Annotated in this window: 57 protein-coding genes; 35 read left to right on the plus strand and 22 right to left on the minus strand. The window is 30.7% G+C overall.

What is annotated here, in order from left to right:
* Positions 1-925: IS110 family transposase (locus ACTG3V_RS07310; protein WP_439131500.1), on the plus strand; the 925-nt coding region annotated here is incomplete at its 5' end.
* A 144-nt stretch (positions 926-1,069) separates the two neighbouring features.
* Here the strand turns inward: ACTG3V_RS07310 and ACTG3V_RS07315 are convergent.
* The 3 genes from ACTG3V_RS07315 to tyrS all read right to left on the minus strand — a co-directional run bounded on the left by ACTG3V_RS07315 (position 1,070) and on the right by tyrS (position 4,197).
* Entirely contained in the window at positions 1,070-1,249 is a 180-nt protein-coding gene (locus ACTG3V_RS07315; RefSeq protein WP_439131501.1) for a hypothetical protein, read from the minus strand.
* A gap of 2 nt (positions 1,250-1,251) precedes the next feature.
* Complete coding sequence (locus tag ACTG3V_RS07320; protein WP_439131502.1) at positions 1,252-2,136, minus strand: hypothetical protein; 885 nt, start codon at positions 2,134-2,136, stop codon at positions 1,252-1,254.
* Positions 2,137-2,904: 768 nt separating this feature from the next.
* Positions 2,905-4,197, minus strand: coding sequence for a tyrosine--tRNA ligase (tyrS, locus tag ACTG3V_RS07325; RefSeq protein WP_439131503.1), 1,293 nt, complete (start codon positions 4,195-4,197; stop codon positions 2,905-2,907).
* A 62-nt stretch (positions 4,198-4,259) separates the two neighbouring features.
* On the opposite strand from tyrS, the gene ACTG3V_RS07330 reads away from it, so the two are divergent.
* Positions 4,260-5,264 carry an SDR family oxidoreductase gene (locus ACTG3V_RS07330; protein WP_439131504.1) on the plus strand — a complete coding sequence of 335 codons (1,005 nt, stop codon included), beginning with the start codon at positions 4,260-4,262 and terminating at the stop codon, positions 5,262-5,264.
* On the opposite strand, the gene ACTG3V_RS07335 is transcribed toward ACTG3V_RS07330, so the two are convergent.
* The 3 genes from ACTG3V_RS07335 to ACTG3V_RS07345 are packed head-to-tail and all read right to left on the minus strand — an operon-like array spanning position 5,254 to position 7,806.
* A complete protein-coding gene (locus tag ACTG3V_RS07335; RefSeq protein WP_439131505.1) occupies positions 5,254-5,736 on the minus strand; it encodes a DUF4296 domain-containing protein in 483 nt (160 codons plus the stop codon). The genes ACTG3V_RS07330 and ACTG3V_RS07335 overlap by 11 nt on opposite strands.
* A 1-nt stretch (position 5,737) precedes the next feature.
* Positions 5,738-7,075, minus strand: a complete 1,338-nt coding sequence (locus ACTG3V_RS07340) for a dihydroorotase (protein ID WP_439131506.1) — start codon at positions 7,073-7,075, stop codon at positions 5,738-5,740.
* Positions 7,076-7,083: 8 nt separating this feature from the next.
* Entirely contained in the window at positions 7,084-7,806 is a 723-nt protein-coding gene (locus ACTG3V_RS07345) for a polyprenol monophosphomannose synthase (RefSeq protein ID WP_439131507.1), read from the minus strand.
* Positions 7,807-7,936: 130 nt separating this feature from the next.
* Between ACTG3V_RS07345 and ACTG3V_RS07350 the strand changes: the two genes are divergently transcribed.
* Entirely contained in the window at positions 7,937-8,530 is a 594-nt protein-coding gene (locus tag ACTG3V_RS07350; protein ID WP_439131557.1) for a DUF4271 domain-containing protein, read from the plus strand.
* An 18-nt stretch (positions 8,531-8,548) separates the two neighbouring features.
* Positions 8,549-9,295: a uroporphyrinogen-III synthase gene (locus ACTG3V_RS07355; RefSeq protein WP_439131508.1), complete on the plus strand. Its 747-nt coding sequence runs from the start codon at positions 8,549-8,551 to the stop codon at positions 9,293-9,295.
* A gap of 102 nt (positions 9,296-9,397) precedes the next feature.
* On the opposite strand, the gene radA is transcribed toward ACTG3V_RS07355, so the two are convergent.
* The 4 genes from radA to panC form a co-directional block, all read right to left on the minus strand.
* Positions 9,398-10,759: a DNA repair protein RadA gene (gene radA / locus ACTG3V_RS07360; RefSeq protein WP_439131509.1), complete on the minus strand. Its 1,362-nt coding sequence runs from the start codon at positions 10,757-10,759 to the stop codon at positions 9,398-9,400.
* A gap of 404 nt (positions 10,760-11,163) precedes the next feature.
* On the minus strand, positions 11,164-12,108 hold the full coding sequence (locus tag ACTG3V_RS07365; RefSeq protein WP_439131510.1) for a lysylphosphatidylglycerol synthase transmembrane domain-containing protein: 945 nt from the start codon (positions 12,106-12,108) through the stop codon (positions 11,164-11,166).
* A gap of 2 nt (positions 12,109-12,110) precedes the next feature.
* Complete coding sequence (gene panD, locus ACTG3V_RS07370; protein WP_026776382.1) at positions 12,111-12,461, minus strand: aspartate 1-decarboxylase; 351 nt, start codon at positions 12,459-12,461, stop codon at positions 12,111-12,113.
* Positions 12,462-12,568: 107 nt separating this feature from the next.
* Complete coding sequence (gene panC, locus ACTG3V_RS07375; protein WP_439131511.1) at positions 12,569-13,417, minus strand: pantoate--beta-alanine ligase; 849 nt, start codon at positions 13,415-13,417, stop codon at positions 12,569-12,571.
* Positions 13,418-13,513: 96 nt separating this feature from the next.
* Between panC and ACTG3V_RS07380 the strand changes: the two genes are divergently transcribed.
* From ACTG3V_RS07380 to glmS, 3 genes are all read left to right on the plus strand, one after another.
* Positions 13,514-14,326: a glycogen/starch synthase gene (locus tag ACTG3V_RS07380; RefSeq protein ID WP_439131512.1), complete on the plus strand. Its 813-nt coding sequence runs from the start codon at positions 13,514-13,516 to the stop codon at positions 14,324-14,326.
* Between the two features lie 67 nt (positions 14,327-14,393).
* Entirely contained in the window at positions 14,394-15,914 is a 1,521-nt protein-coding gene (locus tag ACTG3V_RS07385) for a DUF4270 domain-containing protein (RefSeq protein WP_439131513.1), read from the plus strand.
* 23 nt (positions 15,915-15,937) lie between these two features.
* Positions 15,938-17,794: a glutamine--fructose-6-phosphate transaminase (isomerizing) gene (glmS, locus tag ACTG3V_RS07390; RefSeq protein ID WP_439131514.1), complete on the plus strand. Its 1,857-nt coding sequence runs from the start codon at positions 15,938-15,940 to the stop codon at positions 17,792-17,794.
* 79 nt (positions 17,795-17,873) lie between these two features.
* On the opposite strand, the gene ACTG3V_RS07395 is transcribed toward glmS, so the two are convergent.
* The 3 genes from ACTG3V_RS07395 to ACTG3V_RS07405 all read right to left on the minus strand — a co-directional run bounded on the left by ACTG3V_RS07395 (position 17,874) and on the right by ACTG3V_RS07405 (position 19,926).
* On the minus strand, positions 17,874-18,617 hold the full coding sequence (locus ACTG3V_RS07395) for an energy transducer TonB (protein WP_439131515.1): 744 nt from the start codon (positions 18,615-18,617) through the stop codon (positions 17,874-17,876).
* A gap of 114 nt (positions 18,618-18,731) precedes the next feature.
* The gene (locus ACTG3V_RS07400) at positions 18,732-19,337 is read right to left on the minus strand and encodes an FAD-dependent oxidoreductase (RefSeq protein WP_439131516.1); all 606 of its coding nucleotides are present in this window, start codon (positions 19,335-19,337) and stop codon (positions 18,732-18,734) included.
* A gap of 1 nt (position 19,338) precedes the next feature.
* A complete protein-coding gene (locus tag ACTG3V_RS07405) occupies positions 19,339-19,926 on the minus strand; it encodes a MarC family protein (RefSeq protein ID WP_439131517.1) in 588 nt (195 codons plus the stop codon).
* An 89-nt stretch (positions 19,927-20,015) separates the two neighbouring features.
* Between ACTG3V_RS07405 and ACTG3V_RS07410 the strand changes: the two genes are divergently transcribed.
* Positions 20,016-20,585 carry a DUF3109 family protein gene (locus ACTG3V_RS07410; protein ID WP_439131518.1) on the plus strand — a complete coding sequence of 190 codons (570 nt, stop codon included), beginning with the start codon at positions 20,016-20,018 and terminating at the stop codon, positions 20,583-20,585.
* 146 nt (positions 20,586-20,731) lie between these two features.
* Here the strand turns inward: ACTG3V_RS07410 and ACTG3V_RS07415 are convergent, their stop codons facing one another.
* Together ACTG3V_RS07415 and ACTG3V_RS07420 are read right to left on the minus strand one after the other, a co-directional pair.
* Positions 20,732-22,654, minus strand: coding sequence for a tetratricopeptide repeat-containing sensor histidine kinase (locus tag ACTG3V_RS07415; protein WP_439131519.1), 1,923 nt, complete (start codon positions 22,652-22,654; stop codon positions 20,732-20,734).
* A gap of 5 nt (positions 22,655-22,659) precedes the next feature.
* The gene (locus tag ACTG3V_RS07420) at positions 22,660-23,394 is read right to left on the minus strand and encodes a LytR/AlgR family response regulator transcription factor (protein ID WP_439131520.1); all 735 of its coding nucleotides are present in this window, start codon (positions 23,392-23,394) and stop codon (positions 22,660-22,662) included.
* A gap of 307 nt (positions 23,395-23,701) precedes the next feature.
* Between ACTG3V_RS07420 and ACTG3V_RS07425 the strand changes: the two genes are divergently transcribed.
* Both ACTG3V_RS07425 and ACTG3V_RS07430 read left to right on the plus strand, forming a co-directional pair.
* Positions 23,702-24,442 (plus strand): energy transducer TonB, encoded by a 741-nt coding sequence (locus ACTG3V_RS07425; RefSeq protein ID WP_439131521.1) that lies wholly within the window; start codon positions 23,702-23,704, stop codon positions 24,440-24,442.
* A 97-nt stretch (positions 24,443-24,539) separates the two neighbouring features.
* Positions 24,540-25,109 (plus strand): acyltransferase, encoded by a 570-nt coding sequence (locus ACTG3V_RS07430; protein ID WP_439131522.1) that lies wholly within the window; start codon positions 24,540-24,542, stop codon positions 25,107-25,109.
* A gap of 144 nt (positions 25,110-25,253) precedes the next feature.
* Here the strand turns inward: ACTG3V_RS07430 and ACTG3V_RS07435 are convergent, their stop codons facing one another.
* The 4 genes from ACTG3V_RS07435 to ACTG3V_RS07450 form a co-directional block, all read right to left on the minus strand.
* Positions 25,254-26,186, minus strand: coding sequence for an ABC transporter ATP-binding protein (locus ACTG3V_RS07435; RefSeq protein ID WP_439131523.1), 933 nt, complete (start codon positions 26,184-26,186; stop codon positions 25,254-25,256).
* A 6-nt stretch (positions 26,187-26,192) separates the two neighbouring features.
* Positions 26,193-26,675 (minus strand): ABC transporter ATPase, encoded by a 483-nt coding sequence (locus tag ACTG3V_RS07440; protein ID WP_439131524.1) that lies wholly within the window; start codon positions 26,673-26,675, stop codon positions 26,193-26,195.
* A gap of 79 nt (positions 26,676-26,754) precedes the next feature.
* Positions 26,755-27,366 (minus strand): thioredoxin family protein, encoded by a 612-nt coding sequence (locus ACTG3V_RS07445; protein WP_439131525.1) that lies wholly within the window; start codon positions 27,364-27,366, stop codon positions 26,755-26,757.
* 47 nt (positions 27,367-27,413) lie between these two features.
* A complete protein-coding gene (locus ACTG3V_RS07450; protein WP_439131526.1) occupies positions 27,414-28,361 on the minus strand; it encodes an NAD-dependent epimerase/dehydratase family protein in 948 nt (315 codons plus the stop codon).
* Between the two features lie 173 nt (positions 28,362-28,534).
* Between ACTG3V_RS07450 and ACTG3V_RS07455 the strand changes: the two genes are divergently transcribed.
* Positions 28,535-29,125, plus strand: a complete 591-nt coding sequence (locus ACTG3V_RS07455) for a hypothetical protein (protein WP_439131527.1) — start codon at positions 28,535-28,537, stop codon at positions 29,123-29,125.
* A gap of 2 nt (positions 29,126-29,127) precedes the next feature.
* Positions 29,128-29,652 carry a nuclear transport factor 2 family protein gene (locus ACTG3V_RS07460; protein WP_439131528.1) on the plus strand — a complete coding sequence of 175 codons (525 nt, stop codon included), beginning with the start codon at positions 29,128-29,130 and terminating at the stop codon, positions 29,650-29,652.
* Here ACTG3V_RS07460 and ACTG3V_RS07465 read toward each other — a convergent pair.
* Entirely contained in the window at positions 29,636-30,178 is a 543-nt protein-coding gene (locus tag ACTG3V_RS07465) for a pyridoxamine 5'-phosphate oxidase family protein (RefSeq protein ID WP_439131529.1), read from the minus strand. The genes ACTG3V_RS07460 and ACTG3V_RS07465 overlap by 17 nt on opposite strands.
* 80 nt (positions 30,179-30,258) lie before the next feature.
* On the opposite strand from ACTG3V_RS07465, the gene ACTG3V_RS07470 reads away from it, so the two are divergent.
* Complete coding sequence (locus tag ACTG3V_RS07470; protein ID WP_439131530.1) at positions 30,259-31,734, plus strand: Na+/H+ antiporter NhaC family protein; 1,476 nt, start codon at positions 30,259-30,261, stop codon at positions 31,732-31,734.
* Positions 31,735-31,928: 194 nt separating this feature from the next.
* Here the strand turns inward: ACTG3V_RS07470 and ACTG3V_RS07475 are convergent, their stop codons facing one another.
* Together ACTG3V_RS07475 and pheS are read right to left on the minus strand one after the other, a co-directional pair.
* Complete coding sequence (locus ACTG3V_RS07475) at positions 31,929-32,324, minus strand: hypothetical protein (RefSeq protein ID WP_439131531.1); 396 nt, start codon at positions 32,322-32,324, stop codon at positions 31,929-31,931.
* 78 nt (positions 32,325-32,402) lie between these two features.
* Positions 32,403-33,422 (minus strand): phenylalanine--tRNA ligase subunit alpha, encoded by a 1,020-nt coding sequence (pheS, locus tag ACTG3V_RS07480; protein WP_439131532.1) that lies wholly within the window; start codon positions 33,420-33,422, stop codon positions 32,403-32,405.
* 195 nt (positions 33,423-33,617) lie between these two features.
* Between pheS and gdhA the strand changes: the two genes are divergently transcribed.
* The 22 genes from gdhA to ACTG3V_RS07590 all read left to right on the plus strand — a co-directional run bounded on the left by gdhA (position 33,618) and on the right by ACTG3V_RS07590 (position 57,666).
* A complete protein-coding gene (gene gdhA, locus ACTG3V_RS07485) occupies positions 33,618-34,973 on the plus strand; it encodes an NADP-specific glutamate dehydrogenase (protein ID WP_439131533.1) in 1,356 nt (451 codons plus the stop codon).
* A gap of 83 nt (positions 34,974-35,056) precedes the next feature.
* Positions 35,057-35,680, plus strand: a complete 624-nt coding sequence (locus ACTG3V_RS07490) for a LysE family transporter (RefSeq protein ID WP_439131534.1) — start codon at positions 35,057-35,059, stop codon at positions 35,678-35,680.
* 37 nt (positions 35,681-35,717) lie between these two features.
* A complete protein-coding gene (locus tag ACTG3V_RS07495; protein ID WP_439131535.1) occupies positions 35,718-36,557 on the plus strand; it encodes an alpha/beta hydrolase family protein in 840 nt (279 codons plus the stop codon).
* Between the two features lie 156 nt (positions 36,558-36,713).
* Positions 36,714-37,796 carry a DNA polymerase IV gene (dinB, locus tag ACTG3V_RS07500; protein WP_439131536.1) on the plus strand — a complete coding sequence of 361 codons (1,083 nt, stop codon included), beginning with the start codon at positions 36,714-36,716 and terminating at the stop codon, positions 37,794-37,796.
* Between the two features lie 57 nt (positions 37,797-37,853).
* Positions 37,854-38,306, plus strand: coding sequence for a GNAT family N-acetyltransferase (locus ACTG3V_RS07505; protein ID WP_439131537.1), 453 nt, complete (start codon positions 37,854-37,856; stop codon positions 38,304-38,306).
* 57 nt (positions 38,307-38,363) lie between these two features.
* On the plus strand, positions 38,364-39,476 hold the full coding sequence (locus ACTG3V_RS07510; RefSeq protein ID WP_439131538.1) for an NAD(P)/FAD-dependent oxidoreductase: 1,113 nt from the start codon (positions 38,364-38,366) through the stop codon (positions 39,474-39,476).
* Between the two features lie 36 nt (positions 39,477-39,512).
* A complete protein-coding gene (locus tag ACTG3V_RS07515; protein ID WP_439131539.1) occupies positions 39,513-40,640 on the plus strand; it encodes an NAD(P)/FAD-dependent oxidoreductase in 1,128 nt (375 codons plus the stop codon).
* Positions 40,640-41,377 carry a methyltransferase domain-containing protein gene (locus tag ACTG3V_RS07520; RefSeq protein WP_439131540.1) on the plus strand — a complete coding sequence of 246 codons (738 nt, stop codon included), beginning with the start codon at positions 40,640-40,642 and terminating at the stop codon, positions 41,375-41,377. The genes ACTG3V_RS07515 and ACTG3V_RS07520 overlap by 1 nt, the downstream gene beginning before the upstream one ends.
* 106 nt (positions 41,378-41,483) lie before the next feature.
* Positions 41,484-42,536, plus strand: a complete 1,053-nt coding sequence (locus ACTG3V_RS07525; protein WP_439131541.1) for a type III polyketide synthase — start codon at positions 41,484-41,486, stop codon at positions 42,534-42,536.
* 75 nt (positions 42,537-42,611) lie between these two features.
* Positions 42,612-43,172, plus strand: coding sequence for a transposase (locus tag ACTG3V_RS07530; RefSeq protein WP_439131542.1), 561 nt, complete (start codon positions 42,612-42,614; stop codon positions 43,170-43,172).
* Positions 43,173-43,229: 57 nt separating this feature from the next.
* Entirely contained in the window at positions 43,230-43,667 is a 438-nt protein-coding gene (locus ACTG3V_RS07535; RefSeq protein WP_439131543.1) for a 3-hydroxyacyl-ACP dehydratase FabZ family protein, read from the plus strand.
* A 116-nt stretch (positions 43,668-43,783) separates the two neighbouring features.
* Positions 43,784-45,055 (plus strand): beta-ketoacyl-[acyl-carrier-protein] synthase family protein, encoded by a 1,272-nt coding sequence (locus ACTG3V_RS07540; RefSeq protein WP_439131544.1) that lies wholly within the window; start codon positions 43,784-43,786, stop codon positions 45,053-45,055.
* A gap of 61 nt (positions 45,056-45,116) precedes the next feature.
* Positions 45,117-45,368 (plus strand): acyl carrier protein, encoded by a 252-nt coding sequence (locus tag ACTG3V_RS07545; protein WP_439129204.1) that lies wholly within the window; start codon positions 45,117-45,119, stop codon positions 45,366-45,368.
* Positions 45,361-45,918 (plus strand): 4'-phosphopantetheinyl transferase family protein, encoded by a 558-nt coding sequence (locus tag ACTG3V_RS07550; protein ID WP_439131545.1) that lies wholly within the window; start codon positions 45,361-45,363, stop codon positions 45,916-45,918. The genes ACTG3V_RS07545 and ACTG3V_RS07550 overlap by 8 nt, the downstream gene beginning before the upstream one ends.
* 323 nt (positions 45,919-46,241) lie before the next feature.
* Positions 46,242-48,728, plus strand: coding sequence for a pectate lyase family protein (locus ACTG3V_RS07555; protein WP_439131546.1), 2,487 nt, complete (start codon positions 46,242-46,244; stop codon positions 48,726-48,728).
* Between the two features lie 17 nt (positions 48,729-48,745).
* Positions 48,746-50,986 carry a pectinesterase family protein gene (locus ACTG3V_RS07560; protein WP_439131547.1) on the plus strand — a complete coding sequence of 747 codons (2,241 nt, stop codon included), beginning with the start codon at positions 48,746-48,748 and terminating at the stop codon, positions 50,984-50,986.
* 39 nt (positions 50,987-51,025) lie between these two features.
* Complete coding sequence (locus ACTG3V_RS07565) at positions 51,026-52,447, plus strand: glycoside hydrolase family 28 protein (RefSeq protein ID WP_439131548.1); 1,422 nt, start codon at positions 51,026-51,028, stop codon at positions 52,445-52,447.
* 9 nt (positions 52,448-52,456) lie between these two features.
* The gene (locus ACTG3V_RS07570) at positions 52,457-53,449 is read left to right on the plus strand and encodes a DUF4861 family protein (protein ID WP_439131549.1); all 993 of its coding nucleotides are present in this window, start codon (positions 52,457-52,459) and stop codon (positions 53,447-53,449) included.
* Positions 53,449-53,868, plus strand: coding sequence for a cupin domain-containing protein (locus ACTG3V_RS07575; protein ID WP_439131550.1), 420 nt, complete (start codon positions 53,449-53,451; stop codon positions 53,866-53,868). Before ACTG3V_RS07570 ends, ACTG3V_RS07575 begins: the two co-directional genes overlap by 1 nt.
* Before the next feature lie 2 nt (positions 53,869-53,870).
* On the plus strand, positions 53,871-55,097 hold the full coding sequence (locus ACTG3V_RS07580; protein ID WP_439131551.1) for a glycoside hydrolase family 88/105 protein: 1,227 nt from the start codon (positions 53,871-53,873) through the stop codon (positions 55,095-55,097).
* 2 nt (positions 55,098-55,099) lie between these two features.
* Entirely contained in the window at positions 55,100-56,722 is a 1,623-nt protein-coding gene (locus ACTG3V_RS07585) for a glycoside hydrolase family 43 protein (RefSeq protein ID WP_439131552.1), read from the plus strand.
* A 26-nt stretch (positions 56,723-56,748) separates the two neighbouring features.
* Entirely contained in the window at positions 56,749-57,666 is a 918-nt protein-coding gene (locus ACTG3V_RS07590; RefSeq protein ID WP_439131553.1) for an alpha/beta hydrolase, read from the plus strand.
* The last annotated feature ends 5 nt before the right edge of the window (positions 57,667-57,671 follow it).

The raw sequence follows: 57,671 nt of genomic DNA on the forward strand, positions 1-57,671 counted from the left end.
CTTTGATTGTTATGGTAGTATACAAGGTCATTCGCAGTTCAAAAATGATGAATTAGGCTTTAAAAAGTTTCATAAAACACTACCCAAGAATAGTTTAGTAGTTATGGAAGCTACCGGTTATTATCATTACAGGTTTGCACAGTTTTTATACAAGAAGGGTGTTTGTGTTTCAGTTGTAAATCCATTGTCTATAAAGCGTTTTATACAAATGAAATTAGCCAAAGTAAAAACGGATAAAAGTGATGCTAAATCAATTTGTAATTATGGTTTAACCCAATCATTTCCTTTGTATAATGCGCTTACAGATATTCAAAGTGAGTGTTTGCAGTTGTTTCGATTAATGGATAATTATTTAAAAACAAGAACAGCTGTAAAAAATAAAATTCACGGAGAAGAAGTACTAGGAATTCCCTCAAAGTTTGTTTATCGCTCTTTGAGAAGCACCCTTAAATATTTAGATAAAGAGCTGAAGTTCATAGAACAAAAACTATTAAGTTTAGTAAAGCAAGACCAGCAAAAGCAATTGACGTTATTACAGAGTATTCCTGGAATTGGTCTTAAAACAGCCTTGTTTTTAATTGTAGTTACAGATGGTTTTAAGAAGTTTGAGACGGCTTCACAATTGTGCAGTTATGCAGGTATAACTCCCACAATCAGAGAATCTGGTAGTAGTGTTCGTGGTCGATCCAGAATAAGCAAAGTTGGGAATAGAAAGTTACGGAACTTACTTTTCTTGTGTTCTTTTAGTGCTTACAAGCATAACAAAGGGTGTAAGGCAATATTTGAACGAATTACAAGCAAAGGAAAGAGTAAAAAACTAGCATTGATAGCAGTTTCCAACAAACTATTAAAACAAAGTTTTGCGATTGTAAAATCAGGCATTCCTTATGATGAAACTCACGTTTCAGTCTTAAAGGTGAAATAAAAATATAAAAGTAATAATGATAATTTTAGCTTGTTGAATTGGAAATAAATCGACCAAAGGAGATTTATTCTACTTCAACAATGCCAGGAAAATTAATGGCTAAATTTAATGAAGAAAATGGTTGTTTTTTAACTCAGTTCTTTGTTATGAGCTTTTTTTCTTTCCCTTTTCTAATATAAAATATCCTGCAAAACTACCAATAAATACACTTATTGTTATAATGAGAGAATTTTTCATAGAAATTTCATCTAACAAGGCAGGTGTCCATATTGAGGTTAAAATAACAATGATAATAATGATTGATTTAAATGGTACTTTTTTCATAGTTAAAATAACCACTTTACAATTTTACCAACTGCACCTGTAGAAGCTGTAGCACCTGCTGCAAGAGCAGACCAACCTACAATTTCCCAGTTCACATCGCCATTAACACCTTTTTGGATACCAGCGGAAGCTACTGCTCCGAGAGTACCACCTACTAAATCTGCTGCAAGCCAAGGTGCAATCAACGCTTTATTTGATGCATTACTTTTTGAAGCTAAGTTATCTAATGCGTCAGGATTTTGCTCCCACCATTCTATTGAGGAGATAGAAATGGCCAAAACTGTACCTACCAACTCACCTTCAGTATTTTCAGAATAACCAACATTGTTGAAATCATTAATAAGTAACTGTACATTAATTTTTAATTGATTATCAGATAAAGAACCTTCGTAATTAGCTTTTAAGTCATTTGACAATGAATTTAGTATTTGATAAGATTCATTATTGATTTTGCCATCAGTTTTTAAATTTTCAATTATATCAAAAAGATTTTCTTCGTTTTCTTGTTTTTTACTATTGGACTTATTGTTAATTGAAATTCCAAAACTTTTAGATATTAAAACATCCTCCTTTACTAAACTTTTAGTCTTATTTAAATCAGCAATTAGAAGATTTTTTTCAGTTGAAGAAATATCTAATGAAGTGACAAAATCTTTGTTAAATTGATAAATTGCCTCAATCTTCTCCTGTTCATCCGTAAAGGTTTCAATTATTTTAAAATTGTCTTTTACATTTGTAAGAAAAGAATTGTGTATTTTCCCTATTTTATTGAAATCTGAAACTTTGAGTTGTGTAGTTTCAATTTTTGTTGAGTCCTCTTTTGAACAAGCAACAATAAAAAGTATAGCAATCAAGCTAAATCCTAATTTAAATTTGATATTTTTCATTCTTGTAATTTTTGTGAGAGTTTTTTTTGATTTTTTAAACTCTCGGTTTATACTTTCTTTTCCATTTTGTTGTTTCATATCTATTTTAAGATTTCAGTTGTCTTTAGGAAATCCAACTGTTTTGAGATGGTTAGCCTCTTCTCGATTTTTCAATCTTTTTATAGTTTTCTTTAACCGTTCTGTTCAAATTGCTCATAACCACTTATATCTCAAATAACACTTCTATTAACCATATGTTTTTAACTGTAAACCCAACTTTTTTAGTGATCCGAATACCTTTTTAAGGTTGAAAAAAATCGGCAATTATTTGTTTTGTAAAGCTAATTTGAAAAAGGATGCTTGTCAATCCCCATTTATGGTGAAAATTTTCTCTCCCCATTTATGGGGATAAGCCTCCCCATAAATGGGGAGAGGGAAATTATAAATAGCTGATATTTATATGATTATATTTAAGGTGTTTTTAGCTGAATTTGGTTGTTTTTAAAAAACAAAGTTTTTGGTCTGGGTTAAAAATTCCAGTGATACTAAAAAAATAGGTAAAACCAGCTATGGAAGAGTTTAAGCAAGGTTATTGAAAATACCTACTGAGTTGAATAAGAGCTTGTAATACTTAACCATAAGTAGCCCTTATAAGAAAGCCAAGATGCCTTAAAATTAAGGCATTAAATTGATCTTATTTCTAGAAGTGTTACTATTCAAGATTACATTTTACAAAATATAATCTTGAATATTTTTTCTAAATATTTTTAGTTTGCAATTTAAAAAAAGCTATTCAACTCGTAATAAAAAGTAATTCTTTTTACCACGTTGCAACAACACGTATTTACCAGCAATTAAATCATTATTAGTAATCGTAAAACTATCGTTTACTTTTTCTTTATTTACAGAAATAGCATTTTCTTTTAAAGCTCTTTTAACGTCTCCATTAGATTTTAAAAAGTTGGTTTTTGCAGATAACGCACCAATCATATCTAAACCATCAGCAATATCAGCTGTAGAAACTGTTGCTTGTGGTACACCATCAAAAACATCTAAAAAAGTTTGCTCATCTAACGATTTTAAATCGCTAGCAGTAGATTTACCAAAAAGAATACTAGAGGCCATAATTGCTTTATCATACTCTTCTTTTCCGTGTACTAAAACGGTTACTTCTTCTCCTAAACGTTTTTGTAAAATTCGTGCATGAGGTGCTTCATTGTGTTTAGCAACCAAAGTATTAATTGTTTCTTTGTCTAAAAAAGTAAAGATTTTAATATACTTTTCTGCATCTTCATCAGACGTATTTAACCAATATTGGTAAAATTTATAAGGTGATGTTCTCTTGGCATCTAGCCATACATTACCACCTTCCGATTTTCCGAATTTAGAGCCATCAGATTTTGTAATTAATGGGCAAGTTATAGCATAGCCTTTTCCATTGCCAATTCTACGAATTAGTTCAGTTCCTGTGGTAATATTTCCCCATTGATCAGAACCTCCCATTTGTATGGTAGTTGCATTTTCTCTAAATAAATGCAAAAAATCATAACCTTGCACCATTTGGTACGTAAACTCTGTAAAAGACATGCCTTCTTTAGAGGCTGCACCAATTCTATTTTTTACAGAATCTTTTGCCATCATATAATTTACGGTGATGTGTTTACCTACATCTCTAATAAATTCTAAGAATGAAATGTCTTTCATCCAATCGTAATTATTTACTAAAATTGCAGCATTTTCAGCATCGGAAGTAAAGTCTAAAAAATGACCTAATTGTGCTTTTACACATTCTTGGTTGTGTCTTAACGTTTTTTCATCTAACAAATTACGTTCTGCAGATTTTCCTGAAGGATCACCAATCATACCAGTTGCACCACCTACCAAAGCAATTGGCTTATGCCCACATCTTTGGTAATGAGCTAACAGCATAATAGGCACTAAATTACCAATATGTAAAGAGTCTGCAGTAGGGTCAAAACCTACATAAGCGCTTCTCATTTCTTCTAAAAGATGTTCTTCTGTTCCTGGCATGGCATCGTGCATCATTCCTCTCCATCGTAATTCTTCAATAAAATTCTTCATTGTTATCAATTTATCAGTTGGCAAATATAAGTTTATCAACCAAAATATGCTAAATTCGTAGTATGATTTTAGTTACTGGAGGTACTGGTTTGGTGGGTTCGCATTTGTTGTATCATTTAAGTTTAAAAAATGATAAAATTAGGGCCATTTACAGAACAAAATCCTCTATAGAAAAGGTGAAAAAAGTCTTTTCGTACTACACTTCTGATGCTTCTTTTTTTGATAAAATTGAATGGTTTAAAGCAGATATTACAAAAGTACCTGTTATGATTTTAGCGTTTAAAGGTATACAACACGTTTATCATTGTGCTGCGTTTATTTCTTTTAATCCTAATGATTATATTGAAATGCGAAAAGTGAATATTCATGGTACTGCTATTGTTGTAAACCTTGCTATTGATGCTAAAATTGAAAAACTATGTTTTGTAAGTTCTATTGCTGCTGTTGGTGAGGCAAAAAATGAACACGAAATGATTACAGAAGAATGTGAATGGAATAAAGAATTGGATAATAGCGGTTATTCAATTACCAAATTTGGGGCAGAAATGGAAGTTTGGCGAGCAAGCCAAGAAGGCATTGATGTTGTAATTGTAAACCCTGGGGTTATTTTAGGAAGTGGTTTTTGGAAGTCTGGTTCTGGTAAATTATTCAGTCAAGTTTACCATGGTTTTAAGTATTATACAAAAGGGATTACTGGTTTTGTTGCTGTACAAGATGTGGTAAAACCGATGATAAAGTTGATGAATTCCGACATTAAAAATGAGCGTTTTATTTTGGTAGCAGAAAATAAATCTTTTAAAGAAATCTTTTTTGCAATTGCAGATGCTTTTGGTAAAAAACGACCATCAATACAAATAAAACCTTGGCAAACTGGGGTTTTCTGGAGATTTGCTTGGCTAATGTCTAAAATAACAGGTAAAGCACCTTTATTAAGCAAATATTCAGCCAGAAGTGCGCATGCTGTATCAAAATATTCTTCTAAAAAGCTGCAAAACGAATTGAATTATAGTTTTGAAAAAATTGAAAATTCAATTCGAAAAATATGTAAAGAATACACTAAAATTTAGATTTTATTTTATTTTCTAAAAGCAAAGTATCTTTAAAATCTAAAACTTTTTTACGGGTAGAATCATGCTTTTTTTGTAATTCTCGGAATTTTCTAATTTTTTCTAAAGAATCTTTTCTTATTGAATCTTTGACTGTTTTTATTTTATCAAAAATGGCTTTTTGTTTTTCTAAATTTTCTTTTGCATTTTCTATAATTTCTTGATAATCATCTATCGTAGTCATATAATACAAGTTACTGGTTTGAAAACGAGTACTATCAATCTTAAAACGATCATACACTAAAGGCATATAATTTATTTTTTTTTCTAAGTTTTTATTTTTGATAAATTTAGAAGAACTCGCAATAACCAACTCTTGTAAAACTAGACTCATGGTATCTTTTGGAATCAAGTCTTTTGGCTTTTCAAAAATGGTATTACTTGTACAGGATACAATGCAAATTAAGAGAATATAAAAGTGTATTTTTTTCATATTAACGATTAAATGTCAAGCGTTTTCCTTTAATTTCATCATTAAAAACACCATTATTATACATAAGGTTTCCGTTTACAAAAGTATGTGTAATGGTATGTGAAAATGTAGTACCTTCAAAAGGAGACCAGCCACATTTGTATAAAATGTTGTCTTTAGCCACTGTCCAAGATGCATTAGGATCAATAAGCACTACATCTGCATAAAAACCCTCTTTAATAAAACCTCTTTTTTTAATTTGAAATAGTTTTGCAGGGTTATGGCTCATCTTTTCAACTGCTTTTTCAATTGAAATTACACCTTCTTTCACTTTTTCTAAAATAGCAGTAACAGCATGTTGTACTAAAGGCCCACCACTTGGTGCTTTTGTATAAACATTTTGTTTTTCTGCTAAAGTATGTGGTGCATGATCTGTTGCTAATACATCAATTCTGTCATCTATGAGCGCTTCCCATAAACCTAGCCTATCTTCTTCAGTTTTTACAGCTGGATTCCATTTGATAAAAGTTCCTTTTTCTTCATAATCTTTATCCGAAAACCATAAATGATGCACACAAACTTCTGCAGTAATTTGTTTTTCTTCTAAAGGAATGTCGTTTCTAAACAATGCTGTTTCTTTTGCGGTACTAACGTGAAAAATATGAATTCTAGCACCCGTTTTTTTCGCTAATTCAATGGCTTTTGAAGAAGAAATATAACAAGCTTCTTCGCTTCTAATAATCGGGTGATATTTTAACGGAATATCATCGCCATATTTTTCTTTAAATTCAGCCGTATTTTTTCTGATCGTAGCTTCATCTTCACAATGTAAAGAAATAATCATTTTTGTTGATGAAAAAATCTTTTCTAAAACCTCTACATCATCAACTAACATATTTCCTGTAGACGATCCTAAAAACAACTTGATTCCAGCAACCATTTTTGGATCGGTTTTTAATAATTCATCTAAATTATCATTGGTACCACCAAACATAAAAGAATAATTGGTGTACGAATCTTTTGCAGCTATTTGAAATTTATCTTCTAATAAATCTTGAGTTGTAGCTTGTGGTACTGTATTGGGTTGTTCTATAAAAGTAGTAATTCCACCAGCAACAGCAGCTCTACTTTCGGTTGCTATATTGGCTTTATGCGTTAAACCAGGTTCTCTAAAATGTACTTGATCATCAATAAAACCAGGAATAAGATATTTTCCTTCAGCATCAATAATTTCTGTATTTTCTGATGCATTAATGGTTGATGAAATTTGTTTAATTTTCTCACCTTCAATCAATACATCACCTTTAAAGGTTTTGTTTTCATTAACTATTGTTGCATTTTTTAGTAAATAACTACTCATTTGTGTTTTTATTTTGGTAATCCTTTTAATCTCATTTTTATCACTCCAAAAAGTGCTTCAGAAACAATATTTCCACTCATTTTAGAGGCACCTAAATCCCTATCAGTAAAAATTACAGAAACTTCTTTAATGTTAAATTTATGTTTCCAGGCTTTAAATTTCATTTCAATTTGAAAAGCATAACCTATAAATTTTATTTTATCTAATTGTATGGTTTCCAAAACTTTTCTGTTCCAACACACAAAACCAGCTGTTGTGTCAAAAATTGGAATTCTTGTTATAATACGCACATATCTAGAGGCAAAATAAGAGAGTAGTAAACGTTTAATATCCCAATTTACCACATTAACTTGATTATTCACATATCTTGAACCTACAGAAACATCTCCACCTTCTTTAGCACAAGCATTGTACAACCTTATTAAATCTTCAGGATTGTGAGAAAAATCAGCATCCATCTCAATAATGTATTCATATTTTTTTGACAAAGCCCACTTAAAACCATGAATATAGGCAGTACCTAAACCATTTTTTTCTTTTCTTTTTTCCAGAAAAAGTTGATTCGGAAATTCAGTAATTAATCGTGCTACAATTACTCCAGTTCCATCAGGAGAATTATCATCAACAATAAGAATATGAAATGCTTTTTTTTGGCTAAAAACTGCTCTAATTATGGCTTCAATATTTTCTTTTTCGTTGTAAGTAGGAATGATTACTAAAGCGTCTGACATAAATTAATTTTCAGTAGAAAGTACGCAAATATACATTAATTAATCACTAATTTTGTGGGAATCATTTATAAATAAAAGTTAATTGCAAGCCGTTGATAAAATAGTACATACCAATGATTGGGTTACCCTATTGTTCTTGATATTATTTTCGAGCATTGTTGTGTTAAAATTGCTCAATTCAAAAAAAGTAAAAGAAAATTTTTTCGCATTTTTTAGGTTTACAATTATTGAAGATGAAGATATAGATGGAACATCTTTTTTTAAAGGCTTTCCGCTTTTAATGTTTACATTTTCTGTTTTGGTATTTTCTTTTTTACTGTATCAATTTAAACTTTATGAACTACCAGAATCAAAAACAGGTTTATCAGCTTTTTTATCAATTACAATTTATGTATTGCTTTATTTTACAGCAAAAAGAATTTTGGAGTACTTGTTTTTATTGCTATTTATGATAAAAAGAAGTGTACAGTTTTTTGTGTATTTAAAGAATACTTATCTGCATAGCGTATCCTTTTTAATATACATTGCTTTAATTTTATTTGTATACGCAAATATAAATAAGCAATACTTATTAATTTTTGCCGCTTTTTTATTTGCTTTACGATACGTGTTTTTAATTGCAAGAAATAAAAAGCTGATTTTTAATAAGTTGTTTTATTTTATTTTGTATATTTGCGCCCTTGAAATAGCACCGCTATTTGTAGCTTTTAAATTGATGTTTTAAATACAAAATACAAAGTGTATGAAAGTGAAAACGATTTTGGTTTCCCAACCAGCACCAAAGACAGAAACATCTCCTTATTTTGATTTGTCTGATAAACAGAAAGTTAAAATAGATTTTCGATCTTTTATTCATGTGGAAGGAATACCTGTAAAAGAGGTAAGAGCAGAAAAGATAGACTTAAAAAACTTTACAGCAATTATCTTAACGAGCAGAAATGCGGTTGATCATTTTTTTAGAATAGCAGAAGAAATGCGTTTTAAGGTGCCAGATGCCATGAAATATTTTTGCCAGTCTGAGGCTGTAGCTTACTATTTACAAAAATATGTGGTGTATAGAAAACGTAAAATTTATGTTGGTAACAGAACTTTTACTGATTTAACAAAATTAATTAAGAAACATAAGACAGAAAAATTCTTATTACCTTCATCAGATAAATTAAAACCATCTATACCTGAAGAGTTAGATAAGTTAGGGGTAAGCTGGAAGAGAGTAAACTTGTATAGAACTGTAGTTAGTGATTTGTCTGATTTAGAAAATGTGTTTTACGACGTTTTGGTATTCTTTAGTCCTTCTGGAATAGAATCATTATTCCAAAATTTTCCAGATTTTAAGCAAAACCAAACAAGAATTGCTGCCTTTGGCAATTCTACAGTAAAAGCCGTAACAGAAGCAGGTTTAAAGTGCGATATTGTTGCGCCATCTAAAGAAACACCATCTATGACTATGGCTTTAGATCAATACATAAAGAAAGTAAATAAGAAGTAAAATTTCTAAAAATTTTGAGTGAAATTTTTGAAGTTTAAATTTAATTTTATAAAATTTATAAAAAGCCGAGCAGAAATGTTCGGTTTTTTTTATGTGCAAAATTTAAGCAAACAAAGTAGCAAAAGCTTCCTCGATTTTACCAACTAAAATCAATTTAATAGAATGATTTTTAGATGAAATTTTATTGTATTTAGAGGCCACAAAACTTTTATAACCTAACTTTTCTGCTTCTGTAATACGTTGATCAATTTTAGAAACTGGTCGTATTTCTCCAGCTAAACCTACTTCTGCAGCAAAACATACATTTGGGTTGATAGCTATATCTTGATTGGATGATAAAATGGCAGCTACTACAGCCAAATCAATAGCGGGGTCATCTACAATAATACCTCCAGTAATGTTTAAAAAAACATCTTTTGCACCCAATTTAAAACCAGCTCTTTTTTCTAAAACCGCCAATAACATATTTAACCTTTTTAGATTATAACCTGTTGTAGAGCGTTGTGGAGTTCCGTACACTGCTGTAGAAACCAACGCTTGAATTTCTATCATTAATGGACGAATTCCTTCTAAGGTTGATGCAATAGCAGTACCACTTAAATCTGCATCTTTTTTTGAAATTAAGATTTCTGACGGATTCGAAATTTCTCGTAAACCATTTGATAACATTTCATAAATTCCTAACTCTGATGTGGAACCAAACCTGTTTTTCTGACTTCTTAATATTCTGTATGTGTGATTTCTATCACCTTCAAACTGTAAAACCACATCTACCATGTGTTCTAAAATTTTTGGTCCTGCAATATTTCCTTCTTTATTGATATGCCCAATCAGCAACACAGGTGTTGCAGTTTCTTTGGCAAATTTTATCAATTCTGCACTGGTTTCTCTAATTTGAGAAATGCTTCCAGGTGAAGCTTCAATACTATTAGTGTGCAGGGTTTGTATAGAATCGATCACCAAAACTTCGGGCTCAGTTTCTTCGATGTTTTTAAAGATTTGTTGGGTATTGGTTTCTGTTAAAATTAAACAATTAGAGTTTTCTGCATCCAAACGTTCTGCTCTCATTTTTATTTGAGATTGACTTTCCTCACCAGAAACATACAACACTTTTTGGCTAATGTTTAGTGCGACTTGTAATAATAAAGTAGATTTTCCAATACCAGGTTCACCCCCTAAAAGTGTTACAGAACCTTTTACCAAACCACCACCAAGAACAGTGTCTAACTCGTTATTATTGGTGATAACTCTTTCTTCGGGATTAAGAATAATATCAGCAATTTTAAGTGGTTTATTCGTGATTTGTTTTGCTGTGCTAGCTTGTTTCCAAACGCGTTTTTCTTCTTTTTGAATTACTTCTTCAACAATGGTGTTCCATTCTTTACAAGCTCCACATTGTCCTACCCATTTTGCATGTTGTGTGCCACAATTTTGACAGAAAAAAGTTGTTTTGGTTTTGGCCATTTTTATTAGAGTTGTAAAGTTGTAAAGTTACAAAGTAAAGTTAGATTATAAATATCTATTTTTTACAACTTGCTATTCTAGAAATTTATTAAAGAAAGTTGACCCTTCAGGTTTTTAAAACCTGAAGGGTCTTGGGTATTAAAAAGTTTTGAGCTCTTAAATTAAAAAAAATTTCTTCGGATTTTTTATAAGCTGGCAAATAGTTGCGTTAGCGATTGAACGACCTGTTTGAGCTCTTTTTTTATGCTGTACTTGTTTCTTTATCTTATTTAAACAATAAAATTACTTACAAATATTTACAGAAGCTGAAATAAATTCAGCATAAAAAAAAGCGAGTAGTGAAAGCGCGACCTTTAGGGAACGCCCAAGTTCTAGATAAAATTTTTAATAGAAATTACACGAAGTTATTTGTTCTTATTTACAATGGGTAACAAAAGAAAAGCGAGTCCACCAAAAACCACAATCATGGCTGTTTGTGCGGTCCACATAATCCACCCAAAAGCGGTAGCTGGTTCAGTAGGAATATTAAATAAAGCTAAGGCTCCAGTCACAGCAATTGGGTATAAACCAATTCCGCCATTTGTGGCAGCAATAGAAAATCCTCCTGCAATAAAGCCGATTAAAATTCCGCCAAAAGGCACTTGTAAACCTTCAATTGCAGGGATTGTTGTCCAAAACATGGCTACATACATTACCCAAATAAAAATGGTATGAAAAATAAAAGCCCATTTATTTTTCATTTTAAAAATGCTTGTAACCCCTTCTATTAAACCCGTAACAAAGGTTTTAATTTTTAATAAAAATCCTGATTTTGCTTTTTTTACAAAGGATGAAAAAATAAAAAAACCAACAATTAAAATTGCTAAACCAATACTAATTTTTGTGGGATTGAAGTTGTTGGTTAATAGATTGTAAATAAAATCGAATTGTACAAAAAGTGTAATGGCTACTATAGCCAACATCATAATTAAATCTGCAATACGTTCTGCTACAATAGTTCCAAAACCTTTTTCAAATGGAATGTCTTCATAGTTTGCCATTACTGTTGCTCTAGAAATTTCACCTGCTCTTGGTAAGGCTAAATTTACCAAATAACCAACCAAAACAGCTAAAACACTATTGGTAAATTTTGGTGTATACCCTAAAGGCGCTAACATAAACTTCCATCTATAAGCTCTAGAAAGATGACTAAGAATACCAAATAATAAACCCAGAAAAATCCAACTATAATTGGCTTCTTTAAAATATTGACCTAAGGTTTCAACAGAAATGCCCGATAAAGAATACCAAACTAAAAAACCTCCCAAAACGAGAGGTAATATGGTTTTTAAGATTTTTTTAATGTTCAAAATTAAGTAAGTGTGTTGTCTTTTTCGTTCGGAAAAACCAATTGAGGTTTAAATTTTTTGGCTTCTTCCAATTCCATAAATGCGTAAACAATTAAAATTAATACATCACCAACCGCTACCAAACGAGATGCTGCACCATTTAATGTAATTTCTCCACTTTTACGTGGTCCAGGAATAGCATAAGTTTCTAAACGATTACCATTGTTGTTGTTTACAATCTGTACGCGTTCACCTTCAATAATTCCTGCAGCATCCATTAAATCTTCATCAATGGTAATGCTACCTATATAATTTAAATCTGCACCTGTAACTTTTACACGATGGATTTTAGATTTTACTACTTGTACTAACATTTTGCAAAAATACTATTTTTTTAGTTAGTGAAACTCAATTTTAATACGTCTAAAAGTCGTAATTTAGAATTGTAGTTTACATGATTTTTGATATTTAATTGCTGGTCTTAATTTTTTAAAGGCATGTTATCAATCAAACGAATTTCGCCAGCAAAAACAGCAATAAAAGCACGGTATTTTTTATCAGGTTCATTATCTTTAATTGGCTTTAATGTTTTTTCATCAGCAATAGTAAAATATTCCAAATTTAATATTTCTTGTTTTTTAAATTGATTTTCTACCCATGCTTTAACCTTAGTACTGCTTTCTTTCTTAAATTTCTTTTTAGCTTTTTTTAGTGTTTTGTATATAAAAGGGGCCGCTTTTCTTTGTGCTAGAGTTAATCTTGTGTTTCTAGAACTCATTGCCAAACCATCTTCTTCTCTAAATATTTTGCAGCCTTTAACCTTTACAGGAAGTTTACAGATTTTTACCATCTTTTTGATGATTTGCAATTGCTGAAAATCTTTTTGACCAAAATAGGCAGTGTCAGGTTCAATAATTTCGAATAAGGTTTTTACAATAGTGCCAACGCCATCAAAATGACCAGTTCTAAACTCACCTTCCATTTCATGCTCTAAACCACCAAAATCGAAATGCTCAGAAATTGTGTTTTCACCATACATTTCTTCTACAGAAGGGTGGAACACTACATCACAAGCAACACTTTTTAATAATTTAGTGTCATTCTCTAAAGTTTTTGGGTAGTTGATGAGATCTTCTTTTTTATCAAATTGAGTTGGATTTACAAAAATGCTTACCACAACAACATCATTTTTTTGTTGTGCACGTTGAATTAAAGACAAATGACCTTGATGTAAAGCACCCATAGTTGCTACAAAACCAATTTTTTTATGTTGAGCTTTTAGCTTAGAGAGATGCACTTTTAAAGGCTGCTTTTCAGTAAAAATATTCATAGTAAAAGGCTGTATAATGGATGCAAACTTACCATTTTAACACCATATTAGCATAAAAATTCGTACTTTTGCATTTTTATAAAAGAGTTTGATTTAATGAAGGACAAGAGAATTTTATTCGTATCATCAGAAGTTGTTCCCTACTTACCAGAAACAGAACTTTCTTCCACAGCATTTACATCTGCCAAAAATGCACATTCAAAAGGAGTTCAAACCCGTATTTTTATGCCAAGATTTGGTGTTATTAATGAAAGAAGACATCAGCTACATGAAGTAATTCGCTTGTCTGGGATGAATTTAGTGGTGAACGATGTAGATATGCCGTTAATTATAAAAGTTGCATCTATACCCAAAGAAAGAATGCAAGTGTATTTTATAGATAACGAAGAATATTTTAAGAGAAAAGCAGTTTTTACAGATGAAGACGACCAGTTATTTCCAGACAATGACGAAAGAGCTATTTTCTTTGCAAAAGGGGTTGTTGAAACTGTAAAAAAATTAAATTGGGCACCAGATGTAATTCATATTCATGGATGGATGGCTTCTTTATTACCACTTTATTTAAGAGAATTTTATAAAGAAGAACCATTGTTTACTGAAAGTAAAATTGTTACTTCGCTTTATAATAGCGGTTTTAAAGGAGATTTAAATACAAATTTAGCTGATAAGGTGAAATTTGACCTAAATGACTCTAATAAAATAGCTACGATAACAAAACCAAATCATATTAATATTTTAAAAAGTGCAGTCGAAAATTCTGATGCAATTATTCATGGTAGTGAAACAATTGATGAAGAATTAAGTTCTTTTATTGAAGAACAAGATGATTTGCCTGTTTTAGAATATCAATCAGAGCATTTAAAAGAATCTTATTTGAATTTTTATGCTGATTTAATTGCAGCAGAGTAATTGTTTTTTGAAAGTGAAAAAAAATATTAAACAAAGCCTATATTTAGGTGTTTTTATATGCCTATCAATGGCAATCTTATCTTGTGAAGAAGACTTTACAAATATAGATTCTAACGTTTTAACCAACACAAGGTTTACCACTAACGCAATTTTAGTAGATATTACTGCAGAAAATAGTCCTTTAGAAAGGGTTCAGTCAGACAATATTTCAAGAAGATTAGGGCAATATTTGTTGGGTGTTTATGCCAGTTCTGATTATGAAAAATTAGAAGCTTCTATTGTTTCTCAAGTAGCCATTACACCAAGTTTGCAAGTTGTTGATGATGAAAATATTTACGGTGCAGATACTACAGTGGTTACTAAAATAGATACTGTATTTTTAAAGTTACCTTATCAGGTAGAACTGAATAATGATGGTGATGCTTACGAATTAGATTCCATTATTGGAAACCCAACAAAAGAATTTACTATAAATGTGTATAGGTCTAATACATATATGAATGTTTATGACCCATCAGATCCATCAAAAATAAATCGTTTTTTTTCTGATGATGTTTTTGAGAAAATAGATAGGCTTAATGCCAATGCAGACATTGCTTTTAAACCTAGTGCAGCAGATACCACTCTTGTTATAAAAAGAAGACTATTTGATGATAGTATTGCAACTACTGATACCTTAGAGATTTTTAATTCGGCAACAAATACAGCTAAAATTCCTTTTGTAAGAATCCCTTTAAATGAAGAAAAATTTAAAGCACTTTTTTTAGACAAATATGAATCTGTAGAATTCGATTCTCAAGAAGCATTTAATAATTATTTTAGAGGCTTAATTATAGAAGCAACAGGTACTGACGGTTCTTTAATTTCTTTTAATTTTAACAACACAAACACAGCTTTAAATCCATCAATAGAAGCTTATTATACAAATACAGTTTTAAAATCTGGAAGTATAGTAATAGATACTATCACCAAAAACAACTCCTTTCCATTATCAGGGTTTAGAGTAAATACATTTACTATGGATGATAAAGTATACCCTAATAATGAAGAAATCATTATTCAAGGTACAGCAGGTAGTGAAGGTACTATTACGTTATTTAATCAAAGTAAAATTGATGAACTTAGAGCAAGAAATTTATTGGTAAATGATGCTTCTTTAACATTTTACATCAATCAATCTGCAGATACAACACATGTTCCAAACAGGTTATATCTATACCAGGACAACACTCAAGTTAATGCAGGTTTTGGACAAGTTAAAGATAGTTACAGAGAGCAACTATTTTTTGGAGGTGAGTTGCAAAGGGACGCAAGTGGAGCAGTAGAAAAATATACATTTAGAATTACCAAGCATGTATCTGATATATTAAGTGGAGAAACTAATTATTCACCAAACTTTAAATTAAAGGCTTTTAATATTTCAGATTTTCCGAGTTCAATTCCCCTTCCAAACACAGTAAGTGCAACAGATACTATTTTTAATAATTTTAGTTGGAATCCTAAAGCTGTTACGCTTTTTAACAATTTAACTACAAATACAGCAAAAAAAGCGGTTTTAAAAATATCATATTCAGAAGATAATAATTAACTTCACACCACAAAACAAATTTTATGTGCGGAATATCAGCCTATATTGGTTATAGAGAAGCTTATCCAATTGTAATAAATGGTTTAAAAAGATTGGAATACAGAGGTTACGACAGTGCTGGAGTAATGATTTATGATGGTGAAAACATACATCTTTCTAAAACTAAGGGAAAAGTTTCTGATTTAGAAAGAATTACGAATAATGATAAAAAAAGACAAGTAGGCAATATTGGTATAGGCCATACACGTTGGGCAACACATGGTGTACCTAATGATATTAATTCGCATCCTCACACATCAAATTCTGGAAACTTAGTAATTGTACATAATGGTATTATAGAAAATTATGATACCATAAAAACAGAGCTTATTTCTAGAGGCTATTCTTTTAAAAGTGATACAGACACAGAAGTTTTAATAAACCTAATTGAAGAGGTTAAGGAAACCGAAGGTTGCAAATTAGGTAAAGCTGTTCAATTAGCATTAACAAACGTTGTTGGAGCTTATGCAATAGCAGTTTTTGATAAAAATAGACCTAATGAAATAATTGTGGCACGCTTAGGAAGCCCAATAGCAATTGGTGTTGGAAAAAATGAGAAAGAGTTTTTTGTTGCCTCAGATGCATCACCTTTTGTAGAATACACAAAAAATGCTATTTATTTAGATGATGAAGAAATGGCGATTATTAAACTTGGTAAGGGTGTAAAAGTACATAAAATTGATGATGACTCTATGGTTGATCCTATAATTCAAGAACTTCAAATGAGTTTGGATCAAATAGAAAAAGGAGGTTATGATCACTTTATGCTTAAAGAAATTCATGAGCAACCTAAGGCAATAACAGATACTTTTAGGGGTAGAATGCTTGCACAAGAAAAATTGATTAAAATGTCTAGTATTGAACAAAATATAGACAAATTTATCAATGCCAATAGAATTATTATTGTTGCTTGTGGTACATCTTGGCATGCAGGTTTAGTGGGTGAATATCTTTTTGAAGAGATGGCCAGAATACCAGTTGAGGTTGAATATGCTTCAGAATTTAGATATAGAAACCCTATAATTACTAATAAAGATGTTGTAATTGCGATTTCACAATCAGGAGAAACAGCAGATACATTAGCAGCTATTAAATTGGCAAAATCTAAAGGCGCTTTTGTTTTTGGTATTTGTAATGTTGTAGGATCATCTATTGCCAGAGAAACTCACTCAGGTGCATATACCCATGCAGGACCAGAAATTGGTGTTGCTTCTACTAAAGCGTTTACAACACAAATCACTGTACTTACCTTAATTGCTCTGAAACTAGGTAGAGCCAATAAATCTTTAGCAGATCATGCTTTTGAGAATTATATTCTTAAGATGCAATTAATTCCTAGACAGGTAGAAAAGCTTTTAGATATAGATGAACATGTAAAAAAAATCGCAGCAGTATATAAAGATGCACCCAATTGTTTGTATTTAGGGAGAGGATTTAATTTTCCTGTTGCTTTAGAAGGCGCATTAAAATTAAAAGAAATCTCTTATATACATGCTGAAGGTTACCCTGCAGCAGAAATGAAACATGGACCCATTGCATTGATTGATGAAAATATGCCAATATTTGTTATTGCAACAAATAAAGGGCATTATGAAAAAGTAGTCAGTAATATTCAAGAAATTAAGTCAAGAGCAGGTAAAATTATAGCAATAGTTACAGAGGGTGATACTCAAGTAAAAGCAATTGCAGATCATACTATTGAAATACCTGATACAGAAGAAGCTTTAACGCCATTGTTAACTACAATTCCTTTACAGTTATTATCATATCATATAGCAGTAATGTTAGGAAAAAATGTAGATCAACCAAGAAATTTAGCGAAATCAGTTACAGTAGAGTAAAGGTAACTTCCTATTTTATAAAACAAAAAGTCTAGTTGAAGAACTAGACTTTTTTCGTTTTTTATCAATTATAATTACATTACATAATCACTTCAAAAGTTATAGGAATACTATAGGTAACCCCTACAGAAACCCCATGTTGTTTACCAGGTGTCATTTTTGGTAAAGATTGGGTTACTTGTACAACCTCTTTTTCTAAAGTAGGATGTGGACCTCTTGCTCTAACATTAGTAATATTACCTGCTTTATCTACTGTAAAAACTACATAAATACTTTTTTTACCTGAGCTTAAGCCAAGTTCGTTTCCTAAATTAGCATTAAAATTTCTACCAAAATGTTTGGAAACCTTTTTTGTAAAACATTTTTTTAATTGTTCATTATTACCTTTACAGCCAGGGTAAACAGGTACATTTTGAATCATCATAAAAGGTACATCTTCTACAATTGATTCTTGTTCTGCAATTTCTACGATATCGTCTGTAGTTACATCAGCATCAGTAATAGCTTCATTTTCATCTGTTTCTGTAGACTCTATAATGGTTTCAGGAACCTCAACATCATCCTTAACAACTTCTAATTTTTCTATTGAAGGTGGTGGTGGAGTTTTTACTTGAGTGGGTTTAATTTTTATGACCTTAACAATCGGAATTTCCTCTGTCATTTCTGCTACTAAAACAACAGTTTCTAATTCTCCATAAGTTTTTTCATAGGTTTTGTGTTCAATGAAAGTATAAATGATAAATAGTGTTAAAACAATACCTATTTGAAAGAAAATTTTGCTAAAATTTTCAAGTTGCTGGCGAGGGTTTTTCTTGATTTCCATCTTATAATCCTTTTAAATTTATAAAATATTAGTGTCAGAAATTATTATATTCTCAGTAATTTGATTTCTGATTGTAAAATTATAAATATAAAGAGGATAAAAATATGATTTACGTCATACTTTATCATGAACTTTTGTATGATTTCCATCATTCCAAAGTGTTAAGACATCTGTAGCTACAGAAGCACCACTTCCAGCAGCAATAGCAAATTGACTTCTATGCCCTGCAATTGTACCACAACAATACAATCCTTTGTCAATAAAATGGTCTTTATTTTTAAGTTGAACTCTATTTTTAACAGTATTTGCTTTTTGGTGAGGCATTACAAAGTTCTCTAAACCCTTTATGGTAAAAGGTTTAGCGTAATTAAGTGCTAAAATTACAATTTTTGATTGATAGCTGTTTTTATTGGTTTTTACGATATATTCATCTCCGGTTTTATCAACAGCAACTACTTTTTCTTTTTCAATTTGATGAATATCTGAATATAAACTAGTTAATTGGGCTTTTCCATCATTTAAAATATCTTTACCAAGAGTTCTGGCAGACAATCCTAAAACATTGTTAAAAAGAGCATTTTCTAAATGTGATGCTCTTTGATGTAAAATAATTCCTATTTTTTTATCAGCAACAAAAGGTTTGTTTTTAGCAGAGCCCAAAACTAACGCACATTGCATTCCAGAAACACCACCACCAACTATTAAACAATCAAAAATCATTTTAAACAAATAACATTTTTATATTTTGAGCAAATAACTTTACAGATATTGCTAATAATATTACTCCAAAAACTTTACGAATTATTTGGATACCACCTGAACCTAATAAACGTTCAATTTTAGATGAAGTTTTAAGCACAAGATATAAAAAAATTATATTTAAAATTACAGCAACAATAATATTTTGTATTGCAAACTCTGCTCTTAAAGAAAGTAATGTAGTTAAACTACCAGGACCAGCTATTAGTGGAAAAGCTATAGGAAATACAGCTGCTGTTAATGAAGCATTGTTATCACTATCATCTTTGTATAATGTTATGCCTAAAACCATTTCTAAAGCTATAAAAAATAGCACAAAAGCACCAGCCACAGCAAAAGAGTTTACATCAATACCAATTAAGCTTAATAAACTTTGACCTACAAATAAAAAGAGAACCATAATAAAACCTGCAATTAAAGAGGCTTTTTCAGATTGAATATGACCTACTTTTTTGCGTAAGTCTATGATTATTGGAATGTTTCCAATAATATCGATAACCGCAAACAATACCATAAATGCAGTTAATATTTCTTTGAAATCGAAAACCATTTTTTAAATTTTAAATTTTTTGCAAAAGTAGTTAACTATTTTTACGAAAATGAAAAAAAATCAGAAATAAATATTCTTATTTTTGCGTTATGTTTCAATTAGGAAAAACCATAGTTTCAGAAGATATTATAGAGAAAGATTTTGTCTGTAATTTATCAGCTTGTAAAGGGGCTTGTTGTATTGATGGAGAAGCAGGAGCGCCTCTAGAAAAAGAAGAAGCCAAAATTTTAGAAGAAATTTACCCCAAAGTAAAACCTTTTTTAAGAAAAAAGGGAATAGAAGCAATAGAAAAGCAAGGTGCTTGGATTGCTAATGAATGGGGAGAATTAGAAACTCCTTTAATTAAAGGGGCAGATTGCGCTTATGTTATTTTTGATGATAAAAATACGGCTCTTTGTGGTATTGAAGAGGCATATAATCAAGGTGAAATAGGTTGGAAAAAACCAATTTCTTGTCATTTATACCCAATTCGTGTTAAAGATTACAGCGAATTTTCGGCTGTAAATTATCATAAATGGGAAATATGTGATGATGCTTGCTCTTTAGGTAAAGAGTTACAGGTACCTGTTTATAAATTTGTAAAACAAGCTTTAATTCGAAAATTTGGACAACATTGGTATGATGAGCTGGAAAAAGTAGCAGAAAAACATACTCCATAACTATAAAGATTAGAAGGATTTTTGCTAAAAGCTTTTCTTATATGAGTTTTTGTGTGAGTATCATAATAATTTCAATCGTTTTTTATAACACAACCTGTTATCTACTGTCAATAAAAATAAATCTTGATAAACAAGTTTAGTATATTTTAAATTATAGGAATTCTAAGGGCAACCTTTGTTCCCTTAGGTTTTTTGTCATCATCAAATAAATCGTTAAAAATAAGGCTAAAAGGATTTTGAAAATCTTTTATAAAGTTTTGTAAGCGTTCTTTGGTTAATTCTATTCCAATTGATTTTCTATTGATAATTTTTTTCGATTTAATTTTAGCAGAAGCAGTTCTACCAATACCATTATCTTCTATATCAATTTGAATAAATGCTTTTGAGGGTTGAAACACAGATAAAAGAATTTTTTTATCACCTTTCTTAGAAGATAATCCGTGCCATAAGGCATTTTCTAAAAAGGGTTGTAAGACCAAAGGAGGTACTTTAATATTTGCCAAATCTACTCTGTCATCAACATTAATAGCATACTCAATTTCATTAGAAAACCGAATGTTTTCTATGTTCATATATAAATCCATAGTTGCTAATTCTTCTTGTAAAGAAACCTCTTTTAATTTGGAAGATTCTAAGATTTTACGAACCAGTTTCGAAAATTTATTTAGGTAACGAACTGCGTTTTTTTGCTCATTATTAATAATGTAATGTTTAATAGAGTTTAACGCATTAAAAATAAAATGAGGATTCATTTGCGTTCTTAAAACGTCTTGCTCTAAAGTTAAAATGCGTTTTTGTTTTTGCAGTAAACGCTGTCTGTACAAAAAGTATAAAACTGCAATAATTAATAAAAAAGTTACAATAATAATAATCCAAATATTTCTATTTTTCATCAATTGCAACTTTGCAATCTCATTTTGTTTGGCAAGGTTTTTTATCTCGTTATTTTTACGTTCACTATCGTACTTTATAATAAGGTCGTTTACATATTGTGTGTTTCTTTCGTTAGAAATTTTGTTTTCAAATTCATAAGAGAGTTTATGGTACTCAAGCGCTTTTTGGTATTCTTTTTTTTGTTGATATAATTCTGATAAGCAGCTGTAGGCGTAAGATTGTTCTAAGGCAAAATTGTATTTTTTAGCAATTTTTAATCCTGTATTTAAGTTTTTTTCTGCCAGTAAAAAATTGTTTAGTTTACCTTGAGCCCAACCTAAATTTATATAATAGTCAGCTAACATTTCTTGATTCCCTAATTTTTTTACATCGTTAAAATTAGCAGTAATTAAAGAAATTGCTTCTTTGGGTTTATTTTGTTTTATGTAAATATTAGCAATGCTACCATTGCAAATAACCTTACCAAAAACGTTATTTATTTTGTTGTTTATGGCTAAAGATTTTAGAAAATAATCTAAGGCTTCATCCGTTTTTCCTTGTGCATCTTTTGCATACCCAATATTTTGATAGTTGATAGCTAAACCTAATTCGTTATGAATGCTACGTTCTATTTTCTGAGACTTTTTAAAACGTTCAATAGCCAAATCATACTGTTTTAAAAGTAGGTAAATATTCCCCATGCTATTTAAAGAAACAGCAATGCTTCTTTGCAAACCAAGGCTTGGTGATTTTACTGTTTCAGCTAATTTTAGTGCTTCATAATTGTAATCTAAAGCAGTTCTGTTAGCATCCATTTTACGGTAGTCTACACCCAACATGTTTAAACTAAACACTTCAAATTCTATACTTTTTGCTCTTTTGGCGGTTTCTAATGCAAAAGTATGTGTTGTAATGGCTTTATCGAATAACGAATAGTTTCTAAATTGAATTCCTAATAAATTTTCAACATACGTTTTACCATCTAAATAAGAAGCTTCTTCAAATTTTTGGGCTAGTATTTTTAATTTTACTGTATCTCTTCTAAAAGGTCTTAAAAAGTTATTGATTCCTTTATAAGTAATGGGTTTAACTTTTAAGATACTATCAACTTGAAGATTAAAATCTGGCGTTTTCTTTTGTCCATTTGATTGAAAAAAGAAAAAACACAAAACGAAAAACAGCCATAATTTTTGCATACTTTTTATAATTTTTCTAAAAATTCAGATTTTCTTTGTCTAGAAACAGGCACCTTTGCACCACTTTCTAAAATTACATAACCATCAGATTTTAAAAATTCTTTAACTTTGTTTAGGTTAATGATATACGAATTATGTATTCTAAAAAAATGTTTTTTAGGCAGTAATTCATTAATTTCTTTTAGCTTTTTAGTAACCACGATTTTTTTATTTTTTGATAAATATAAAGTTGAATAATTGCCATCAGACTCTACATAATAAATATCTTTTGGCTCTAAAAAAACCAATTTACCATCCGTATTTATAGTTATTTTTTTATGGTGCAGTGTGTTGTTAAATTGTAACAACATATCTTCAAATTTGTCGGCATTAAAACCTTTAATGTTGTGTTTTTTAATTTTTTTAATTGTTTCTGATAAATCATCAGAATCAATAGGTTTTAATAAATAATCAATAGCTTCTTTTTTTAAAGCTGTGATTGCATATTCATTGTAAGCTGTTGTAATAACTACAGCAAAATTTTTATTTTCTAATTGTTCTAAAAACTGAAACCCATCCATAGTTGGCATTTCAATATCTAAAAATAAACAATCTATTTTAGCAGATTTTAAGTAGTTTATTGCTTCTTCAGGTTCTGTAAATGTAGCCACAACTTCGAGTTCATCACTAAAATTAGAAAGTTCCCAAGCCAAACCTTGTATAGCCTTTGGCTCATCATCTATAATTACAGCTTTAATCATTCTTATCAATTTTCTCAAAGTTAAAATTTATTTCGTAATTAACTTTTATCGATGTACAAATTGTATTGTTTTTAATACAACTTGCCTTTAATTGTTTATAAGTGGTTAAATGAATACCTATACAATGTACTACCTATATTTTAAACTTAGTAAAATATAAAGCGCATTAATTGTATAAATCTTTATAAGTTTTCTATAAATAGAAGGTTGTTGTTTTAGAAGTAAACAAATGTTAAATATCTGAATAGACGTTTTTTGGCACGTTATTTGGTTTAACAAAGTTTTAACAACTTAAAATTTTCTAATTATGAAAAATCTAAAAAAACTACCAACCAAACAATTAGAAAAGTTCTCAACCATTTTTACTCAGTTAGGACTTGTATTAGTACTCTTTATTGTTTACATGGCCTTAGAGCATAAAACGAAACAGAAAACAGCTATTGTTTACAAACAAGAGCATACAAATGCGGTTTATGTTGAACCTGCTACTGAGGTTCGTTTTGTAAAAGAACCAAAGCCAAAACCAAAGGTAGAAATACCCAAACAACAATTTATACCTGATGCAGAAATTAAAAAAGGGGATAATGATATTGAAGAAACTATTATTGATATGCCAGATGAAGAACCTGTACAATTAAATATAGATGATGTTGTTACTGCAGACGAGCCTTTAGATGAAGAAGCACCAGATACTGTACCCTTTCTTTTAATTGAAAATGCTCCTGTTTTTAAAGGATGTGAGGGTTTAACCAAAGCAGAAAATAAAAAGTGTTTTGATAAAAAAATGATGCGATTTGTACAACGAAATTTTGATGTAGATTTAGCCAATGAATTAGGTTTACGTGCTGGTAAGCATAGAATTTTTACTCAATTTATTATAGATGATCAAGGAGATGTTGTTGATATTAAAATTAATGCACCACACATTAAGTTAAAGAATGAAACACAACAATTAATTGAAAAGCTTCCTAAATTTACCCCAGGTAAACAAAGAAATAAAGCTGTAAAAGTAAAATATGCATTACCAATTACCTTTAGAGTAGATTAAAATTAATGACCAATAAAATAAAAAGCCCAATTTATAAGTTGGGTTTTTTATTTTACATTTGTAAGTAATATTATTCCCCAAACTAAAAATTATAAAAATGGATTATTTTGCTCACGAAACCGCTGTAATAGATGAAAACTGTAAAATAGGAAAAGACACTAAAATATGGCACTTTAGTCATATTATGTCTAATTGTAAAATTGGTGAACGTTGTAACCTTGGTCAAAATGTAGTGGTATCTCCTAATGTTGTTTTAGGTGAAAATGTTAAAGTGCAAAATAACGTATCAATTTATTCTGGAGTTACTTGCGAAGACGATGTTTTTTTAGGACCATCTATGGTTTTTACCAATGTAATTAATCCTAGAAGCGCTATTATAAGAAGAAACAAATACCTAAAAACAAAAGTAAAGAAAGGGGCAAGTATAGGAGCCAATGCAACTATTATTTGTGGTATTACTATTGGCGAATATGCTTTTATAGGTGCAGGTTCTGTAGTTACAAAAGACGTTTTACCCTTTGCATTAGTTGTCGGCAATCCATCAAAACAAATAGGTTGGGTTAGCGAATATGGGCATACCTTAATTTTTAACGATGATGGTTTTGCAAAGTGTAGAGAAAGTAAAAAATACTACAAAATGGTAGAAGGTGGTATAGAGAAGTTGTAGAAAAATAAAATGATTTCTATTAAAATTTTTAATTATATAAATTAGATATTTGTTATTTTCAAAGAAATTATACAATTTCAAAGACTCTTATTCTTTCGGTATTACGTTATTTTTTTAAAGGATAAAAACTCAATATACTCAAGGCTACTTTATAAATTTAAAGTGAATTGTTTCACCTTTACGAATTGCAACATGATGATGTATAAATATTGATGTTTGTTCAAAAAATACTTCAATCAACCAAAAAGAACCTTTAAAGTATGCGTTTATAACAGTTGCAGAAAATTTAGCATCTTCTTCATCAATAATTTTTATTTGATGAGGATATAGCAATTGTTTTTTATCATCAACTTTTAGTTCGTTTACATCGTCAAAAAGCGCAGCAACATATTTTTCTTTAGGGTTTTTATAAATTTCTTTAGGATTATTATTTACTAAAATTTTATTTTTTTTAATAATGATTAAATAATTGGCAAAAGAAAGCGCATCATTTTTATCGTGTGTGGCAACGATACAGGCAATTTTTTTTTCTTTTAAATACCCAAACAACTTACGTCTTAAAGCATTTTTTTTAAAGTTATCAATCTGTCCAAAGGGTTCATCTAACAAAAGTAATTCAGGTTCTTTAGCTAAAGCTCTAGCAATGGCAACTCTTTGTTTTTGACCACCACTTAAATTTTTAACCATTACGTTTTCAAACGGTTTCATTTCAATAACCTCTAACAACTCTTGTGTGCGCTCTTCACTTTCTTCTGGATAAAAACGAGATAAAAATTTTTTTATATTTTCTGATACAGAAATGTAAGGCATCAAATCAAAATCTTGTGCTACATATTTAAACTTTTCAAAACCTGGTACTAAATTAAACTCTGGGCCTAAAATTTGTTCATCATTCCAAAAAATAGTGCCTTTAGGCAAATCCAACAATCCATAAATAGCCTTAAGTAATGTTGATTTTCCACAACCACTTTCACCCATTACACATAAATGTTCACCCTTTTTTAAGGTAAAATTAAAGTTTTTTAAAACGGTTTTATTCTTAGAGTATGAGTATGAAATATGATTAACCTGTAGCATAAAATTTTATAAAAATCGGCTATACCAACTATCTTCTATAGGGGTTTCCCAATAGTTTTTAAAATCGTGATTATTGGTAATTAAATTATCAAAAATAATAGTTTTACCAGTTAAGGCTTTGTTTTTTAATAGTTTTTTAAAATCTTTAAGCTCTTTATATTGTACAAATTCACCTTGTTTAAAGCAAACATTCATTTTATCTAAAAGCTGAACATTGTATGTTTCTTGTAAATCTAAAATAAAAGACACAGAAGCATCAATAGCTGTATTGGTTAATGGAGATTTTTCATCATCAGCTACTATAACAATAAATCTATTGTATAAAAATTGATACGATGCTTTAAAGTTTTCGTCCTCTTTATTCCAGTTTTCTACAAACGTTTTTATGGCATTTTCAACAGTCTCAATTTCATTTTTGTAAAACTTTCTGCTAGAAGGGTAGATCCAAACTTTAGCATCATCAGTAATAGATTTGTAATCAACAAACATAAACGTGGTTTAAGATTACAAATATACACAAAGAAAAACCGAGGTTTTAAAAACAGATTTTAGGTTTTTTGCAATCTTTTTAAACTTCTTTTAAAGATGTTTTTTGTAATATTTTCACAAAATCTTCTTGAGTACTTAGTCCTTTATCTTTATTGTACCAAACTTGCAAATCTTGTTTAAATTTAGCATCTAAAACACCATGTGTTGCTTTATAGTCTGCAACTATTTTAGTAGCAACAGTTGGTCTTGGTCCCCAGGTATCTATAACATTCAGCTCATTATCTAAAGCAATTAATTTAGGTATTGCTCTACCACCATTGGTTAAAAATAAATCCATCAAATCTAAGTTTTCATCACGTAATACCAATTTTAAGTTGATGTTTTTGTTCAAAGCTGCCATTTTGTGAATTACTGGTAAATTTTGTGCTGCATCTCCACACCATCCTTCAGTTATTACCAACCAAGTTTGTGGTGTTTCAATTTTTTCAATTTCTTGCTTTGTTTGTTCAGTAATTTTAACGGTTTTGTCTAAACGTTTCATTCTTCTATCATTCAACATGCTGTAATTTGTTAATGCTTCAGATTGATTAGGTCCAGTAGATTTTCCTTCTTCTAATAAACGTTTTACCAATGCTCTATATTCTTGATATGTGTAGGTGTTTGCTAAACTTTGTTTGATAATTTCTTTCATAATTTTAATGCTAAATACAAAATGTTAGACGTAAATTTAGCACAAACTTACAGTTTCTTTATCTGTTGAATAATGACTTTTGTCATTGATTCTAAATCGTAATTGTGTTGCCAGTTCCAATCTTTTCTAGCATCAGAATCATCAATAGACGAAGGCCAACTATCTGCAATTTTTTGTCTGAAATCTGGTTGATAGGTAATTTCAAATTCTGGGATGTATTTTTGAATTTCTAAGGCAATTTCTTTTGGAGTAAAATCCATTGCAGCCAAATTATAACCATTTCTTATTTTTATAGCATCAGGATCTGCTTTCATCAACTCAATAGTTGCGTTTACAGCATCATCCATATACATCATTGGTAAGCGTGTATTTTCAGACAAAAAACATTCGTATTTCTTATTTTCTAAAGCTTTAAAAAAGATATCAACAGCATAATCTGTAGTACCACCACCAGGTTTTGTTTTCCAAGAAATAATGCCTGGATAACGTAAGCTTCTTACATCTACACCATATTTTTCGTAGTAATAATTACACCAAAACTCACCAGAAACTTTACTAATTCCATACACTGTAGTTGGCTCCATTACTGTTTTTTGAGGTGTATTTACTTTTGGTGTTGTTGGCCCAAAAACGGCTATAGAACTTGGCCAATATATTTGCTTTATGTGTTTTTCTTTTGCTAAATCTAACACAGCTAAGAGCGAATTCATGTTTAAATTCCAAGCTTGTTGTGGATGTTTTTCTGCTGTTGCAGATAGCATTGCAGCTAATAAATACACCTGAGTTACCTTATATTTTTGAACTACTTTTAAAATCGTAGCTTTATCTGTAGCATCAATAATTTCAAATGGGCCAGAAGCCATCATTTCATCACTGCCATTTCTAATATCTGATGCAATTACTTGCGTATTTCCATACAATAAACGTAATTTTTGAGTAAGTTCTGTGCCTATTTGTCCGCTTGCGCCTAAAACAAGAATACGAGTTTTTGTCATTTAAAATTATATATTTATTAATAACAAAGGTAATTAATTTTAGTATTCGCAATTAAGTTTCCCTAAAACATTTATTTATTACGGAATTGAAAATTGTAATCTAAAAAAAATTAAGTTTTCAATAAGAGTTTTACCCTTTAAAAATGTTTATTTTTACAACATAAATTTTAGTTTTGAAATACTTTTTATCATTTACAATACTTATTATTCTTTTTTCTTGTGCTAAAAAGCAAGAACAAGGCAACACAGAGGAAAAGATAAAGCCGCTTTTGAGCGTTGTTAAAGAGCATCCGTCAGTAAAACCAATAAATCCTATTTACAAAGAAGAAATAGAAAGTTGGAAAGAGCTAGAAAATGTTGATAATTTTTTAGGACGATTTAAAAAGGCATCTGCTAATGAAGTTTTGAGTAATGCTCTAGAGTTAAAAGGTTTAATTACAAAATTAAAGGATAGTATAAAATTAGATATGTTTAAGCTACCTTCATTCAATGCTAGAGTTAATATTCTTTACAATGAAACCTTGCGCCTGTCTGATATGACTACAATTCCGGCTATAACTGCAGATGAGGTTCATTTACAAACAGAAAAAATTATTGATGCATTTTCTGCAGTAAATGCTAAGGTAAATACTATTTTTTCTAAAAAACGTTTTGAAGATGAAATAGGGGTAGACCTTACTTTTATAGGGTTAGATTCTACTAAAATGGATAGCGTTACCCGTAAAAGTTTGAAAAATAATGTAAAACTCACCCCAAAAAATTGATGATGAAAAAAGTTTTTTTATGTATACTATTTGTTTTTTTAATGACTGCTGCTAAAGCTCAAAAGTTGGCACAAGTTGAAGCAAAAGAAACAGCAAAAAGTAAAATTAATACACTTTTAAACGATTGGCATTTGGCTGCAACAGAAGCTAATTTTAATGATTATTTTGGTAAAATGGATAGTATTTCTGTATTTATTGGTACAGATGCTACTGAAAATTGGGATAAAACTGCGTTCGCAAAATTTAGTAAACCGTATTTTGATAAAGGAAAAGCATGGGACTTTAAAACCTTAGAGCGCAATATTTATATAAGTAATCTTGGTAATTTTGCTTGGTTTGATGAACTTTTACATTCGTGGATGGGTACATGCAGAGGCTCTGGAGTTTTAGAGAAAAAAGAAAATACATGGAAAATTAAACATTATGTATTATCGGTTTCTATACCCAATGAGGATGTGCAAAAAGTAATAGCTGCTAAGCAAAAAAGTGATGCCGCTTTTTTAAAAAAATTTAATCAAAAATTTTAGTAGGTAAGCCATCAATACTTTGTTGGTTATTGGCTTCCCAATATTTTTCGATTCCTTCTTTTCCTTGTTCTGCAGCCCAATCATTAAGTTCATTTCTTTCGCCTTTATATTCAAAAAACGGAATGGACATGCCACAAGAAGTTTGTGCAGATGCAATAGTAATATCAAAAATTTGACGTGTTCCAGGAGTTTCTGGAAATAAAGAAATGAGTTCGTTCCAAGAAGCATTCCCTTCTTTAATTTCTTTTCCTTCTCCATACAAACGCAAAATATTAGGGGCGCCTTCAAAAGAACAAAACATTAAAGTGATGCGTTTATTTTCTAGTAAATGTGCAGCAGTTTCATTTCCACTGCCAGTTACATTTAGCCATAAAACGCGGTTTTCAGAAATCACTCTAAAAGAATCCATCCCTTTTGGAGACAAGTTTATACGTCCTGAATTTGGAGCTGTGGCTACAAAGAATATCTTCTGTGCTTCAATAAACTTTTGAAGTCTGCTCGTAATTTTTGTGTAAAATTTTGACATTTTAAATTTTGATTTGAAAATACTAATTTACAACATCTGAAATTATTAATTTATTACCTTTAGCAAAATTAAACATCTTTATGGATTACGGATTTCTCTCAGTTTTACCACCAATATTAGCCATTATTTTAGCATTAAGAACCAAGCAAGTATACATTGCTCTTTTATTTGGAATCTGGTTTTCTTGGTTGATTATAAAAGGATGGAACCCATTAGAAGGTACTTTAGCAATGATTGAAGGAATGGTTAACGTTTTTCAATCTAAAGGAAATACAAGAACCATTATGTTTAGTGCTTTAGTTGGGTCTTTGTTGATTTTTATTCAATATTCAAAAGGGGTTGAAGGCTTTATTAACATCATCAATAAAAGATTGGTAAAACTAGAGCAAAAAAAATCTGGGTACAGTAGAGTAATGGTTCAAATTTTAGCCACATTTACGGGTTTATTATTGTTTGTAGAAACGAGTATTAGCTCATTAACAGTAGGAACTTTGTATCGACCAATTTTCGACAAACTAAAAATTCCAAGAGAAAAGCTAGCCTACATTGCAGATTCAAGTTCTGCACCATCATCTATCTTAATTCCCTTTAATGCTTGGGGAGCTTTTATAATGGGCTTGTTGTTAACCCAAGGAATAGACAAACCATTTGCTGTGATGATAGCGTCTATTAAATACAATTTTTATCCACTGTTAGCGATTGCGATTTTGTTTTTCATCATTTTATCAAAAAAAGATTTTGGATTGATGAAAAAAGCAGAACAAAGAACTAAAGAAACAGGAGCTTTATTAAACGAAGGTTCAAAGCCAATGGTTTCTGATGAGGTTACTTCTTTTCCGCCAAAAGAAGGTATCAAAGCCAAAGCGTATAATATGATTGTACCACTTTTGGTAATGGTTTGTATGATGCCTATCAACTTAATATATACAGGTTGGGATGCTGTAAAAGAAGCTACATCATTTTTAAATCATGCCTCACAAGCCATTGGAGAAGGTTCTGGATCTTCATCGGTTTTGTACGCAGTAATCACTGCAATTTTGGTAGCAATCGTAATGTATTTTATCCAAGGAATTTTAAAACCTAAAGAAGCTATAAACCTAACGTTAAAAGGTATTAGTGAGTTAATGCCTTTGGCATTGTTAATGTTGCTAGCATTTGCTATAGGCGATGCTTGTAAAGCACTAGATACAGGAAATTACGTAGCAAATATTACAGAGAGCTGGTTGTCTCCAGAATTATTGCCAGCAGTAGTTTTTGTAGTGAGTTCTTTTATTGCTTTTTCTACAGGAACTTCTTGGGGAACTTTTGCCATTATGTTGGCAATTTCTGTACCCATGGCAAATATTCATGGAGCAGATATTACCATTGTTGTGGCTGCTACTTTAGGAGGAGGAATTTTTGGAGATCATTGTTCGCCAATTTCTGATACTTCTATCATTTCTTCTATGGCTTCTGCTTCAGATCATATTGACCATGTAAAAACACAACTGCCTTATGCTTTATTTGGAGGAATTGTTACCACTATTTTGTATTTGATTATTGGGTTTTTGGGGTAAGTGAAACACAATTCTGAACTTATTTCAGAATCTTATTTGTATAATTTTAGCGTTACCCAAGGGTCGCGCTTTTCGCACTCGCTTTTTATTCGTTCCTCATAAAAGAGCTCAAACAAATGCTTCAATCGCTAACGCAGGCTTGTTTAAAAACTATTCTTTAATTTATGAAGCATCTTGATTTTTAATAATCAAAATTATTGAACTAAAACCCCACGTTTATTCAATTCAGGAATCAAGCGTAAAGCACCTTCTTTAATGGTGTTTGCTTTAAAAATAAATGTTTTTTCAAACAAGGTATTTCCTTCAAAAAAACTCACTTGAAAACGATTGTTTAATTTGAATAGTTCAGGTTGAATGAGTTCAACTTTTGCAAAAGAATTGGCAGGTAATTTTTCGATTTTTTTACGCAATAAAGAAGTGGTTTTCTTCTCAGAAAAACCTTGAGAAACAATTACTACCATTTCTAAATCAACATCTTTTTTATTGATGATATAAACGTTCCAATCATCTGTTTTATAAATATCATTGTATTCATAAACCACAGCAACTTCAACGTCAGTAACTTCAGGAATTTGGATGTCTTTTTTCATAAATATGGTTAATAAAGTTGAAGAGTAAAAAGTTCATAAAGTAAAGATTCTAACTTTACAAACTTGCAACTTTTAAAACTAAATTACAGATTTAAACTGCTCTAAAAACCGTTTATCATTTTCGTAAAACATTCTAATATCTGGTATTTGATATAACAACATAGCAATACGTTCAATACCCATTCCAAAAGCGTAACCAGAATATTTTGTAGGATCAATATTTGCATTTTTCAACACATTTGGGTCTACCATACCACAACCCATAATTTCTAACCAACCAGTACCTTTGGTAATTCTATAGTCTGTTTCGGTTTCTAATCCCCAGTAAATATCAACCTCCGCACTTGGTTCTGTAAACGGAAAATAAGAAGGACGTAAACGGATTTTAGATTTTCCAAACATCTCTTTAGTAAAATATAAAAGTGTCTGTTTTAAATCAGCAAAAGAAACATCAGTATCTATATACAAACCTTCTACCTGATGAAAAATACAGTGTGCACGCGCAGAAATATCTTCGTTTCTAAAAACTCTACCAGGAGAAATGGTTCTAATTGGTGGTTTATTTTCTTCCATATAGCGCACTTGTACAGAAGATGTATGTGTACGCAATAAAATATCGGGATTTTGCTCTATAAAAAAAGTGTCTTGCATGTCTCTTGCAGGATGATATTCTGGCAAGTTCAAAGCAGTAAAGTTATGCCAATCATCTTCAATTTCTGGTCCTTCAGAAACCGTAAAACCAATTCTATTAAAAACCTCGATAATTTGATTTTTTACTAATGATATCGGATGACGAGAACCCAATTCAATAGGTTCAGAAGGGCGAGTTAAATCACCATAAATACCTTTTTCTTCAACAGCATTTTCGAGGGTTTCATTAAGTTCAGCAACTTTTCCTTCAGCAGATTTTTTTAAATTATTTAACGCTTGTCCAAAATCTTTACGCAATGCTGCATCTACATTTTTAAATTCGGCAAATAATCCTTTTAACAACCCTTTGCTCCCTAAATATTTAATTCTAAAAGCTTCCACTTCTTCTTTAGAAGTAGCTTTAAATGCATTTACATCACCAATCAGTTCTTTTACTTTGTCTAACATTTTCCAGGATAATTAGATCGCAAATTTAAACTTTTTTAAAGAGTTTAAGATTGTATTTTAGTAGAAATGACAAACAGCAAGCGAAATCGATTGAAATAAGGGCTTTATAAAAAATTATGAAAACTTTTTAATTTTATCATATTTAAAAATAACTATCTTTACATCATTAAATTTTTATTAATATCTCAAAAAAATATGGAAGATAGTATTAAATCAAAAATAGATGGGTTCATGGAGTTGGTTAGACAACGTAATGGGCATGAACCAGAATTTTTACAGGCCGTACAAGAAGTGGCAGAAACTGTAATTCCTTATGTCATTGAAAATGATATTTATTTCGGAAAAAACGTTCTTTTAAGAATGGTTGAACCTGAACGATTAATTTCTTTTCGTGTTTGCTGGGTAGATGATGATGGAGAAATTCAGGTAAACAGAGGGTATAGAGTACAAATGAACTCTGCTATTGGTCCTTACAAAGGTGGTTTGCGCTTTCACCCAACAGTAAACGCAAGTATTTTAAAGTTTTTGGCCTTTGAACAAGTTTTTAAGAACTCTTTAACTACATTACCTATGGGTGGAGGAAAAGGAGGTTCTGACTTTGATCCTAAAGGAAAATCAGATAATGAAATCATGCGTTTTTGCCATGCTTTTATGACAGAATTATTTAGACATATTGGGCCAAGTACAGATGTGCCTGCTGGAGATATTGGGGTAGGAGCCAGAGAAATAGGGTTTATGTTTGGGATGTACAAAAAACTAAATAACGAATTTACTGGAGTGCTAACTGGTAAAGGGCAATCTTGGGGTGGTTCATTAATTAGACCTGAAGCTACAGGATATGGTGCTGTGTATTTTGCAGAAAATATGTTAAAAGTTAAAGAGGATTCTTTTCAAGGTAAAACAGTAGTGATTTCTGGATCTGGAAACGTTGCACAATTTGCTGCTGAAAAAGCTATAGAATTAGGAGCAAAAGTGCTAACGCTTTCTGATTCTGGAGGATATATTTATGATGAAGAGGGTATAGATACAGAGAAACTTGAATTCGTAATGGATTTAAAGAACAACAAAAGAGGTAGAATCAGCGAGTATGTTGAAAAGTATTCATCAGCAAAATATTTTAAAGGAGAAAGACCATGGTCTGTAAAATGTGATGTGGCTTTACCCTGTGCAACACAAAATGAGCTGAATGGCGAAGAGGCAAAAATGTTAATAGATAATGGTTGTATGTGTGTTTCTGAGGGCGCTAACATGCCTTCTACACCAGATGCTATGCACGCTTTTCAGGATGCAAAAATATTATTTGCGCCAGGTAAAGCAAGTAATGCTGGTGGTGTTGCAACTTCTGGTTTAGAAATGAGCCAGAATGCTTTAAGAATGAGTTGGACTCGTAAAGAGGTTGATGAAAAACTAAAAGATATCATGGAAGATATTCATGATTCTTGTGTAGAATATGGTAAAAATGATGATGGTACTATCGATTATGTTAGAGGTGCAAATATTGCAGGTTTCGTAAAAGTAGCAGATGCAATGTTAGCTCAAGGTATTATCTAAAATACTAATAATTATATTATTTATAGGAAACGTGTCAATTTATTGGCGCGTTTCTTTGTTTATTTGCTAAGAATATATTCTATATGAACTTTTTTACATGCTTTTTTTTAGGTTTTGCCATAGCTTCTTTAGGTAGTATTACTCCAAGTTTTTTAAACTTAACTGTGGTAAAATTCAGTTTAAGAAATGGAAAAAAACCAGCCTTTTTCTTAATTGGTGGTTATGCAACAGTGCTTTTTTTTCAAGCAAATATAGGAGCATACCTATCTAGTATTTTGATGGAAAATTCAGAATATATTACTTTAATTCAGCAAATAGGTACAGGTATCCTATTCTTACTATCAATAAATTTTTTTAGGTTATACTTTTCAACAAATGAAAGTAATAAAGATCAAGAAATTCCTAAATCAAAAGCCTATTTTTACGGAATTATGATGTCTTCTTTAAATATGATGGCAATTCCTTTTTACTTTACGTTTATCTCTATTTTAATTGGGGTTGCGTATTTTGAATATTCATATATAAATGCGCTTTATTTTTCCATAGGTTCAACAATTGGTTCATTTACACTATATGCTATTTATGCAATTGTTGCGAATAAAATTCAGGATAAGCTTTCTTATATTGCTTCAAAAATGGATTTTATTTTAGGTTGTTTAACAGGTGTTGTAGCTATTGGAAACTTAATTCACCTATTTTACAAGTAGTTACTTTTCTTAAATTTGTAGTAAAAAAACTAAAAAAATGAAAATTCTTAAAAATCTTATTATTGATGGAAGGCATCAAAAACCAATGGTAACTGATGTTTTTTATAAAGAATCTAATCAACCAAAAAAAGTGGTTATTTTTTGTCATGGTTACAAAGGATTTAAAGATTGGGGCGCTTGGAATTTAATGGCTAAAGCATTTGCAAAGGCAGGTTTTTTCTTCATCAAATTTAATTTTTCACATAATGGAGGTACAGTTGAGCAACCCATTGATTTTCCAGATTTAGAGGCGTTTGGGAATAACAATTATACTAAAGAATTGGATGATTTAGAAAGCGTTATCAATTGGATTTCTTCAGAAGAGAGCTTTAAAAAAGAAGCTAATATTAATGATATCGCTATCATTGGCCATAGTCGAGGAGGAGGAATTGTATTGTTAAAAGCAAATGAAGACAGTCGTGTAAAAAAAGTAATAACGTTAGCTGCTGTTTGCGACTTTGGCAAAAGATCTTCTACAATTGGCGATTTAGAAAATTGGAAAAAAAATGGCGTTAAGTACGTGGTTAATGGAAGAACCAAACAAAATATGCCTCATTTTTATCAATTTTATGAAAATTTTAAAGCTAACGAAGAGCGTTTACATATCAAAAATGCAGTTCAAAATTTAAAAATTCCACAGTTGATTATTCATGGGGATCATGATGATGCTGTTTCTTTAGATGAAGGAAAAAACCTAAAACAATGGAACCCAAAGGCACAATTTCAAATTATTCAAAATGCAAATCATGTGTTTAATGTTGCACATCCTTGGGATAAAGACCATGTGTCAAAAGAATTGGAAGAGGTTATTAATCACTGTATTGATTTTTTGAAATAAATAGCTACACGAGTTTACGAAGCGATTTTTTAGTTGATTAAAATGCTGATAAAATAAAAGATTGACACAGCATAAATTCTCATAAAACACGAACAGACCACTTCATTCGTTCTTCATTCGTAATGAAAAATAGTGACATTTTCGTAAATTCGATACATGGAACTCCAATCTCCTTTTCGTAAAATTATTCATGTAGATATGGATGCTTATTACGCATCTGTAGCGCAGTTAGACAACCCAGAATTGAGAGGAAAACCGATTGCTGTTGGTGGTGGAGGTGATAGAGGTGTAGTTTCTGCAGCTAGTTACGAAGCTCGAAAATTTGGGGTAAAATCTGCCATGAGCAATGTATTGGCAAAACAAAAATGCCCACATATCATTTTTGTAAAGTCAGATTTTGCACGTTATAAAGAGTTAACAGCCAAAATAAGAGCCATTTTTTATGAGTATACAGATTTGGTAGAACCACTTTCTTTAGATGAAGCCTATTTAGATGTTACCGAAAATAAAAAAGGGAATCCGTCTGCAAATGACATTGCTAGAGAAATTAGGCAACGTATTTATGACGAAACAGGTTTACGAGCTTCAGCAGGTATTTCCATCAATAAATTTATAGCAAAAGTAGCTTCTGATATTAATAAACCTAATGGTCAAAAAACAGTTCACCCAGAAGAAGTAATTCAGTTTTTAGAAGATTTACCCGTAAATAAATTTTATGGTGTTGGTAAAGTTACTGCTGCAAAAATGTATAATTTAGGCATTTTTGTTGGGAATGATTTAAAGAAAAAAACATTGGAAGAGTTGGTCCAATTATTCGGTAAATCAGGAGCGCATTATTATAATATAGTTCGTGGAATTCACAACAGCCCTGTAAAACCAAACAGAATTAGAAAATCTTTAGGAGCAGAAAGAACTTTTTTTGAAAACATTTCTTCAGAAATATTTATGTTAGAAAAGTTAGATAATATTGCTGATGAATTAGAAAGAAGAATGGTAAAAGCCAACACAAAAGGAAAAACAGTAACTTTAAAAATAAAATATTCTGATTTTACACAACAAACCAGAAGCAAAACAATGTCTAATTTTTTGCAATTAAAAACAGAGTTTATGCCAATTGTAAAAGAGCTTTTGTATCAAGAAAAACTATTAAATTCTGTACGTTTATTGGGTATTTCTTTTGGGAATTTAAATACAGAAAAAAAAGAACCAGTTTGGGTACAATTAAAGTTTGATTTTTAGCAAAAACTAGGTTTTTGTAATTCTGAACTTGTTTCAGAATCTCCTTAAAAATATATTATGAATACTAAAATAAAAAGAACCAATTCAGAAAATAAAGATTTTATCAATTTGGTAAAACAATTAGATGCCTATCTTAAAATTACTGATGGAGATGAGCACGATTTCTATAATCAATTTAATAATATAGATGTTTTACAACATGTTGTAGTTTTTTATGATGATAATGTTGCTGTGGGTTGTGGTGCCATTAAAAAGTTTGATGAGATTTCTGTAGAAATAAAAAGAATGTATGTTTCTGAAGAAAAAAGGGGAAAAGGAGTTGCCCAAAAAATATTGACAGAATTAGAAATTTGGGCAAAAGAATTGGGTTATAATAAGTGTGTTTTAGAAACAGGAAAAAGACAAGTAGAGGCTGTACAATTTTATAAAAAATGCCACTATCAAATCACACCCAATTATGGGCAATATGTAGAAATGGAAAATAGTATTTGTTTCGAGAAAGCGTTATAAATACATAAAAACCTCACAGGTTTTAAAACCTGTGAGATCTAATTTACAAATCAAAGAATGAACTACAGCTACTGGGAACTTAAAGAATGGTTTACCAACATCGATTTTACAGTTGTTGGCAGTGGAATAGTAGGCCTCAGTTGTGCGTTAGAACTCAAAAAAAAGCATCCAAAAGCTAAAATTTTAATTTTAGAAAAAGGCATGTTGCCCCAAGGAGCAAGCACAAAAAATGCAGGTTTTGCTTGTTTTGGCAGTTTGTCTGAATTGATAAACGATTTAAAAACACATTCAGAGTCCGCTGTTTTTAATTTGGTTGATAAACGCTGGAAAGGGTTACAATTATTAAGACAAAATTTAGGAGATGCAAAAATAGATTTTCAGCAAAACTTCGGATTCGAATTATGTAATTCTAAAGCGTTTTTTGAGGAATGTAACTCACAGAAAGATAGTATAAATAAATTGCTAAAACCAATTTTTAAAAAAGATGTTTTTTTGGTTCAGAAAGATATATTTGGTTTTAAAAAAGTGTCATCCAACCATTTTGTAAATATTTTTGAAGGGCAAGTAGACACTGGTAAAATGATGAACGAGTTACTTTTAAAAGTTCAAAAATTAAACATAAAAATTGTAAACAATATTTCTGTAGAAAGTTTTGTTGAAGCAGGAAAAAGTGTTGAGGTAAAAACAAATAAAATTACATTTAAAACCCATAAATTATTGGTGGCTACAAATGGTTTTGCAAATCAACTTTTAAAAGAAAAAGTACAACCTGCAAGAGCCCAAGTTCTCATCACAAAACCCATTAAAAATTTACATATAAAAGGTACGTTTCATTTAGACAAAGGCTATTATTATTTTAGAAATATAGACAATAGAATTTTATTTGGTGGAGGTAGAAATTTAGATTTTGTAACAGAAACAACCTCAGAGTTTGGGCAAACTAAAATTATACAAAACGAATTGGAAAAAATTTTAAAAGAAACCATTTTACCAAATACACATTTTGAAATTGAGCACAGGTGGAGTGGTATTATGGGTGTAGGCAATCAGAAAAAAGCCATTGTAAAACAACTTTCAGAAAATGTTTTTTGTGGAGTAAGATTAGGTGGAATGGGTGTTGCCATTGGCAGTTTAGTAGGTAAAGAATTAGCAGAATTATTAGATGAATAGAGATTTTTCGACTGCGCTCGAAATGACATTTGTAATATGAAAACAAGTTTTGAAATTATAATAATCGGGGGAGGTTTAGCAGGCTTATGCAACGCAATTCACCTCTCTAAATTTGGCAAAAAAGTTTTGTTGATAGAAAAAAACAGCTATCCAAAACACAAAGTTTGTGGCGAATATATTTCGAATGAAGTATTATCCTATTTAGATTTTTTAAACATCAATCCATTTAATTTTGGCGCAGTTAAAATTGATGATTTTCAATTATCTACCACAAAAAATAAAGTAATTACTACAAAGTTACCTTTGGGTGGTTTTGGCATTTCACGTTACACATTAGATTTTGAACTCTATAAAAAAGCCAAAGAAAATGGTGTAGTAATATTACAAGACGCAGTAATCGATGTCAGTTTTAAAAACAATGAATTTACCATTGAAACCAAAGAAAATAAGTGTTTTAATTCTAAAATTTGTATTGGTGCTTTTGGTAAACGAAGTGTATTAGACGTAAAAATGCAGCGTGAATTTATCCAAAAAAAATCACCTTATTTGGGCGTAAAAATTCATGTGAAAGGCAATTTTCCTAAAAACAAAGTGGCATTGCACAATTTTAAAGGTGGTTATTGTGGCGTTTCTAAGGTAGAAAATGATACTATAAATCTTTGCTATATCACCAGTTTTTCAGCATTTAAAAAACACAAAAATATTAGCGATTTTCAAGAAAATATAGTTTTTAAAAATACATTTTTAAAAGAAATGTTTCAGAATGCTACCCCAGTTTGGGAGCAACCTTTGTCTATCAGTCAAATTTCTTTTGAAACTAAAAATCCTGTAGAAAATCATATATTAATGTCTGGTGATGCAGCAGGAATGATTCATCCACTTTGTGGAAATGGCATGAGTATGGCCATACAATCTGCACAAATAGCATCTAAACTGATTCTAAATTACTTAAATGACGAAATTGAATCTAGAAAAAAGCTTGAAAACCTTTATATTAGACAATGGAACAAGCAATTTAAATGGCGTTTAAAAGCAGGTTATTTTATAGCAATGTTGTTTAGGAAAGACAAAATTGCATCTTTTTTATTATCAATTTTAAAGAAAATACCTTTTTTATTGCCCATCATAATCAAACAAACGCACGGAAAACCAATCAAAAATTAATGGATTTTTTCATCAGCACAAAACAAAGAACAGACAAAGAAGAGTTGATGGACGATTTTTCGATTGGAGGCGATTTACTGCGAGATACTTTAGATAAATTAGAAAATATAAATAGGTGGTTAGGAGGAAATAAAGTAACTGTAAATGGTTTAAAAAAACTTTTAAAAAATCACCCAAAAGACAAAGAAATTACCATTGTAGATATTGGTTGTGGTCATGGAGATATTTTAAGAGATGTAGCTAAATTTGGCAGAAAACATGGATATACATTTAAATTAATTGGAATTGACGCCAACCCAACTGCGATAGATTATGCAAACGAATTGTCAGAAAAATATCCAGAATTGAGTTTTAAAACTCAAGATATTTTTTCAGAAGATTTTAAAAATAGTCAATTTGATGTAGTGTTGGCAACTTTGTTTTTACATCATTTTAAAGAAGAACAATTGGTCTCTTTTTTAAAAACTACCCTAAAACAAACAAAAATAGGTGTTGTAGTGAACGATTTACACAGGCATAAATTAGCTTACTATTTATTTTTAGTATTGTCTATTTTTATCAGTAATAAAATGATTATTGAAGATGGATTAACCTCGGTTTTAAGAGGCTTTAAAAGAAAAGATTTAGAAAGGATATCAAAAACACTTCGACAAGCTCAGTGTGACGGTTTAGAATATACTATAAAATGGAAATGGGCTTTTCGTTATTTATGGACGCTTAAAAGTTCAAAATTTTGAGTTTAAAATTTAAAGTTGGAGTCTGTTTTTGATAAAGTCATTCTCCATGAAAATCTCCGAGAATCGCTGTGAAAAAAATTTGCGATTCTCTGTGAAATAACTAAATATGAAAGTAAAAATAACAGCAGTAGCCAAACAGCTACCTAAATATTATAAAGAAACCAAAGATATTATTCCGTTTGTAAAATTATGGATGCAAAATCAGGAAGAGCGTTTTCAAAGGAAAGTAGTCAAACTTTTTGAAGGTGCAGCTGTAGACAAACGCTATTCTATTATGGATCCAGAAGAAGTTTTTACAGCCACTTCTTTCGAAGAAAAAAATAATATTTACAAGAGAGAAGTTACACAGCTTGCAGAAAAATCCTTGCAAAAATCCTTAGCAAAAGCCCATCTAAAACCCACAGATATCGATTATATTATTACTGTAAGTTGTACAGGAATTATGATTCCGTCTGTAGATGCATATCTTATTAACTCTTTGGTCATGAAGCAAGATATTGTGCGTTTGCCAGTTACAGAAATGGGTTGTGCAGCAGGCGTTTCTGGTATTATTTATGCGAAGAATTTCCTAAAAGCAAACCCCAATAAAAGAGCAGCAGTAATTGCTGTAGAAGCACCCACAGCAACCTTTCAGTTAGAAGATTTTTCGATGACAAATATTGTTTCTGCAGCTATTTTTGGTGATGGAGCTTCAGCAGTAATTTTGTCTTCTTATCAAGAAGATGAAGGCCCAACAATTATAGACGAAGCCATGTATCATTTTTACGACGCTACAAATATGATGGGTTTTAATTTGGTAAATTCAGGTTTACAAATGATTTTAGATAAGGAAGTGCCCCAAAAAATTGCAGATCATTTTCCAGCAATCATTCATCCTTTTTTAGAAAAAAATAACTTAACCATTAATGATGTAGACCACTTGATATTTCATCCAGGAGGAAAAAAAATAGTACAAACCGTAGAAGAATTATTTGGTGCTTTGGGTAAAAATATAGATGATACAAAAGAGGTTTTACGATTGTATGGCAATATGTCTAGTGCCACAGTTTTGTATGTTTTAGAACGATTTATGGATAGAAATCCGCAAAAAGGAGAACGTGGAATTATGCTAAGTTTTGGTCCTGGGTTTTCTGCGCAACGCGTATTGTTAGAGTGGTAATTTTTACCTCACAGGTTTCTTATGCTGAACTTGTTTCAGTATCTAACCTGTGAGGTCTGATAAAAAAAGAGCAAAATGAAATATGAAGTTTTAGTTGAAGATTCTTTTTACCATATTTATAATTGTGGAAATAATAAAGAGAATATATTTATAGAAGAACAAAACTATGCTTACTTTCTAAAATTAGTAAAAAAATATCTTTTAAATACTTGTGATATTTTGGCGTATTGTCTTTTGAAAAATCACTTTCACTTAATAATTAAAACGAAAGAAAATATACTATCAAAAGATATTTCTCAATCGTTCTCAAATCTTTTTAATTCATATTCAAAAAGTATTAATAAAAAATACGGTAGAAGCGGTAGCTTATTTAAAGATCGTTTTTCAAGAATAAAGTTGGATACTGAAGAATATTTGAAAAACTTAATAATTTATGTGCATTTAAACCCAAGTCATCACGAATTTATTGACGATTTTAGAAACTATAAACATTCTTCATTTAATTCAATTTTATCAGATAAACATACAAGTTTATTAAGAGAAGATGTTATAAAGATTTTTGAAGACAAACAAAATTTTATTGATTCCCATAAAATTAAAGAAGTAAGTATTTTAGAATCATTAACTTTAGAATAGTTAAAAAACAAGACCTCACAGGTTTTTAAAACCTGTGAGGTCTATTGAACAGAAAAAATGAATTCAAACCAAATCATAATAAACTTGCCATATCAAAAACCTTTTTTGTTTGTTGATGAATTGACAGAAATTTCAGAAAATGGAATTTCAGGAAATTACACTTTTAAGGAAAATGAGTTTTTTTACGAAGGTCATTTTAAACAAAATCCTATTACACCAGGTGTAATTTTAACAGAAACCATGGCGCAAATTGGTGTAGTTTGCTTGGGTGTTTTTTTACTAAAGGATGAAATATCATCCACAAAAAAACCACAAATTGCCTTAACATCAAACAATGTAGATTTTTATTTGCCAGTTTTACCCAAGGAGAAAGTAACTGTTATTTCAGAAAAAGTTTATTTTAGATTCAACAAACTAAAATGTAAAGTAAAAATGATGAATGTAAAAAACGAATTGGTTTGTAGAGGAACAATTTCAGGAATGTTAATAGTTTAGTTTATCAGACCTCACAGGTTTCAAAAACCTGTGAGGTCTAGAAATAATATAATATAAAAGAAGAGTTAAACCTGTAAAATATGCATAAAATCCGTGTAAAAAAATAATCACAAAAGATGAAAAACAGAGTCGTTATAACAGGTTTAGGAGTAGTTGCCCCAAATGGAGTAGGTTTAGAAGATTTCACGAAAGCTATAAAATCGGGTACATCAGGCATTACTTTTCATCAAAACTTAAAAGACAAAGGTTTTTCTTGTTGTATTGGCGGAATTCCAGAAGTTTCCGAAGAAAAAAAACAAGAATATTTAACACCATTACAATTAAGAGGTTTCAATTCAACTTCTATTTTATACGGAGTGATGTCTGCTGTAGACGCTTGGAAAGATGCTGGTTTTACTGTTGATGAAAACTCACCTTTAGATTACGATACAGGATTAATTTTTGGCACAGGAACCTCAGGAATTGAGAAATTTAGAGAAGCCATTTACAAAATTGATGACCAAAATGTAAGACGTTTAGGAAGCACTTCTGTTTTGCAAACCATGGCAAGTGGCGTAACAGCATATTTGGGTGGTATTTTAGGTTTGGGCAATCAAGTTACTACAAATTCATCTGCATGTACAACAGGTACAGAAGCTTTATTAATGGGTTTTGAACGCATTAAAAACGGAAAAGCAAAACGAATGTTGGTGGGCAGTACTAGCGATAGCAGTTTATACACTTGGGGTGGTTTTGATGCCATGAGAGTAATGACTTACAAACACAATGAAAGTCCGGAAAAAGGTTCAAGACCCATGAGTGAAACTGCTTCAGGATTTGTTCCAGGAAGTGGAGGAGGAGCACTTGTTTTAGAATCTTTAGAAAGTGCATTAGAAAGAAAAGCCAATATTTATGCAGAAGTTTTAGGAGGAAATATCAATGCTGGAGGACAAAGAAATGGAGGAACTTTAACAGCCCCAAATGCAGCAGCTGTTCAAAGATGTATTACAGATGCTTTAGTTGATGCCAATATTACTGCCGAAAAAATAGATGTTATAAATGGACATTTAACTGCAACTTCTAAAGATGCTTTAGAAATTGAAAATTGGACAAAATCGTTGCAAAGAAAAGGAGATAATTTTCCATTGATTAATTCTTTAAAATCTCAAGTTGGGCATTGTTTAGCTGCAGCAGGGGCTATAGAATCTGTGGCTTCTGTAATTCAAATAAAAGAGCAATTTGTGTTTCCAAATATCAATTGTGAAGACGTTCACCCAGAAATTTTAGCATTGATTAGTAGTGATAAAATTCCGACTCAAAAAATAGACACAAACATTACCATTTTAGCAAAAGCAAGTTTTGGTTTTGGTGATGTAAACGCTTGTGTTATCTTTAAGAAATATAATTAATTTATCCTTAAGACCTCATAGGTTTTTAAAACCTGTGAGGTCTGAAAATTTTCAGAATAAAATGAACAAAGAAGAAATTATACAAAAACTAACCACCATTGTAAAACCGTACGTTCAAAACGAAGAAGGTTTTAAAAACATCTCTGAAGAAACGGATTTTATCAACGATTTAGAAATAAATTCGGCGAATTTGGTAGACATTATTTTAGATGTAGAAGATGCATTCGACATTCATATCGATAACGATTCAATGGAAAAAATGCTTTCTGTAAAAGCTACAGTTGCTATTATTCAAGATAAAATGAATGCTTAGAATTGGAAATGATGTTGTAGATTTAAACCTTGCTAAAACTCAGAGCAATTGGCAACGCAGAGGTTTTTTAGAAAAATTATTTACAAAAGAAGAACAAAAAGAAATTCTCTATGCAAAGAATTCTTTTTTAAAAGTTTGGTTGTTTTGGTCTATGAAAGAAGCAGCTTACAAATGTTATACCCAACAGTTTCAAGAGCGTTTTTTTTCCCCTTTAAAATTTTCTTGTAAAACAGAAAAAATTTCTTCTGGAATTGTAACGATTGGTTTAAGAAAATATCATGTAAAATACATAATAACAAATAATTATATACATTCTGTAGCGCAAGAACGATTGTCAAATATTATGGTTGAAAATTTGTTTTTGATTGCTAATAAGAAGCATTTATCCAAAATAATTAATCATAAAATATTGTTCCATTTTGATGACGATGTGCAGCTTAAAAAAAATACAATAGGTATTCCTTTATTATATCATAACAATAAAGTATTACCAATTTCTATTTCAATATCTCATCATGGTAAATATGGCGCTTTTGTGTTTTCTTATTAATTTTAAGAATGAACTTTTAAACTACAATAAAAAGTTGTGAAGAAGTATTTACAAATAGGAGAAGAAAATGTAATTTTTTACAAGCTTAGATAGGTTTGATTTTTGATAAAATACTAATAGTTACACTAAATTATTAGTAAAATTGCTATTCATATTTTAATTATCATTTTCTCTTAAAGGAAAAAAATGTTAGATTCACAAAAAACACAATTCACAACTTATTTTTATGGTATAAGGTTCTAAAACGATTAAATGTCTTAATAAAATTTATATATTTGTAATCGATTGCACTAAATAATTGAGTAATCTTAAATTTTAATCTTATGAGAACTCCACTAATTTGCTTCATAGCCCTTTTTCTATCATTTTTTTCTAGTGCTCAATCACTTTCTATCAATAAATCTGGAGGTTGGTTAGAATCTGCTTTTGTAGAATGGCAACCTGTTGATGGTGCTTCAAGTTATAATGTTTATTTTACAGGAGCAGGAATTACAAATCGTAAGATAGACAATCAACTTATTAGATGTTATAAAGATGGAACTTATCGAGCAGATATATTAGGCTTAAAAGCGGGTAGTTATACAGTTTCTGTAGCACCAATTATTGGAAATGCAGAAGGCACAAAAACGACAACAAATTCAATTACAGTATTACCACACGACAGAGCTGGTTTTGCTTTTTCAAACAATAGACTAGCTGGAGCTTACAATTTTGATGGAACTCCTCAAGATAATGCAGTTATTTTATACATCACAGAAGAAACAAAAGACACTGTAGAACTAACCGTTTCTGGAGCAAATTCAAATCCGTGTGTTGGTTTACAAGAAATTTTAGATGGTTTTAAAAAAGGAAAAGATACTAGACCGTTAATTATTAGAATGATTGGGCAAATAACAGACCCAGCTGTTTTACAAAGTGGAGATATCGTAATCGAAAATAAAAACAATGCCAATAGTCACATAACTTTAGAAGGAGTTGGTGAAGATGCAGTTGCAGATGGTTGGGGAATTCGAATAAAAAATGCTTCTAATATAGAAATTAGAAACATTGGAAGCATGAATTGCAATAGCAATGAAGGAGACAATATTGGGCTACAACAAGGTAATGACCATATTTGGGTACATAATGTAGATTTCTTTTATGGTGATGCTGGTGGGGATTCAGACCAAGCTAAAGGAGATGGCGCATTAGACTGTAAAAGATCTAAGTATGTCACATTTTCATACAATCATTTTTGGGATTCAGGAAAATCAAACCTGTTAGGATTAAGCGAAACCCAAGGAGATCCAGAATTATTAATTACATACCACCATAATTGGTACGATCATTCAGATTCTCGTCATCCAAGAGTTCGTTATTATACTGCACATGTTTATAATAATTATTATGATGGTAATTCAAAATACGGAGTTGGCTCTACCTTAGGTTCATCCGTTTTCGTAGAAAATAATTATTTTAGAAATTGTAAATATCCAATGCTAACTTCTTTACAAGGAACAGACATTATTTCTGGAAAAGGTACTTTTTCTGGTGAAGATGGTGGAAGCATAAAAGCCTTTGGTAATACAATAATTGGTGCTTCAAGATTTGATCCTTATGGTGCAGCTGGTCCTATTAATTCTACCACAGAATTTGATGCTGTTGTTACTGCTACAAGAAATGAAACCATTCCAGGTTCTATAACTTCTAAAAAAGGAAGTAATACTTATAACAATTTTGATACGAGTGACGTGCTTTGGTATACCTATACTCCAGATTCTGCAGAAGATGCAAAAACTAAAGTAATGCAATTTTCTGGACGTATGAATGGGGGAGATTTTAATTGGACTTTTGATCAAGCAGAAGATGATACTTCTTATAGTGTAAACCAACCTTTAAAATCGGCATTAATAAATTATACTACAAATTTAGTTTGTGTGCAAGGAGTAAGTGAGCCACCAAGCAGTCAAACTCTTACAGTATCAACAGCAAATGCAGATCAAGCTGTAATTGATGGAAATAGCATTCAAAACATTGTATTTACTTGGGGAGGCACAGCAACTGATGCAACTGTAACAGGTTTACCATCATCAGGAATTACATTTGTAAAAAACACGAATGCAAAAACTATCACCATTTCTGGAACACCAACTGCAGATGTAACTTACACTGTAGCAACCTCAGGTAATTCAGGAACATCAACTGCAATTACAGGAAATATTACAGTGGGTACTATATCAACAGAAGATCAAATTCATAATTTTACAGAATCTGGTAAAGAAAGTGATTTTTATAACATTACAGGAAACCTTTCCACGTCAAAAGGTGATGTAAATTACAACGGATTAACGCTAACACAGTGTTTAAAAATAGAGTCTAGTACAAACATTACGTTTACTGCTCAAACATCAGGAACGTTAACATTAGTTTTTAATGAGGGAGTTTCAGGTTCAATTAGAATTGATGGAAATGATGAGGATTTCTCTGGAGGAGTTCTTACATTAACATTATCTCAAGGAGCGCATACAATTAGTAAAGATGTTACGTTAAACTTATATTATATGTCTTTTGAAAATTCATCATTAAATGTAGAAAAAAATTCAAAAGCCTTTGATATTAGAATGTATCCGAATCCTGTAACGCATCACTTAAACTTTTCATCAGACCTAAATATTACCAAGATAGAAGTTTATAATATGTTGGGTGTTTTAGTAAAAAAGAGTAAAAACGAAACTAAAAGTGTTGATATGAGTAACTTAAGTAAAGCTACTTATATTGTTAAGGTTTTTACTGATAAAGGTGTCAAGAAAAGAGTGATAATTAAAAAATAATTAGAAAAATATAAATAATGCAGAAAAAAGTAATTTTAACTTTACTTATTTTAATCACATGTCAAATAAATTATGGTCAAGAACTTGCTTTTCCTACAGCAGAAGGTTATGGTAGATATGCTACTGGAGGACGTGGAGGTTTAACATATGTTGTTACAAACTTAAACGATGATGGTGAAGGAAGTCTAAGAAAAGGAATCGTAAAAAAAGGAACAAGAACCATAGTGTTTGCGGTTTCAGGAACTATTGAATTAAAATCGAAATTAGACGTAAATAAAAAGAAAGGAAACTTAACTATTCTAGGACAAACAGCTCCAGGAGAAGGTATCACTTTAAAAGGATATCCGTTTACAATTAAAGCAGACAATGTAATTGTAAGGTATTTACGTTTTAGAATGGGAGACGAAACTAAAATTCAAGGAGATGCTCTTGGGGTTAATAATGCAAAAAATGTTATCATAGATCATTGTTCCATAAGTTGGGGTACAGATGAAAATGCTTCATTTTACAACAATAGTAACTTTACTTTACAGTGGTGCATTATTTCAGAAGCATTAAACAACTCAATTCATAAAAAAGGAGCTCATGGTTATGGAGGTATTTGGGGTGGTGTCAACGCCTCTTTTCATCATAATTTAATTGCAAATAACAACAGTAGAAATCCAAGATTTAGTGGTTCTAAAACAACCAAAAATTCGGAAAATGAGTTTGTAGATTTTAGGAATAATGTGATTTATAATTGGGGAGACAATAATATTTATGGTGGAGAAAACGGCACGTACAATATTGTAAATAATTATTTTAAATCAGGTCCAGCATCTACCTCATCTAAATTAGATAGAATTGTTGGTCCTTCTAAACCTTATGGTAAATTTTATGTAGACGGAAACTTTGTTTATGGATATAAGGAAATTTCAAAAGATAATTGGAAAGGTGGTGTACAATGTGATAATCCAGAAGAAGTAAAATTAAATCAAGAGATAAATAACGCTAACAATATAAAAACACAAACAGCTTATAAAGCTTATTTGGAAGTATTAAAAAATGCCGGCGCAAATATTTATAGAGATGCTGTAGATACAAGAGTTATTCACAATACTAAAGAGGGTAAAGTAAGCTTTAAAAACGGAATTATAGATTCTCAAGAAGAAGTTGGTGGTTGGCCAACAATAAAAAGTGAAACGGGAAAATTAGACTCAGATGAAGATGGGATTCCAGATGATTGGGAAATTGAAAATAATTTAGATCCCAAAAAGAAAGATTCTAATTTACATACATTAGATAAAACGTACACAAACATTCAGGTGTATGCTAATTCATTTATTTCTACAACATTTACATTAAAGGAGATTAACGGACAATCTTACCATTACATAGTTGATGCAAAAGGAAATGGAGATTTTTTTTCTGTTCAAGACGCAATTGATGCTGTACCAAATTTTAGAAAAAAAGAAACTAAAATTTATATAAAAACAGGAACTTACAAAGAAAAATTAGTTTTACCAGCATCTAAAACCAATGTTACTTTTATTGGAGAAAATAAAGAAAACACCATTTTAACTTTTGATGATTTTGCCCAAAAGCAAAATAAATTTGGTGAAGAAATGGGTACAACAGGTTCTTCCTCTTTTTTTGTTTTTGGTAATAATTTTACAGCTAAAAACATTACATTTCAAAATAGTGCAGGTCCTGTTGGACAAGCAGTTGCTGTAAGAGTAGATGGCGATAAAATAATTTTCGAAAACTGTAAATTTTTAGGCAATCAAGACACACTTTATTTACATGCAAAAAATAGCAGACAATATTACAAAGACTGTTATATAGAAGGCACTGTAGATTTTATTTTTGGTTCTTCTACAGGTTTCTTCGAGAATTGTACAATTTACTGTAAAAACAAAGGTTATATAACTGCAGCATCAACTAAAGAAGATACAACTTACGGTTTAATTTTTAAAAATTGTAAGGTAATTGGTTCTGCTGAAGAAAACACCTATTATTTAGGAAGACCTTGGCGTGATTATGCAAAAACAATTTGGATAGATTGTTTTTTAGATAAACATATAAAACCAGAAGGCTGGCATAATTGGAATAAGCCAAAAGCGGAAACAACTTCTTTTTATGCAGAATACAATTCTAAAGGTCCAGGAGCTTCTAATAATAGAGTAAATTGGGCAAAAGAGCTATCAGAAAATCGTGCGAAATTTTTAACAAAAGAGAATGTATTAAAAGGATCAGACAATTGGATTCCTAGTAATTAATATTAAAAAAACATCATTAATCAAATTAAAAGAAAACTAATGAAACTAATAAAATCGAGCTTATTAAACGCAGTACTCGCAATTACAGTATTTTCTGCATTTCTAATTTCCTGTAAACAAGAGACAGAGAAAAAAGCAGATGCTTTTGATGAAGCAGATAAAATCATTCAAAGCATAAACATCAAACAGTTCGATAATCTAACATTAAATATTAAAGATTTAGGTGCTGTAGCAGATGCTAAAACGTTAAACACAAAAATTATTAATGCAGCAATAGATTCTTGTAATACTGCTGGTGGAGGTAAAGTAATCATTCCTTCAGGTGATTTTTTAACAGGACCTATAGTATTAAAAAGTAACGTAACACTTCATTTAGAAGAAGGTGCAAATGTACTTTTTTCTACAAATCCTGATGAATATTTACCTGTGGTTCATACTTCTTACGAAGGTGTAGAATTGATGAATTACTCACCATTAATAAGAGCTTACAAACAAAAAAACATTGCAGTTACAGGTAAAGGAACTTTAAATGGTCAAGCAGATAACAATAACTGGTGGCCTTGGGTTGGTAAAGAAAGATATGGATGGAAAGAAGGTACACTAAACCAACGTGATTCTATAAACTTACCAACTTTAAGAAAGATGAATGAAGATAATACTCCAATTTCTGAAAGAGTTTTTGGTAAAGGATTCCAATTTCGTCCTACATTTTTCGAACCTTTTGAATGTGAAAACGTTTTGTTAGAAGGTGTTACTATAAAAAATGCTCCTTTTTGGGTGATTCATCCTTTAAAATGTAATTATGTTAGAGTTGATGGAGTAACTGTAGACAGTCATGGACCAAATAACGACGGTTGTGACCCAGAATATTCTAAAAATGTACACATTACCAATTGTAAATTTAATACAGGTGATGATTGTATCGCTATAAAATCTGGAAGAAATAACGATGGAAGGCGCGTTAAAATTCCAAGTGAAAACATTGTTGTAGAAAATTGTGAAATGAAAGATGGTCATGGAGGTGTTGTTTTAGGTAGTGAAATTTCTGCAGGCGTTAGAAATGTATATGTACGAAATTGTAATATGGATAGCCCGAATTTAGATAGAGCTATCAGAATAAAAACAAATACCTTAAGAGGTGGTTTTGTAGAAAATGTTTATGTAAAAAACATTAAAGTTGGGCAAGTAAAAGAGGCACTTTTAAGAATTAATACGTATTATGGAACCTACGCAAACCAAGAAGGAGAATTTGTACCGTCTATTAAAAATATTTACTTAGAAGATATCACAGTAGAAAATAGTGGTAAATATGGTCTTTTAATTAAAGGAAGAGAACAAATTCCTGTAGAAAATGTATCGTTAACCAATGTGCATATAAAAAATGCAAAAACCCCTATGTCTGTTGAGAATTCTCAACCTGTTATTTTCAACAATTCAACAATAAACGGAAAACAATATTAAAATTTAATTATGAAAAAATTAATCATTCTTTCCCTTTCATTTTTAGCTTTTTACGCTTGTAAAAAAAACAATGAAACAGCAAAAACAGATACAAATTCATCACCTAAAACCTATGCAGAAATTTCAATTGCACAAGGAGGAGAATGGGTAGATGGACCAAGAGGACACAAAGAATATAAAAACGGAACTTCTTTTAAAAATGTAACTGAATTTAATGTTCCAGAACAGCATACAGATCATTCTTGGTATGTTCGTTATGAAGGTCCTGGTTGGGAAAACAGCAAAGTTGGCTATCGTTTGTATTTAGATTGGAGAAATGCTATTGATATTTTTGGAAAAAAAGTAGATTCTTTGGTGTTGCCTTATGTAGGTCAAAATGGATTTGATTCTTATCATGAACCTTCAGCTTGGGGACAAGATATCTTAAAAGCTGGAAAATCTATGGGAATTGGTGGTTTTGGTAGATTAGTTTCTGATACCATTGTGCATTTTAGAGAAGTTGAAAATACAATAGCTACTATAGAAAACACTAAAAATAGTGCTGCTGTAAATATCCATTATAAAAACTGGAAAACAGGTAATGATAGTATTGATTTAAAAGCAAAACTATCTATTTTTCAAGAAGACCGTTTTACAAAAGCAGAGTTAACTCCTTCTAAAGAAATTTCAGGAATTTCTACAGGAATTGTAATTGCTAAAGGAATTGATGTTATCAAAAAAGAAGGATCAAAATGGGCTTACATTGCAACGTATGGCAAACAAACATTAGCAAGTCCTCCAGATAATTTAGGAATGGCACTTTTTTATAATTTAGAAGAAGTAGAGTCTCAAACGTTAGGAGAACATGATCATTTGGTTACTTTTAAACCATCAACTAAAACAGTAACCTATTATTTTTTAGGCGCTTGGGAACAAGAACTAGGTGGCATAAAAACAGAAGCTGAATTTAAGACCTATTTAGATGGATTATTAAATGAATTGAATTCTAAAAACACTTTATAATGAAAACAATTCCTAAGAATTTTTCAATTATAATGCTTTGTTTTGCGATGCAAATCACATCAGCTCAAGAGAAAACTTACACCATAGAGGAATGCGTTAATACGTTCTCTGAAGAAAAAACAGTTCCAACCAAAGTAGGCTATCAATATTGGTTTGCGGATAAAGATTTTTTAGATGGAAGAACCATTAAAATGAGTGTTGTTGCGCCAAGGAAATCCACGCATGCACCTCACAAACATGTAGAAGATGAATTTTTCTATGTGTTAGAAGGTACTGCAAAATTCTTTTTAGATGGTAAAGAAGTTGTTGTAGAAGCAAATACCAGTTTGTATTGTCCTTCGTGGAGTATGCACGGCATTAGTAATGCAGGTGATACCGAATTAAAATATTTAGTGATTAAAAAATACGAAAAAAAATAAAGATGAAAAATATAGCACTTGCAGTAATATTAGCATTAGGTTTTCTTACCAGTTGTAAAGAAGAAAAGAAACGAACTGAGAAAACACCTGCAGCTAAAAAAGAAATTTCAGAAAACTTAAAATGGTCGGAAAGAATGATGCTTTCAGAAATTAAACGTTTTCCAGAAGCAACTAAATTAGATTTCTCTAAAAAACCAAGATGGACCTACACTCCTGGTTTAGTTTTAAGTGCTTGTATAAAGGTTTATCAAGAAACAAACAAGCAAAAATATTACGACTATATATATGATTATGCAGATTTTTTAATTGATAGTACAGGTACAATTAATACCTACAAATTATCAAATCAAAATTTAGATATGATAAAATCTGGTGATGTTTTATTGTACTTATACCCAAAAACAAAAGAAGAACGTTTTCTAAAAGCAATAGAAACTTTAAATAGTCAATTAGAAACTCAACCAAGAACTTCAGATGGAGGTTATTGGCACAAAAAAAGATACCCATTTCAAATGTGGTTAGATGGTTTGTACATGGCAGAACCTTTTCATACGCGTTATGCAAAAGAATATGTAGAGGATGAAGCTAAACAACAAAAAATATATGATGATGTGGTGCTTCAATTCGATTTAATTGAAAAACACAGTCGTGATGAAAAAACAGGATTGTATTACCATGGTTGGGATGAAAGCAAAGAACAAAAATGGGCAAATAAAGAAACTGGTAACTCAGCAAATTTCTGGTCTAGAGGAATGGGCTGGTATGGAATGGCAATGGTAGATGTATTAGATTTCTTACCAGAAAATCATCCTGGAAGAGCAAAAATTATTGGATATTTAAATCAATATGCAGAGGCAATTACAAAAGTTCAAGATGAATCTGGTTTGTGGTGGCAAGTTATCGATCAAGCAAACAGAGAAGGTAATTATTTGGAAGCTACAGGTACATCAATGTTTGTATACACTTTTGCAAAAGGCGTAAACAAAGGATATTTACCAGCTAAATATTTAGAAATTGCGAATAAAGGATATGATGCACTAATTAACGACTTAATAAAAGTTGAAGAAAATGGAGTGGTTAATCTTACAAAATGTTGTGCAGTTGCAGGTTTAGGAGGTAATCCTTACAGAGATGGTACTTATGAATATTATATCAATGAAACCATAAGAGCTAACGATCCAAAAGGAACAGGGCCATTTATTTTAGCAAGTTTAGAGTTAAATAGATAATAATGAAATATTTATCAGCATTTTTACTAATATTTTTTTCAGCCTTTATTTTTGCCCAAAAACCCTATGTTTCTGAGGTTTGGGTTGCAGATAATGGAGATGGAACTTATAAAAACCCAATAATTCATTCCGATTATTCAGATCCAGATGTTGTAAGAATTGGTGATGATTATTTTATGACAGCATCAAGTTTTAATGCAGCTCCAGGTTTACCCATATTGCATTCGAAAGACATGATAAACTGGAAATTGGTTAATTATGCTTTAAAAGAACAAGTGCCAACAGACGTTTTTAAGGTGCCACAACATGGTAATGGGGTTTGGGCACCAAGCATACGCTATCATAATAATGAGGTTTATATTTATTGGGGAGATCCAGATTTCGGAATTTATATGGTTAAAACCAAAGATCCTTTATCAGATTGGGAAAAACCAGTTTTAGTGATGGCAGGAAAAGGATTGATTGATCCTTCTCCACTTTGGGATGATAATGGTGATGCTTATTTAGTACATGCTTATGCAGGCAGCAGAAGAGGCGTAAAAAGTTTATTAACCGTAAATAAAATGAATCCTGAAGGCACCAAAGTTTTAGATGCTGGAATTCATGTTTTTGATGGACATGAAAATCACTCTACAGTTGAAGGTTCTAAATTCTATAAAAGAAATGGCTATTATTACATTTTTGCTCCAGCAGGTGGTGTTGCCACAGGTTGGCAATTGGTTTTAAGATCTAAAAACATTTATGGTCCTTATGAAGAAAAAGTTGTTTTAGAACAAGGATCAACAAAAATTAACGGTCCACATCAAGGGGCTTATGTAGAAACTCCAAATGGAGAATCTTGGTTTTATCATTTTCAAGATGTAGGTGCGTATGGTAGAATTGTACATTTACAACCCATGACTTGGAAAAATGATTGGCCTGTAATGGGTAAAGATTTTGATGGAAATGGAATAGGAGAACCTGTTGCATCACATAAAAAACCAAATATCAATAAAAAGTATCCCATAGAAACACCAGTAGAAACTGATAATTTTAACGGTTTTAACATTGGTTTACAATGGCAGTGGCAAGCAAACCCAGATGTGGTTTGGCATGCAAAATTGCCTGGTAATAATTTTTTAAGATTGTTTTCAATAAAAGTTCCAAAAGAATTCCCTAATCTTTGGAACACCCCCAACATACTTTTACAAAAATTTCCTGCACCAAATTTTACGGCAACTACACAAATAAAATTGGTGCCAGAAGAAGTTAAAGAAGGCAAATCTGCAGGAATTATTGTAATGGGAATGGATTATGCCACTTTATCAATTACACATGATAAAAATGGATTTTACATTCAGCAAAAAGAAGCCATCAATGCTATAAAAGGAGCTAAAGAAGTGGTGAACGAAGAAAAACGTTTGCAAACTGATACTGTCTTTTTTAAAGTTGAAGTAACTGCTCCTGATGCAATGTGTCAATTTTTGTTTTCTGAAAATGGTAAAAGGTTTAAAAAGATAGGAAAACCCTTTAAAGCAAAAGAAGGAAAATGGATTGGTGCAAAAATTGGTTTATTTTCTATCAGCACAGAAGAAGCAAAAAGAGGAAGTTATGCAGATGTTTCTTTTTTTAAAATCACAAAATAAAGGTTCTTTAAGCAGCATTTAAAAAGATGAATAAAAAGATACGTTTAACTTTACCAATATTGTTTTTTTCTTTAATGATTATTGCACAAAAAACAATTCCACTTTGGCCTGAAGGTAAAATGCCAAATTCAAAAGGTTTAACGTTAGAACATATTGAAGAGCGAGAACGTATTACTCAAGTTTCAGAACCTAAAATACTCGCATTTTTTCCTCCAAAAGAAGAGCAAAATGGCAGTAGTATTTTAATTTTACCTTCTGGAGGTTATCGAAAATTGACTTATAATTTAGGTGGAATTCAATTAGCCAAATGGTACAACACGCAAGGTATAACAGCATTTGTATTGTTTTATCGTTTACCAAATTCTCCTGATTTATTAATTAGTGAAAATGGCCCAATTCAAGATACACAGCGTGCCATGAAATTGATACGGTCTAATGCTAAAAAATGGAATTTAAATAGTAATAAACTCGGTATTTATGGTTCTTCTGCAGGTGGTCATTTAGCCACAACAATTGCAACGCATTCAGAAGACCTTTCCAAAATAAATGATGAAATTGATGATTATTCTTTTCATCCAGATTTTATGGTATTGGTATCTCCAGTAATTAGTTTTGGAAAATATACCCACAAAGGGAGTCTTAAAAATTTTCTTGGAGATCATGCCACAAAGGATAATATTTACAAGTATTCCAACGAGTTTCATGTATCAGAAAAAACACCACCTACAATTTTATTTCACGCCCAAAATGACAATGCAGTAAATTGTATGAATAGTATTTTGTATTATCAAGCAATGCTTAAAAATGATGTAAAAGGATCTTTACATGTTTTTCCAAAAGGAGGTCATAAAATTGGTATTTACAATTCCTCTGAAGTTACTGAACTTTGGAAAACGATTTCTACCAATTGGTTAAAAGAAATAGCGGTTATTTCTAAAAATTAAAATGT

The organism is Polaribacter sp. (assembly GCF_965660385.1).
Taxonomy (GTDB): domain Bacteria; phylum Bacteroidota; class Bacteroidia; order Flavobacteriales; family Flavobacteriaceae; genus Polaribacter.

What these genes read in the sequence shown, in the direction of transcription:
- ACTG3V_RS07315 (WP_439131501.1), bottom strand. Translation starts at nt 1,249, where the DNA reads ATGAAAAAAGTACCATTTAAATCAATCATTATTATCATTGTTATTTTA.
- ACTG3V_RS07320 (WP_439131502.1), bottom strand. Translation starts at nt 2,136, where the DNA reads ATGAAAAATATCAAATTTAAATTAGGATTTAGCTTGATTGCTATACTT.
- tyrS (WP_439131503.1), bottom strand. Translation starts at nt 4,197, where the DNA reads ATGAAGAATTTTATTGAAGAATTACGATGGAGAGGAATGATGCACGAT.
- ACTG3V_RS07330 (WP_439131504.1), top strand. Translation starts at nt 4,260, where the DNA reads ATGATTTTAGTTACTGGAGGTACTGGTTTGGTGGGTTCGCATTTGTTG.
- ACTG3V_RS07335 (WP_439131505.1), bottom strand. Translation starts at nt 5,736, where the DNA reads ATGAAAAAAATACACTTTTATATTCTCTTAATTTGCATTGTATCCTGT.
- ACTG3V_RS07340 (WP_439131506.1), bottom strand. Translation starts at nt 7,075, where the DNA reads ATGAGTAGTTATTTACTAAAAAATGCAACAATAGTTAATGAAAACAAA.
- ACTG3V_RS07345 (WP_439131507.1), bottom strand. Translation starts at nt 7,806, where the DNA reads ATGTCAGACGCTTTAGTAATCATTCCTACTTACAACGAAAAAGAAAAT.
- ACTG3V_RS07355 (WP_439131508.1), top strand. Translation starts at nt 8,549, where the DNA reads ATGAAAGTGAAAACGATTTTGGTTTCCCAACCAGCACCAAAGACAGAA.
- radA (WP_439131509.1), bottom strand. Translation starts at nt 10,759, where the DNA reads ATGGCCAAAACCAAAACAACTTTTTTCTGTCAAAATTGTGGCACACAA.
- panD (WP_026776382.1), bottom strand. Translation starts at nt 12,461, where the DNA reads ATGTTAGTACAAGTAGTAAAATCTAAAATCCATCGTGTAAAAGTTACA.
- panC (WP_439131511.1), bottom strand. Translation starts at nt 13,417, where the DNA reads ATGAATATTTTTACTGAAAAGCAGCCTTTAAAAGTGCATCTCTCTAAG.
- ACTG3V_RS07380 (WP_439131512.1), top strand. Translation starts at nt 13,514, where the DNA reads ATGAAGGACAAGAGAATTTTATTCGTATCATCAGAAGTTGTTCCCTAC.
- ACTG3V_RS07385 (WP_439131513.1), top strand. Translation starts at nt 14,394, where the DNA reads ATGGCAATCTTATCTTGTGAAGAAGACTTTACAAATATAGATTCTAAC.
- glmS (WP_439131514.1), top strand. Translation starts at nt 15,938, where the DNA reads ATGTGCGGAATATCAGCCTATATTGGTTATAGAGAAGCTTATCCAATT.
- ACTG3V_RS07395 (WP_439131515.1), bottom strand. Translation starts at nt 18,617, where the DNA reads ATGGAAATCAAGAAAAACCCTCGCCAGCAACTTGAAAATTTTAGCAAA.
- ACTG3V_RS07400 (WP_439131516.1), bottom strand. Translation starts at nt 19,337, where the DNA reads ATGATTTTTGATTGTTTAATAGTTGGTGGTGGTGTTTCTGGAATGCAA.
- ACTG3V_RS07405 (WP_439131517.1), bottom strand. Translation starts at nt 19,926, where the DNA reads ATGGTTTTCGATTTCAAAGAAATATTAACTGCATTTATGGTATTGTTT.
- ACTG3V_RS07410 (WP_439131518.1), top strand. Translation starts at nt 20,016, where the DNA reads ATGTTTCAATTAGGAAAAACCATAGTTTCAGAAGATATTATAGAGAAA.
- ACTG3V_RS07415 (WP_439131519.1), bottom strand. Translation starts at nt 22,654, where the DNA reads ATGCAAAAATTATGGCTGTTTTTCGTTTTGTGTTTTTTCTTTTTTCAA.
- ACTG3V_RS07420 (WP_439131520.1), bottom strand. Translation starts at nt 23,394, where the DNA reads ATGATTAAAGCTGTAATTATAGATGATGAGCCAAAGGCTATACAAGGT.
- ACTG3V_RS07425 (WP_439131521.1), top strand. Translation starts at nt 23,702, where the DNA reads ATGAAAAATCTAAAAAAACTACCAACCAAACAATTAGAAAAGTTCTCA.
- ACTG3V_RS07430 (WP_439131522.1), top strand. Translation starts at nt 24,540, where the DNA reads ATGGATTATTTTGCTCACGAAACCGCTGTAATAGATGAAAACTGTAAA.
- ACTG3V_RS07435 (WP_439131523.1), bottom strand. Translation starts at nt 26,186, where the DNA reads ATGCTACAGGTTAATCATATTTCATACTCATACTCTAAGAATAAAACC.
- ACTG3V_RS07440 (WP_439131524.1), bottom strand. Translation starts at nt 26,675, where the DNA reads ATGTTTGTTGATTACAAATCTATTACTGATGATGCTAAAGTTTGGATC.
- ACTG3V_RS07445 (WP_439131525.1), bottom strand. Translation starts at nt 27,366, where the DNA reads ATGAAAGAAATTATCAAACAAAGTTTAGCAAACACCTACACATATCAA.
- ACTG3V_RS07450 (WP_439131526.1), bottom strand. Translation starts at nt 28,361, where the DNA reads ATGACAAAAACTCGTATTCTTGTTTTAGGCGCAAGCGGACAAATAGGC.
- ACTG3V_RS07460 (WP_439131528.1), top strand. Translation starts at nt 29,128, where the DNA reads ATGAAAAAAGTTTTTTTATGTATACTATTTGTTTTTTTAATGACTGCT.
- ACTG3V_RS07465 (WP_439131529.1), bottom strand. Translation starts at nt 30,178, where the DNA reads ATGTCAAAATTTTACACAAAAATTACGAGCAGACTTCAAAAGTTTATT.
- ACTG3V_RS07470 (WP_439131530.1), top strand. Translation starts at nt 30,259, where the DNA reads ATGGATTACGGATTTCTCTCAGTTTTACCACCAATATTAGCCATTATT.
- ACTG3V_RS07475 (WP_439131531.1), bottom strand. Translation starts at nt 32,324, where the DNA reads ATGAAAAAAGACATCCAAATTCCTGAAGTTACTGACGTTGAAGTTGCT.
- pheS (WP_439131532.1), bottom strand. Translation starts at nt 33,422, where the DNA reads ATGTTAGACAAAGTAAAAGAACTGATTGGTGATGTAAATGCATTTAAA.
- gdhA (WP_439131533.1), top strand. Translation starts at nt 33,618, where the DNA reads ATGGAAGATAGTATTAAATCAAAAATAGATGGGTTCATGGAGTTGGTT.
- ACTG3V_RS07490 (WP_439131534.1), top strand. Translation starts at nt 35,057, where the DNA reads ATGAACTTTTTTACATGCTTTTTTTTAGGTTTTGCCATAGCTTCTTTA.
- ACTG3V_RS07495 (WP_439131535.1), top strand. Translation starts at nt 35,718, where the DNA reads ATGAAAATTCTTAAAAATCTTATTATTGATGGAAGGCATCAAAAACCA.
- dinB (WP_439131536.1), top strand. Translation starts at nt 36,714, where the DNA reads ATGGAACTCCAATCTCCTTTTCGTAAAATTATTCATGTAGATATGGAT.
- ACTG3V_RS07505 (WP_439131537.1), top strand. Translation starts at nt 37,854, where the DNA reads ATGAATACTAAAATAAAAAGAACCAATTCAGAAAATAAAGATTTTATC.
- ACTG3V_RS07510 (WP_439131538.1), top strand. Translation starts at nt 38,364, where the DNA reads ATGAACTACAGCTACTGGGAACTTAAAGAATGGTTTACCAACATCGAT.
- ACTG3V_RS07515 (WP_439131539.1), top strand. Translation starts at nt 39,513, where the DNA reads ATGAAAACAAGTTTTGAAATTATAATAATCGGGGGAGGTTTAGCAGGC.
- ACTG3V_RS07520 (WP_439131540.1), top strand. Translation starts at nt 40,640, where the DNA reads ATGGATTTTTTCATCAGCACAAAACAAAGAACAGACAAAGAAGAGTTG.
- ACTG3V_RS07525 (WP_439131541.1), top strand. Translation starts at nt 41,484, where the DNA reads ATGAAAGTAAAAATAACAGCAGTAGCCAAACAGCTACCTAAATATTAT.
- ACTG3V_RS07530 (WP_439131542.1), top strand. Translation starts at nt 42,612, where the DNA reads ATGAAATATGAAGTTTTAGTTGAAGATTCTTTTTACCATATTTATAAT.
- ACTG3V_RS07535 (WP_439131543.1), top strand. Translation starts at nt 43,230, where the DNA reads ATGAATTCAAACCAAATCATAATAAACTTGCCATATCAAAAACCTTTT.
- ACTG3V_RS07540 (WP_439131544.1), top strand. Translation starts at nt 43,784, where the DNA reads ATGAAAAACAGAGTCGTTATAACAGGTTTAGGAGTAGTTGCCCCAAAT.
- ACTG3V_RS07545 (WP_439129204.1), top strand. Translation starts at nt 45,117, where the DNA reads ATGAACAAAGAAGAAATTATACAAAAACTAACCACCATTGTAAAACCG.
- ACTG3V_RS07550 (WP_439131545.1), top strand. Translation starts at nt 45,361, where the DNA reads ATGCTTAGAATTGGAAATGATGTTGTAGATTTAAACCTTGCTAAAACT.
- ACTG3V_RS07555 (WP_439131546.1), top strand. Translation starts at nt 46,242, where the DNA reads ATGAGAACTCCACTAATTTGCTTCATAGCCCTTTTTCTATCATTTTTT.
- ACTG3V_RS07560 (WP_439131547.1), top strand. Translation starts at nt 48,746, where the DNA reads ATGCAGAAAAAAGTAATTTTAACTTTACTTATTTTAATCACATGTCAA.
- ACTG3V_RS07565 (WP_439131548.1), top strand. Translation starts at nt 51,026, where the DNA reads ATGAAACTAATAAAATCGAGCTTATTAAACGCAGTACTCGCAATTACA.
- ACTG3V_RS07570 (WP_439131549.1), top strand. Translation starts at nt 52,457, where the DNA reads ATGAAAAAATTAATCATTCTTTCCCTTTCATTTTTAGCTTTTTACGCT.
- ACTG3V_RS07575 (WP_439131550.1), top strand. Translation starts at nt 53,449, where the DNA reads ATGAAAACAATTCCTAAGAATTTTTCAATTATAATGCTTTGTTTTGCG.
- ACTG3V_RS07580 (WP_439131551.1), top strand. Translation starts at nt 53,871, where the DNA reads ATGAAAAATATAGCACTTGCAGTAATATTAGCATTAGGTTTTCTTACC.
- ACTG3V_RS07585 (WP_439131552.1), top strand. Translation starts at nt 55,100, where the DNA reads ATGAAATATTTATCAGCATTTTTACTAATATTTTTTTCAGCCTTTATT.
- ACTG3V_RS07590 (WP_439131553.1), top strand. Translation starts at nt 56,749, where the DNA reads ATGAATAAAAAGATACGTTTAACTTTACCAATATTGTTTTTTTCTTTA.